Annotated in this window: 58 protein-coding genes (1 of these 58 only partly in view); 3 read left to right on the plus strand and 55 right to left on the minus strand. The window is 59.6% G+C overall.

The annotated features are described in order from the left end of the window. The 9 genes from CKW38_RS25130 to flhA form a co-directional block, all read right to left on the minus strand. A protein-coding gene (locus CKW38_RS25130; RefSeq protein WP_007919994.1) for a flagellar motor protein crosses the window boundary here: on the minus strand, positions 1 to 233 show its start. 508 nt of this gene lie to the left of the window's left edge; only the first 233 of its 741 coding nucleotides appear in the window; its start codon is at positions 231 to 233; its stop codon lies off the left edge, out of view. Then, complete coding sequence (locus CKW38_RS25135) at positions 233 to 1,375, minus strand: chemotaxis response regulator protein-glutamate methylesterase (protein WP_095114138.1); 1,143 nt, start codon at positions 1,373 to 1,375, stop codon at positions 233 to 235. The genes CKW38_RS25130 and CKW38_RS25135 overlap by 1 nt, the downstream gene beginning before the upstream one ends. A 49-nt stretch (positions 1,376 to 1,424) precedes the next feature. Continuing rightward, positions 1,425 to 3,698, minus strand: a complete 2,274-nt coding sequence (locus CKW38_RS25140; protein ID WP_095114139.1) for a chemotaxis protein CheA — start codon at positions 3,696 to 3,698, stop codon at positions 1,425 to 1,427. A gap of 54 nt (positions 3,699 to 3,752) precedes the next feature. Continuing rightward, positions 3,753 to 4,541: a protein phosphatase CheZ gene (locus CKW38_RS25145; RefSeq protein ID WP_007920000.1), complete on the minus strand. Its 789-nt coding sequence runs from the start codon at positions 4,539 to 4,541 to the stop codon at positions 3,753 to 3,755. A gap of 18 nt (positions 4,542 to 4,559) precedes the next feature. Next, on the minus strand, positions 4,560 to 4,931 hold the full coding sequence (locus CKW38_RS25150; RefSeq protein ID WP_161986607.1) for a chemotaxis response regulator CheY: 372 nt from the start codon (positions 4,929 to 4,931) through the stop codon (positions 4,560 to 4,562). Between the two features lie 166 nt (positions 4,932 to 5,097). Next, entirely contained in the window at positions 5,098 to 5,838 is a 741-nt protein-coding gene (fliA, locus tag CKW38_RS25155; protein WP_007920004.1) for an RNA polymerase sigma factor FliA, read from the minus strand. After that, the gene (fleN, locus tag CKW38_RS25160) at positions 5,835 to 6,665 is read right to left on the minus strand and encodes a flagellar synthesis regulator FleN (RefSeq protein ID WP_003222917.1); all 831 of its coding nucleotides are present in this window, start codon (positions 6,663 to 6,665) and stop codon (positions 5,835 to 5,837) included. The genes fliA and fleN overlap by 4 nt, the downstream gene beginning before the upstream one ends. 116 nt (positions 6,666 to 6,781) lie before the next feature. Then, positions 6,782 to 8,122, minus strand: coding sequence for a flagellar biosynthesis protein FlhF (flhF, locus tag CKW38_RS25165; protein WP_007920012.1), 1,341 nt, complete (start codon positions 8,120 to 8,122; stop codon positions 6,782 to 6,784). 11 nt (positions 8,123 to 8,133) lie between these two features. After that, positions 8,134 to 10,263, minus strand: a complete 2,130-nt coding sequence (gene flhA / locus CKW38_RS25170) for a flagellar biosynthesis protein FlhA (protein ID WP_007920014.1) — start codon at positions 10,261 to 10,263, stop codon at positions 8,134 to 8,136. 629 nt (positions 10,264 to 10,892) lie between these two features. Here flhA and CKW38_RS25175 point away from each other — a divergent pair. Beyond that, entirely contained in the window at positions 10,893 to 11,252 is a 360-nt protein-coding gene (locus CKW38_RS25175) for a DUF6124 family protein (protein ID WP_095114140.1), read from the plus strand. A gap of 115 nt (positions 11,253 to 11,367) precedes the next feature. Here the strand turns inward: CKW38_RS25175 and CKW38_RS30285 are convergent, their stop codons facing one another. Continuing rightward, positions 11,368 to 11,808: a transposase gene (locus tag CKW38_RS30285; RefSeq protein WP_218222438.1), complete on the minus strand. Its 441-nt coding sequence runs from the start codon at positions 11,806 to 11,808 to the stop codon at positions 11,368 to 11,370. Between the two features lie 17 nt (positions 11,809 to 11,825). Beyond that, positions 11,826 to 12,116 (minus strand): hypothetical protein, encoded by a 291-nt coding sequence (locus CKW38_RS25185; RefSeq protein ID WP_095114141.1) that lies wholly within the window; start codon positions 12,114 to 12,116, stop codon positions 11,826 to 11,828. Between the two features lie 315 nt (positions 12,117 to 12,431). Between CKW38_RS25185 and CKW38_RS25190 the strand changes: the two genes are divergently transcribed. Both CKW38_RS25190 and CKW38_RS25195 read left to right on the plus strand, forming a co-directional pair. Then, positions 12,432 to 12,875, plus strand: a complete 444-nt coding sequence (locus tag CKW38_RS25190) for a hypothetical protein (RefSeq protein WP_095114142.1) — start codon at positions 12,432 to 12,434, stop codon at positions 12,873 to 12,875. A gap of 724 nt (positions 12,876 to 13,599) precedes the next feature. Further along, positions 13,600 to 13,959, plus strand: a complete 360-nt coding sequence (locus tag CKW38_RS25195) for a DUF6124 family protein (protein WP_038361600.1) — start codon at positions 13,600 to 13,602, stop codon at positions 13,957 to 13,959. A gap of 167 nt (positions 13,960 to 14,126) precedes the next feature. On the opposite strand, the gene CKW38_RS25200 is transcribed toward CKW38_RS25195, so the two are convergent. The 44 genes from CKW38_RS25200 to rfbF all read right to left on the minus strand — a co-directional run bounded on the left by CKW38_RS25200 (position 14,127) and on the right by rfbF (position 57,104). After that, a complete protein-coding gene (locus tag CKW38_RS25200) occupies positions 14,127 to 14,363 on the minus strand; it encodes a hypothetical protein (RefSeq protein WP_095114143.1) in 237 nt (78 codons plus the stop codon). Positions 14,364 to 14,502: 139 nt separating this feature from the next. Further along, complete coding sequence (flhB, locus tag CKW38_RS25205) at positions 14,503 to 15,642, minus strand: flagellar biosynthesis protein FlhB (RefSeq protein ID WP_095114144.1); 1,140 nt, start codon at positions 15,640 to 15,642, stop codon at positions 14,503 to 14,505. Positions 15,643 to 15,645: 3 nt separating this feature from the next. Further along, positions 15,646 to 16,431, minus strand: coding sequence for a flagellar biosynthetic protein FliR (fliR, locus tag CKW38_RS25210; RefSeq protein ID WP_095114145.1), 786 nt, complete (start codon positions 16,429 to 16,431; stop codon positions 15,646 to 15,648). 3 nt (positions 16,432 to 16,434) lie between these two features. After that, on the minus strand, positions 16,435 to 16,704 hold the full coding sequence (fliQ, locus tag CKW38_RS25215) for a flagellar biosynthesis protein FliQ (RefSeq protein WP_007920026.1): 270 nt from the start codon (positions 16,702 to 16,704) through the stop codon (positions 16,435 to 16,437). After that, positions 16,701 to 17,459, minus strand: coding sequence for a flagellar type III secretion system pore protein FliP (gene fliP, locus CKW38_RS25220; RefSeq protein ID WP_007920027.1), 759 nt, complete (start codon positions 17,457 to 17,459; stop codon positions 16,701 to 16,703). The genes fliQ and fliP overlap by 4 nt, the downstream gene beginning before the upstream one ends. After that, positions 17,459 to 17,911: a flagellar biosynthetic protein FliO gene (gene fliO / locus CKW38_RS25225; protein WP_007920029.1), complete on the minus strand. Its 453-nt coding sequence runs from the start codon at positions 17,909 to 17,911 to the stop codon at positions 17,459 to 17,461. Before fliO ends, fliP begins: the two co-directional genes overlap by 1 nt. Beyond that, a complete protein-coding gene (gene fliN / locus CKW38_RS25230; RefSeq protein ID WP_007920031.1) occupies positions 17,912 to 18,361 on the minus strand; it encodes a flagellar motor switch protein FliN in 450 nt (149 codons plus the stop codon). A 56-nt stretch (positions 18,362 to 18,417) separates the two neighbouring features. Continuing rightward, the gene (gene fliM / locus CKW38_RS25235) at positions 18,418 to 19,386 is read right to left on the minus strand and encodes a flagellar motor switch protein FliM (RefSeq protein WP_007920032.1); all 969 of its coding nucleotides are present in this window, start codon (positions 19,384 to 19,386) and stop codon (positions 18,418 to 18,420) included. A gap of 9 nt (positions 19,387 to 19,395) precedes the next feature. Then, positions 19,396 to 19,899: a flagellar basal body-associated protein FliL gene (fliL, locus tag CKW38_RS25240; protein WP_007920033.1), complete on the minus strand. Its 504-nt coding sequence runs from the start codon at positions 19,897 to 19,899 to the stop codon at positions 19,396 to 19,398. Positions 19,900 to 20,814: 915 nt separating this feature from the next. Beyond that, on the minus strand, positions 20,815 to 22,185 hold the full coding sequence (locus CKW38_RS25245) for a flagellar hook-length control protein FliK (protein ID WP_095114146.1): 1,371 nt from the start codon (positions 22,183 to 22,185) through the stop codon (positions 20,815 to 20,817). A 104-nt stretch (positions 22,186 to 22,289) separates the two neighbouring features. Further along, positions 22,290 to 22,637 (minus strand): Hpt domain-containing protein, encoded by a 348-nt coding sequence (locus tag CKW38_RS25250; protein ID WP_095114147.1) that lies wholly within the window; start codon positions 22,635 to 22,637, stop codon positions 22,290 to 22,292. A 31-nt stretch (positions 22,638 to 22,668) separates the two neighbouring features. Next, positions 22,669 to 24,372: a fused response regulator/phosphatase gene (locus CKW38_RS25255; RefSeq protein WP_007920036.1), complete on the minus strand. Its 1,704-nt coding sequence runs from the start codon at positions 24,370 to 24,372 to the stop codon at positions 22,669 to 22,671. A 5-nt stretch (positions 24,373 to 24,377) separates the two neighbouring features. Then, positions 24,378 to 24,683, minus strand: coding sequence for an STAS domain-containing protein (locus CKW38_RS25260; protein WP_095114148.1), 306 nt, complete (start codon positions 24,681 to 24,683; stop codon positions 24,378 to 24,380). 158 nt (positions 24,684 to 24,841) lie between these two features. Next, positions 24,842 to 25,294, minus strand: coding sequence for a flagellar export protein FliJ (gene fliJ, locus CKW38_RS25265; RefSeq protein ID WP_095114149.1), 453 nt, complete (start codon positions 25,292 to 25,294; stop codon positions 24,842 to 24,844). Between the two features lie 6 nt (positions 25,295 to 25,300). Next, positions 25,301 to 26,659 carry a flagellar protein export ATPase FliI gene (gene fliI, locus CKW38_RS25270; protein ID WP_007920040.1) on the minus strand — a complete coding sequence of 453 codons (1,359 nt, stop codon included), beginning with the start codon at positions 26,657 to 26,659 and terminating at the stop codon, positions 25,301 to 25,303. After that, on the minus strand, positions 26,649 to 27,455 hold the full coding sequence (gene fliH / locus CKW38_RS25275) for a flagellar assembly protein FliH (RefSeq protein WP_095114150.1): 807 nt from the start codon (positions 27,453 to 27,455) through the stop codon (positions 26,649 to 26,651). The genes fliI and fliH overlap by 11 nt, the downstream gene beginning before the upstream one ends. A gap of 4 nt (positions 27,456 to 27,459) precedes the next feature. Further along, entirely contained in the window at positions 27,460 to 28,479 is a 1,020-nt protein-coding gene (fliG, locus tag CKW38_RS25280; RefSeq protein ID WP_007920042.1) for a flagellar motor switch protein FliG, read from the minus strand. Next, entirely contained in the window at positions 28,472 to 30,259 is a 1,788-nt protein-coding gene (gene fliF / locus CKW38_RS25285) for a flagellar basal-body MS-ring/collar protein FliF (RefSeq protein ID WP_007920043.1), read from the minus strand. The genes fliG and fliF overlap by 8 nt, the downstream gene beginning before the upstream one ends. Positions 30,260 to 30,274: 15 nt before the next feature. Beyond that, on the minus strand, positions 30,275 to 30,604 hold the full coding sequence (gene fliE, locus CKW38_RS25290; protein WP_007920044.1) for a flagellar hook-basal body complex protein FliE: 330 nt from the start codon (positions 30,602 to 30,604) through the stop codon (positions 30,275 to 30,277). Between the two features lie 128 nt (positions 30,605 to 30,732). Beyond that, complete coding sequence (locus CKW38_RS25295; protein WP_007920046.1) at positions 30,733 to 32,124, minus strand: sigma-54 dependent transcriptional regulator; 1,392 nt, start codon at positions 32,122 to 32,124, stop codon at positions 30,733 to 30,735. A 5-nt stretch (positions 32,125 to 32,129) separates the two neighbouring features. After that, positions 32,130 to 33,323 carry a PAS domain-containing sensor histidine kinase gene (locus tag CKW38_RS25300; protein ID WP_176472369.1) on the minus strand — a complete coding sequence of 398 codons (1,194 nt, stop codon included), beginning with the start codon at positions 33,321 to 33,323 and terminating at the stop codon, positions 32,130 to 32,132. 125 nt (positions 33,324 to 33,448) lie between these two features. Then, positions 33,449 to 34,924: a sigma-54 dependent transcriptional regulator gene (locus tag CKW38_RS25305; RefSeq protein ID WP_007920053.1), complete on the minus strand. Its 1,476-nt coding sequence runs from the start codon at positions 34,922 to 34,924 to the stop codon at positions 33,449 to 33,451. A gap of 172 nt (positions 34,925 to 35,096) precedes the next feature. Continuing rightward, positions 35,097 to 35,393, minus strand: a complete 297-nt coding sequence (locus tag CKW38_RS25310; protein WP_095114152.1) for a flagellar protein FliT — start codon at positions 35,391 to 35,393, stop codon at positions 35,097 to 35,099. 11 nt (positions 35,394 to 35,404) lie between these two features. Further along, positions 35,405 to 35,803: a flagellar export chaperone FliS gene (fliS, locus tag CKW38_RS25315; protein WP_007920055.1), complete on the minus strand. Its 399-nt coding sequence runs from the start codon at positions 35,801 to 35,803 to the stop codon at positions 35,405 to 35,407. 129 nt (positions 35,804 to 35,932) lie between these two features. After that, positions 35,933 to 37,375, minus strand: a complete 1,443-nt coding sequence (gene fliD / locus CKW38_RS25320; RefSeq protein ID WP_007920056.1) for a flagellar filament capping protein FliD — start codon at positions 37,373 to 37,375, stop codon at positions 35,933 to 35,935. An 82-nt stretch (positions 37,376 to 37,457) separates the two neighbouring features. Continuing rightward, entirely contained in the window at positions 37,458 to 37,814 is a 357-nt protein-coding gene (locus CKW38_RS25325; RefSeq protein WP_007920057.1) for a flagellar protein FlaG, read from the minus strand. 73 nt (positions 37,815 to 37,887) lie between these two features. Next, on the minus strand, positions 37,888 to 38,739 hold the full coding sequence (locus tag CKW38_RS25330; RefSeq protein WP_007920059.1) for a flagellin domain-containing protein: 852 nt from the start codon (positions 38,737 to 38,739) through the stop codon (positions 37,888 to 37,890). A 242-nt stretch (positions 38,740 to 38,981) separates the two neighbouring features. After that, a complete protein-coding gene (locus tag CKW38_RS25335; RefSeq protein ID WP_095114153.1) occupies positions 38,982 to 39,248 on the minus strand; it encodes a hypothetical protein in 267 nt (88 codons plus the stop codon). Next, entirely contained in the window at positions 39,245 to 40,534 is a 1,290-nt protein-coding gene (locus CKW38_RS25340) for a motility associated factor glycosyltransferase family protein (RefSeq protein WP_095114154.1), read from the minus strand. Before CKW38_RS25340 ends, CKW38_RS25335 begins: the two co-directional genes overlap by 4 nt. 88 nt (positions 40,535 to 40,622) lie before the next feature. Further along, on the minus strand, positions 40,623 to 41,549 hold the full coding sequence (locus CKW38_RS25345) for a ketoacyl-ACP synthase III (RefSeq protein WP_007920064.1): 927 nt from the start codon (positions 41,547 to 41,549) through the stop codon (positions 40,623 to 40,625). 226 nt (positions 41,550 to 41,775) lie between these two features. Continuing rightward, positions 41,776 to 42,828 (minus strand): pseudaminic acid synthase, encoded by a 1,053-nt coding sequence (gene pseI, locus CKW38_RS25350; RefSeq protein ID WP_095114155.1) that lies wholly within the window; start codon positions 42,826 to 42,828, stop codon positions 41,776 to 41,778. Next, positions 42,821 to 44,326 carry a UDP-2,4-diacetamido-2,4,6-trideoxy-beta-L-altropyranose hydrolase gene (gene pseG / locus CKW38_RS25355; protein ID WP_095114156.1) on the minus strand — a complete coding sequence of 502 codons (1,506 nt, stop codon included), beginning with the start codon at positions 44,324 to 44,326 and terminating at the stop codon, positions 42,821 to 42,823. The genes pseI and pseG overlap by 8 nt, the downstream gene beginning before the upstream one ends. After that, entirely contained in the window at positions 44,323 to 45,018 is a 696-nt protein-coding gene (gene pseF / locus CKW38_RS25360) for a pseudaminic acid cytidylyltransferase (RefSeq protein WP_095114157.1), read from the minus strand. Before pseF ends, pseG begins: the two co-directional genes overlap by 4 nt. Further along, positions 45,015 to 45,635 (minus strand): pseudaminic acid biosynthesis-associated methylase, encoded by a 621-nt coding sequence (locus tag CKW38_RS25365; RefSeq protein WP_007920069.1) that lies wholly within the window; start codon positions 45,633 to 45,635, stop codon positions 45,015 to 45,017. Before CKW38_RS25365 ends, pseF begins: the two co-directional genes overlap by 4 nt. A 31-nt stretch (positions 45,636 to 45,666) precedes the next feature. Continuing rightward, positions 45,667 to 46,824, minus strand: a complete 1,158-nt coding sequence (gene pseC, locus CKW38_RS25370; RefSeq protein WP_095114158.1) for a UDP-4-amino-4,6-dideoxy-N-acetyl-beta-L-altrosamine transaminase — start codon at positions 46,822 to 46,824, stop codon at positions 45,667 to 45,669. Next, the gene (gene pseB, locus CKW38_RS25375; protein ID WP_007920072.1) at positions 46,821 to 47,822 is read right to left on the minus strand and encodes a UDP-N-acetylglucosamine 4,6-dehydratase (inverting); all 1,002 of its coding nucleotides are present in this window, start codon (positions 47,820 to 47,822) and stop codon (positions 46,821 to 46,823) included. The genes pseC and pseB overlap by 4 nt, the downstream gene beginning before the upstream one ends. A 23-nt stretch (positions 47,823 to 47,845) precedes the next feature. Next, complete coding sequence (locus CKW38_RS25380; protein WP_095114159.1) at positions 47,846 to 50,761, minus strand: TIGR00180 family glycosyltransferase; 2,916 nt, start codon at positions 50,759 to 50,761, stop codon at positions 47,846 to 47,848. A gap of 55 nt (positions 50,762 to 50,816) precedes the next feature. Further along, positions 50,817 to 51,554 (minus strand): cephalosporin hydroxylase family protein, encoded by a 738-nt coding sequence (locus CKW38_RS25385; protein WP_007920080.1) that lies wholly within the window; start codon positions 51,552 to 51,554, stop codon positions 50,817 to 50,819. 17 nt (positions 51,555 to 51,571) lie between these two features. Further along, on the minus strand, positions 51,572 to 52,642 hold the full coding sequence (locus tag CKW38_RS25390; RefSeq protein WP_095114160.1) for a class I SAM-dependent methyltransferase: 1,071 nt from the start codon (positions 52,640 to 52,642) through the stop codon (positions 51,572 to 51,574). Continuing rightward, positions 52,639 to 53,490 (minus strand): NAD(P)-dependent oxidoreductase, encoded by an 852-nt coding sequence (locus tag CKW38_RS25395; protein WP_095114161.1) that lies wholly within the window; start codon positions 53,488 to 53,490, stop codon positions 52,639 to 52,641. Before CKW38_RS25395 ends, CKW38_RS25390 begins: the two co-directional genes overlap by 4 nt. Continuing rightward, positions 53,487 to 54,713 carry a class I SAM-dependent methyltransferase gene (locus tag CKW38_RS25400; RefSeq protein ID WP_007920086.1) on the minus strand — a complete coding sequence of 409 codons (1,227 nt, stop codon included), beginning with the start codon at positions 54,711 to 54,713 and terminating at the stop codon, positions 53,487 to 53,489. The genes CKW38_RS25395 and CKW38_RS25400 overlap by 4 nt, the downstream gene beginning before the upstream one ends. Then, the gene (locus CKW38_RS25405) at positions 54,710 to 55,270 is read right to left on the minus strand and encodes a dTDP-4-dehydrorhamnose 3,5-epimerase family protein (protein ID WP_095114162.1); all 561 of its coding nucleotides are present in this window, start codon (positions 55,268 to 55,270) and stop codon (positions 54,710 to 54,712) included. Before CKW38_RS25405 ends, CKW38_RS25400 begins: the two co-directional genes overlap by 4 nt. Continuing rightward, positions 55,267 to 56,349, minus strand: a complete 1,083-nt coding sequence (gene rfbG, locus CKW38_RS25410; protein WP_007920090.1) for a CDP-glucose 4,6-dehydratase — start codon at positions 56,347 to 56,349, stop codon at positions 55,267 to 55,269. The genes CKW38_RS25405 and rfbG overlap by 4 nt, the downstream gene beginning before the upstream one ends. After that, positions 56,331 to 57,104 carry a glucose-1-phosphate cytidylyltransferase gene (rfbF, locus tag CKW38_RS25415; RefSeq protein ID WP_007920097.1) on the minus strand — a complete coding sequence of 258 codons (774 nt, stop codon included), beginning with the start codon at positions 57,102 to 57,104 and terminating at the stop codon, positions 56,331 to 56,333. The genes rfbG and rfbF overlap by 19 nt, the downstream gene beginning before the upstream one ends. Between the last annotated feature and the right edge of the window lie 45 nt (positions 57,105 to 57,149).

The raw sequence follows: 57,149 nt of genomic DNA on the forward strand, positions 1-57,149 counted from the left end.
ATGCCACCGGCCAGATCGACCCGTGGCGGAAACAGAATCCAGGCGAGGATCTGCATGGCGCGTTTGAACGCGCTCATCGGCGATTGCAGCAGTGCGGCACCGACGGTGCCGCCCAGTACGATCAATGCCGCCGGGCCGTTGGCCAGCGCACCGAGGTGACCACCTTCAAGGTAGTTACCGCCGATGATGGCGACGAACGCCATGATGATCCCGATAAGGCTTAAAACATCCATCAGAGACACGCCTCGACAATGTGTTTGCCGATGTCGTCGAGGCTGTATACCGCGTCGGCGAGGTCGGCTTTAACGATGGCCATCGGCATGCCGTAGATCACGCAACTGGCTTCGTCCTGCGCCCACACCGCGCTGCCGCCCTGCTTGAGCAGACGTGCGCCTTCACGGCCGTCAGCGCCCATGCCGGTCAACACCACCGCCAGAACTTTGTCGCCGTAGGATTTCGCCGCCGAACCGAAAGTGATGTCCACGCACGGCTTGTAGTTCAGACGTTCGTCGCCCGGGAGGATTTTCACCGCGCCACGGCCGTCGATCATCATTTGCTTGCCACCCGGCGCGAGCAACGCCAGGCCCGGACGCAGGATGTCGCCATCCTCGGCTTCCTTGACGCTGATGCGGCAGAGCTTGTCGAGACGTTCGGCAAATGCCTTGGTGAATGCCGCCGGCATGTGCTGGATCAGCACGATCGGCGCCGGGAAATTCGCTGGCAACTGAGTCAGCACGCGTTGCAGCGCCACCGGGCCGCCCGTCGACGTACCGATGGCAACCAGTTTATAGGCTTTGCGTTTCGGTGCCGGCGACGAAGCGCTGGCAGCCGGAGCACGGCTTGGAGCAGGTGCATGCACAGGCGCGGGTGTCGGACGTGCCGGTGCGCTGGTGCTGTGGCTGCTGAAGCTGGATGGCGCCGGAGCAGGCGTCGGTGCTGCGGCTGGAGCCGGCGCACTGTAAGCACTGAAACGACGGTTACTGCGCGAGATGCTATGCACCTTTTCGCACAGCAACTGTTTGACCTTCTCCGGGTTACGCGAGATGTCTTCGAAATTCTTCGGCAGGAAATCCACCGCACCGGCGTCCAGCGCATCCAGGGTGACCCGGGCGCCTTCGTGCGTCAGCGAGGAGAACATCAACACCGGGGTCGGGCAGCGCTGCATGATGTGCCGCACTGCCGTGATGCCGTCCATCATTGGCATCTCGTAGTCCATGGTGATCACGTCCGGCTTGAGCGCCAGCGCCTGATCGATCGCCTCTTTACCGTTGGTGGCGGTGCCGACCACCTGAATGCTCGGATCCGCTGAAAGAATTTCCGAGACGCGGCGGCGGAAAAAACCCGAATCGTCCACCACCAGGACTTTGACTGCCATAAACACTCCATTAGGTGCAGCGGGACGTTGTCGCCCCGCCGCCCCGGATTCAAATACGCCGTGCGGCGTAACGCTTGAGCATGCTTGGAACATCGAGAATCAGCGCGATGCGGCCGTCACCGGTAATGGTGGCGCCGGACATGCCCGGAGTGCCCTGCAGCATTTTGCCCAATGGCTTGATGACCACTTCTTCCTGACCGACCAGTTGATCGACGACGAAGCCGATCCGCTGCGTGCCCACCGAAAGGATCACCACGTGGCCTTCACGCTGCTCTTCGTGAGCGGCGGAGCTGACCAGCCAGCGCTTGAGGTAGAACAATGGCAGCGCCTTGTCCCGCACGATCACCACTTCCTGACCGTCGACGACGTTGGTGGTCGACAGGTCGAGGTGGAAGATTTCGTTGACGTTGACCAGCGGGAACGCAAACGCCTGATTGCCGAGCATGACCATCAGGGTTGGCATGATCGCGAGGGTCAGCGGCACCTTGATGACGATCTTCGAGCCCTGGCCCTTGGTCGAGTAGATGTTGATCGAACCGTTGAGCTGGGAAATCTTGGTCTTCACCACGTCCATGCCGACACCGCGGCCGGACACGTCGGAGATCTCGGTCTTGGTCGAGAAACCCGGGGCGAAAATCAGGTTGTAGCACTCGGTATCGCTGAGGCGATCGGCCGCGTCCTTGTCCATCACACCGCGTTTTACCGCGATGGCACGCAGGACATTCGGGTCCATGCCTTTGCCGTCATCGGAAATCGACAGCAGGATATGGTCGCCCTCTTGCTCGGCTGCCAGCACCACGCGACCACCACGGGCCTTGCCCGACGCTTCGCGTTCTTCTGGCGATTCGATGCCGTGGTCGACGGCGTTGCGCACCAAGTGGACCAGCGGGTCGGCCAGGGCCTCGACAAGGTTTTTGTCGAGGTCGGTTTCTTCACCCACCAGTTCCAGGTTGATCTCTTTCTTCAGCTGACGTGCGAGGTCACGAACCAGACGCGGGAAGCGCCCGAAGACCTTCTTGATCGGCTGCATCCGCGTCTTCATCACCGCGGTCTGCAAGTCAGCCGTGACCACGTCGAGGTTCGACACGGCCTTTTGCATGGCTTCATCGCCGCTGTTCAGGCCCAGGCGCACCAGACGGTTACGCACCAGCACCAACTCGCCGACCATGTTCATGATTTCGTCGAGACGTGCCGTGTCGACACGCACGGTGGTTTCGGCTTCGCTCGCCGGTTTTTCCGGTGGCGGTGTCGCCGGCGCACGGGCCGGAGCCGGTGCAGCAGCGGCAGCCGGTTTTGGCGCTTCGGCTTTTGGCTCAGGCTTGGGCGCGGCTTTCGGCGCAGCAGCGGGAGCGGCCGCAGCCTTGGCGGCAGGCGCAGCCACCGTCGAAGCGGCGCCGGCAGTCGCGGCACCAACATCAGTGAACTTGCCTTTGCCATGCAATTCGTCGAGCAGCGATTCGAACTCGTGATCGCTGATCAGATCGCTGCCGGCAGCAGCCGCCGCTGGAGCAGCAGGCGCCGGTGCCGAGGCAATCGCCGACTCCAGCGCATCGACGGCAAAGTTGCCCTTGCCATGCAACTGATCGAGCAGTGCTTCGAATTCGTCGTCGGTGATGTCGGAGCTGTCGCCCTTGGCCGGTGCCGCAGGGGCTGCCGCCGCTGGCGCAACCGCGTCCACCGCGAACTGGCCCTTGCCGTGCAACTGATCGAGCAACGACTCGAACTCGGCATCGGTGATTTCATCGCTCGCGGCTTCAGCGGCCGTTTGCGCAGGGGCAGCAGCGGCCGGGGCTTCGGCTTCGGCCTTGACGGCGTTCAGCGAGTCCAGCAGTTGCTCGAATTCGTTATCAGTGATGTCGCCCGAGGAATCGCCTTCAACGACCAGTTCTTCGATCATCTCGGCCACCGGCGAAGCCGGGGCTGCGTCCGCCGCTTGCGGTTCGGCCAGGCGCGCCAGGGCGGCCAGCAGCTCCGGAGTGGCGGCGGTGATCGGAGCACGCTCGCGGACTTCGCTGAACATGCTGTTCACCGCGTCCAGTGCTTCGAGGACAACGTCCATCAGTTCTGCATCAACGCGACGCTCACCCTTGCGCAGGATGTCGAACACGTTTTCGGCGATGTGACAGCACTCCACCAGCTCATTGAGCTGAAGGAAGCCGGCGCCCCCTTTTACAGTGTGGAAACCGCGAAAAATTGCGTTGAGCAGATCTGCGTCATCCGGACGGCTTTCCAGCTCGACCAGTTGTTCGGACAGTTGCTCAAGAATCTCGCCGGCCTCAACCAGGAAATCCTGAAGGATCTCTTCATCGGCGCCGAAGCTCATTAATGGGGTGCTCCTACAGGTCTAAAAACCCAAAAAACCTAAAATTCCAAAACTCTAGAACCCGAGGCTGGATAACAAATCGTCCACATCGTCCTGACCGGACACAACGTCTTCTCGTTTATCGGCATGAATCTGCGGACCTTCACCCTGCGAGAGATGTTTTTGTGGATCTTTTTCTGCAAGCATCGCGGCGCGGTCATGTTCGATGCCCGCAAAGCGGTCGACCTGACTGGCCATGAGCACGAGTTTGAGCAAATTGCTTTCGACTTCGGTGACCAGTTGGGTCACACGCTTGATCACCTGACCGGTCAGGTCCTGGTAATCCTGGGCCAGCAGGATGTCGTTGAGATTGCTCGACACCGCACGGTTGTCCGTGCTGCTGCGTGACAGAAAACCGTCGACCCGGCGCGCCAGTTCACGGAACTCTTCAGCCCCGACCTCGCGACGCATGAAGCGGCCCCAATCGGCGCTCAAGGTCTGGGCTTCATCAGCCAGACTGTTGACCACCGGCGTGGCGCTTTCCACCAGATCCATGGTGCGGTTGGCCGCGGCCTCTGTCAGCTTGACCACATAGCCCAGGCGTTCGGTGGCGTCGGTGATTTGCGACACTTCCTCGGCCTGCGGCATGTTCGGGTCGATCTGGAAGTTGACGATCGCACTGTGCAGTTCACGTGTGAGCTTGCCCACTTCCTGGTACAGGCCACGGTCACGGGTCTGATTGAGCTCATGGATCAGTTGCACAGCGTCGCCGAACCTGCCTTTTTCAAGGCTTTCGACCAGTTCGACCGCGTGTTTTTTCAGGGTCGACTCGAAATCGCCCTGTGAAGATTCGTTATGCTCCATAGCTCCCCCGCGCGTTCATCAGCCGATGCGTTCGAAAATCTTCTCGATTTTGTCTTTCAACGCCTGAGCCGTGAAAGGTTTGACTACGTAGCCGTTTACACCGGCCTGAGCGGCTTCAATGATCTGCTCGCGCTTGGCTTCTGCAGTCACCATCAGCACTGGCAGGTGCTTGAGCTTTTCATCGGCACGCACGTGGCGCAGCAGGTCGATACCGGTCATGCCCGGCATGTTCCAGTCCGTTACCAGAAAGTCGATGCTGCCGCTGTTGAGCACTGGAATGGCAGTCACGCCATCGTCAGCCTCGACGGTGTTGGTGAACCCAAGATCACGCAGCAGGTTCTTGATGATCCGCCGCATCGTTGAGAAGTCATCAACGATGAGGATTTTCATGTCTTTGTTCAATTCGACCTCCAAGCAGTCTTAAACGCGCCCAGCACCTGGACGCGCCACTTCAATCAATCGGCTTAGCACTCGAAGACTGTCTGGAGCACAACAGAGCAAGACCGGTGCCGTTCATCACCGCACCAGCCTCGTTCGCAGTGTCCCCACACCGCCTTCAGCGCGCTCGCCACTCCCCCAAACGCCCCCGCAAACGGGCCGCGCACTGGCTGTGTAACTGGCTGACCCGCGATTCACTGACGCCAAGGACTTCACCGATTTCCTTGAGGTTCAGCTCTTCGTCGTAGTACAGCGCCAACACCAGTCGCTCACGCTCCGGCAAATTGGCAATCGCGTCCGCCAACGCAGCCTGGAAACGTTCATCTTCCAGATCGCGCGACGGCTCAAGATGAGCACTCGCGCCATCCTCGTGCAGCCCTTCGTGTTCGCCGTCCTGCAGCAGGTCGTCGAAACTGAACAGGCGGCTGCCCAAGGTGTCATTCAAAATCCCGTAGTAATCGTCGAGACTCAATTGGAGTTCGGCTGCAACCTCGTGATCTTTAGCGTCACGGCCGGTTTTAGCTTCAATTGAGCGAATTGCGTCACTGACCATACGGGTATTGCGGTGAACCGAGCGTGGCGCCCAGTCCCCTTTGCGCACTTCGTCGAGCATCGCGCCGCGGATTCGAATGCCCGCGTACGTTTCAAAACTGGCGCCTTTGCTGGCGTCATATTTGGTCGAGACTTCGAGCAGACCGATCATTCCGGCCTGGATCAGGTCTTCGACCTGCACACTCGCCGGCAAACGCGCCAGCAAGTGGTAGGCAATGCGTTTGACCAGTGGCGCGTAACGCTCGATCAGTTCGTACTGCGCGTCACGTGCCGACTTCTTGTAGTAGTTCATACCGCTTGCGGTCATAGCACGGGCCCTGCCGTTTGCTGCACGAGGCGCTCGACGAAAAACTCAAGGTGGCCACGCGGGTTGGCGGGCAGCGGCCAGGTGTCGACCTTCTGCGCGATCGCCTTGAACGCCAGTGCGCACTTGGAACGCGGGAAGGCTTCATACACCGCACGCTGCTTCTGCACCGCTTTACGCACGCTTTCGTCGTAAGGCACGGCGCCGACATATTGTAGGGCCACATCAAGGAAGCGATCCGTGACCTTGGTCAACTTGGCGAACAGGTTGCGCCCTTCCTGCGGGCTCTGCGCCATGTTGGCGAGGACGCGGAAGCGGTTCATGCCGTAATCGCGGTTGAGCAATTTGATCAGCGCGTAGGCGTCGGTAATGGACGTCGGCTCGTCGCAGACCACCAGCAACACTTCCTGGGCTGCGCGCACGAAACTGACTACCGAGTCACCAATACCCGCAGCGGTGTCGATCACCAATACGTCGAGATTGTCGCCGATGTCGCTGAACGCCTGAATCAGGCCGGCGTGTTGCGCCGGACTCAGGTGGACCATGCTCTGCGTGCCGGACGCCGCCGGCACGATGCGAATGCCACCGGGGCCTTGCAACAGCACGTCGCGCAATTCGCAACGGCCTTCGATGACGTCGGCCAGCGTGCGCTTAGGGGTCAGCCCCAACAATACGTCAACGTTCGCCAGACCGAGGTCGGCGTCCAGCAGCATGACCCGACGGCCAAGCTCTGCCAGCGCCAGCGACAAGTTCACTGACACGTTAGTCTTGCCGACGCCACCTTTGCCGCCGGTCACCGCGATCACCTGTACGGGATGCATGCTGCCCATGTTATTTCTTTACCTTGTCTTGCATAGACGGAGGCCACATTACTGGCTGCGCGTTCACAACCGGAACAATGCATGGCAGACCATCGATGTAGGTACAAAAACTGTTCATGAATACCTCAGCCTACCTGCTTGGTCGGGCTGTGATAGATATCAGCGAACATGTCAGCCATGGCTTCTTCGCTGGGTTCTTCCTGCATTTGCACGCTGACGGCGCGGCTGACCAGTTGATGACGACGCGGCAGATGCAAATCATCCGGAATCCGTGGGCCATCGGTCAGGTACGCGACCGGCAATTCATGACTGATCGCCAGGCTCAACACTTCGCCAAGGCTGGCCGTTTCATCCAGTTTAGTCAGGATGCAGCCGGCAAGCCCGCAACGCTTGTAACTGTGATAAGCGGCGGTTAGAACCTGTTTCTGGCTGGTGGTTGCCAAGACCAGATAATTTTTTGACCGAATGCCACGCCCGGCCAGACTTTCGAGCTGCATGCGCAGGGCTGGATCGCTGGCTTGCAGGCCGGCAGTATCGATCAACACCACGCGTTTGCGCAGCAGTGGATCCAGCGCCTGCACCAGCGATTGGCCCGGATCGACGTGGGTCACCGGCACATTGAGAATGCGACCCAGCGTCTTCAGCTGTTCCTGAGCGCCGATACGGAAACTGTCCATGCTCACCAGCGCGACATTCTGCGCGCCGTATTTCAGCACATAACGCGCGGCAAGCTTGGCCAGCGTAGTGGTCTTGCCCATGCCGGCCGGGCCGACCATGGCAATCACACCGCCCTCTTCCAGCGGCTCGACTTCCGGTACGGCAATCATCCGTGCCAGGTGCGCGAGCAACATGCGCCAGGCCTGACGCGGCTCTTCGATATCGGTGATCATCGCCAGCAGATCGCGCGACAACGGGCCGGACAGGCCGATACGTTGCAGACGGCGATACAGATTGGCTTGCGCCGGACGGCTGCCTTGCAGCTGATTCCAGGCCAGGGTACCGAGCTGGACTTCCATCAGCTCGCGCAGGCTGTTCAATTCAAAACGCATCGAATCCAGTGCGCGCGGATCAACACCGCCGGAAGACTGCGCAGGTGCCGGGGCTGGACGCGCCGGAGCGGCGTAGGTCGGCTCGGTCAGCGGTTCAGCTGCGGTCAGCGGCAGGCCGGCCGTCAACGGCAGGCCAGCGAAAATCTGGCGATTGCTGTTGCCATCGGCTTCGCCACGCAGGCTCAACTCGGCCTGAGCGGTGACGATGCGCGACTGCGTCTTGCGCAGCTCGTCTTCGAGCTCCATGTTCGGAACCCGTGGCGCCAGCGCCGACAATTTGTAATCCAGTGCCGCCGTCAGCTCGACACCGCCGGCAATGCGGCGGTTGCCAATGATGGCGGCATCAGCGCCCAGCTCATCACGAACCAGCTTCATGGCCTGACGCATATCGGCGGCAAAGAAACGCTTAACTTGCATAAACCACTACCTCAGCCGTTGGGCCCTACTGTCGCAACGATGGTCACTTGCTTGTTGTCCGGTATTTCCTGGTAGGCCAGCACATGCAGTCCAGGGACTGCGAGGCGGCCAAAGCGCGAGAGCATCGCGCGGATCGGGCCAGCGACCAAAAGGATCACCGGCTGACCTTGCATTTCCTGACGCTGCGCCGCTTCGATGAGCGAACGCTGCAGCTTCTCGGCCATGCTTGGCTCCAGCAGAACGCCCTCTTCCGAGCCTTGTCCTGCCTTCTGCAGACTATTGAGCAATATTTGTTCCAACCTTGGTTCCAAGGTGATCACAGGCAGCTCCGACTCAGTGCCTACAATGCTTTGGACGATGGCGCGCGATACGCCGACGCGCACCGCAGCCACCAACGCGGCGGTATCTTGACTCTTCGCAGCGTTGTTGGCGATGGCTTCGGCAATACTGCGGATATCGCGCACCGGCACGTGTTCGGCCAACAGCGCTTGCAGCACTTTGAGCAGTTGCGACAGCGAAACCACGCCCGGCACCAGCTCTTCCGCCAGTTTCGGCGAGCTTTTGGCCAGCAATTGCATGAGTTGCTGCACTTCCTCGTGGCCGATCAGCTCACTGGAGTGCTTGTACAGAATCTGGTTCAAGTGCGTGGCGACCACGGTGCTGGCATCGACCACGGTGTAACCGAGCGATTGTGCCTGGGCACGCTGGCTGATTTCGATCCACACCGCTTCCAGGCCGAAAGCCGGATCTTTGGCATTGATACCGTTGAGCGTGCCGTAGACCTGGCCCGGGTTGATCGCTAGCTCGCGATCCGGGTAGATCTCGGCTTCGGCGAGGATCACGCCCATCAGAGTCAGGCGATAGGCGCTCGGCGCCAGATCGAGGTTGTCGCGGATGTGCACGGTCGGCATCAGGAAGCCCAGATCCTGCGAAAGCTTCTTGCGCACGCCCTTGATCCGCGCCAGCAATTGCCCACCCTGATTGCGATCCACCAGCGGGATCAGGCGATAACCGACTTCCAGACCGATCATGTCGATCGGCGTGACGTCATCCCAGCCCAGCTCCTTGGTTTCCATGGCGCGGGCCGGCGACGGCAGCAGTTCCTGCTGGCGCTTGACCTCTTCCAGCGCCACGACCTTGGCCACGTTCTGCTTCTTCCAGAACAGGTACGCGCCACCAGCGGCCAGCGCAGCCATGCTCAGGAAGGAGAAGTGCGGCATGCCCGGCACCAAGCCCATCACGGCCATCAAACCGGCCGCCACCGCCAACGCTTTCGGCGAGGCGAACATCTGGCGATTGATCTGTTTGCCCATGTCTTCCGAACCGGAAGCACGGGTCACCATGATCGCCGCCGCTGTCGATAACAACAGTGATGGCAATTGCGCCACTAAACCGTCACCGATGGTCAGCAAGGCGTAAACCCGACCGGCATCGCCGAAGCTCATGTTGTGCTGGAAGATACCGACGGCCATGCCGCCAATAAGGTTGATGAACAGAATCAACAGACCAGCGATGGCGTCACCCCGGACGAACTTGCTGGCACCATCCATCGAACCGTAGAACTCGGCCTCTTGGGCGACTTCCTGACGGCGCATCTTGGCCTGGTTCTGGTCGATCAGACCGGCGTTGAGGTCGGCGTCGATCGCCATTTGTTTGCCGGGCATTGCATCGAGGGTGAAGCGCGCGCTCACCTCGGAAATCCGCCCGGCACCCTTGGTCACCACGACGAAGTTGATGATCATCAGGATCGCGAAGACCACGATACCGACCACGTAGTTACCGCCGATCACCACCTCACCGAAGGCCTGAATCACCTTACCGGCAGCGGCGTGGCCGTCCTGACCGTGCAGCATCACCACCCGCGTCGAAGCTACGTTCAACGCCAGCCGCAGCAACGTCGCGACCAGCAGAATCGTCGGGAACACCGCAAAATCCAGCGGCCGCAGCGCGTACACGCAGACCAGCAGAACGACGATCGACAGCGCGATGTTGAAGGTAAAAAACACGTCGAGCAGGAACGGCGGCACCGGCAACATCATCATCGCCAGCATCACCAGCAGCAACAACGGCACGCCCAGATTGCCCCGACTGAGGTCGGCAACGTTTGTGCGAGCAGTGTTGAATAACTGAGAGCGATCCACCGGTTTTCCCCGTTCCTTTAAAGCAAACTTTTGACGCCCAGAGCGGGCTCACGGCGGGTACTGCAAGAAGCTTTCCAACTTTTGCCGGGGAATGAAATCGGGAGAGAAACATGCCCCCTGTAGGAGTGAGCCTGCTCGCGATAGCGGCGTGTCATTCAAAAAATTCGTCAACTGACACTCCGCTATCGCGAGCAGGCTCACTCCTACATTTGGTGTGCATTTCACTCTTACATTTGGAATGCAGTCTCTTCTGGGAGTGAGCCTGCTCGCGAAGAGGCCAGTGAAGTCCGCCAAATCGCCTTTTAAACTCAGGCGTTTAAAAGACACCTCCAGACACGCCTTCCAGGCTACAAATCCTTGCGCCATTGCCTACAGCCAAGCCAGAATCCGCCGGCTTGTGCGTCTTGGGGTCGGGTTCTATTGTGGGTCGGTCGCTGACGAATCAGCGATCGGGTCTCGCAGCCCGTCGATCTCTGGACGCACAACACCCGCTTTTTTATGGCGGCTGTACGTGGGAGACCTTCGGGTCTGCCGGTTCTAGAGTCCCGGTCTGCGACCCGCGTATAGCTGCCACCCTCATTCGTCTCGCAGCGAACGTTGGCAGCTCCAATGACTCTAGGAGCTTCACCATGATCAAACCAACACCCAACCCACCCGAAACCGACCCCACCTCCCCCTACGAATCCCTCGATTCCAAAAAGCTCCACGACGCCGCCGACCGCGCCCTCGATCACTACCTCTGCCCACCCGGCTCGACCCCGCCGCCACGTAAAACCCGTCGGATGTACGCCGTCACCGCAGATTTCAAGAACGAGGAACTGCTGGCCGATGCCAGCGAAACGCTCGCTTCGGCCAGAACCATCGCCCATGACTTCGCCCATCTCATCCCCGCGTCGCAACGCAGGACGCTGTTGGGGATCGCGCAATTGATCATGCTCGGCGAGCTGGCGGTGAATCGGGTGATGGATAATCTGCAGTTGCCGCAGTAACGCCCCGCGATGATCGTTCCCACCCTCCTGTGTGGGAATGCCTCAACGGACGCTCCGCGCTCGGCTTCGGAAGGGACGCGGAGCGTCCCGGGCTGCATTCCCACGCAGAGCGTCACTAGTGTCCGGTAAAAACTGCTTCATAGCAGAAGGCAGCCTTGAGCTGCCTTCTGCTCTGTTCGCTTCTGCCTTCGGTGTTCAAGATGTTCGATGCTTGATGGCGTTCGAACAACGTATGGGCTAGCCGAATGACGAAGCTGGAAATAGACCCGGAGCCACCTGATCGGCGCTGATAGAGATGCAGCAAAAGGTATGTGATCAGAGCGCTGTAAATCTGCAGACGAACGGCATTTTCGGAGAGGCAAAAATAGCGTTTGAGCTTTAGGTTTTGCTTGATCCACTTGAAAAACAACTTAATCTGCCAGCGCTGTTTGTACAGCCCGGCAATTTCTTCAGCAGAGCGAGAAAAGTCGTTAGTGACCAGCACCAGCGGTGTTTCGTGATCATCTCGGCGAATCTGTACTCGGCGTACCGCCTGATCCCGATAGAGATTCGCCAACCCCGCTGCGCTTCAAATTAAAAGCGGAGGTTTGTCACTTCCATCGAACCTTTTTTCACCAGATCACATACGACCGACCTACCGACTTTGAAGTTGAATTGGTGCTTTTGGCTTTCAGGGATCAGAAAGAAAAAACATCTTCCGTCAGGGTCAAGCGGAGGTTCCGGGTAAGGTGAGCGAATTTTCCCGGCAAGTATGTCTTTTATTCTGACGTATTCATCGTGCGTTCCCGGAAAGATAGTGCCCCTACCAGTTTTTTCGTTGTAGCTTACGAATGAACCCACGTCATCTTTATCTTTCAATTCCATTTCCTTTTCTCCTTTGCCATCGCATAAGCAAGCGCACCCGATGTGCGGCGCCACCCGGCAATCAAACCGCAGCAGCACGCGTCCCACACCTGTAAAACCTGACAGGTAAGACGTCTTTTCAGACGAAAGGTAAACCTGAGAATCACGCATAAGTCCGGTGATATCGGACCGAAAAGCGGACAGATTTATTTAACCATTGATGTATGGCCAAAAGCATTTCAGACGAACGGTGAGAAAACCTGTAACTTCTGACAGTAGATGCGTTTTCATATGTCTGCTTGAGTAGCCACTCATCAACTCAGCAGAGCAATCGTCATGAGCACGGTCAATCGGATTATCGAAGATTTCAACAATATGGAAAATTGTGAATTCGTGCAGAACAGTGGATTCGAGCGACCCGATATGGACTTTTTCCTCGGCCCTCGACCCAGTGAAAATTCGGTAATGGTCATCAGAAACTTTAAAGAAGAAGAGCACTTCGGCGGCAAGGTACTAGGTGTCATGAGCGGAGAGCTTAAAATAACCCTTAAAGCGCCGGCCTCGGCTATCAGCCTTTGGTTCATTAATGCCGGGGAAGGGTTTGAAGCCTATTTCTATAATAAAGACAATCAAAAACTCGGCCAGAGCGATCAGCGAGCAAAGGAGGGCGGTAGAACGTTGTTGGAACTGAAATTCGAACATCCAGACATACACAGCATCACCATCATTGAACCCAACGGGACGATTGTGCTCTTTGACAATATCGTGGCCACTTCCTGACTACGCAGCCTGACGGGAGCAAGCTCCCTCGCCACAATGACCGCACCAGGAGGCGGACTCTCATTGGGTCAGGCATAAAGAACCGCCGGCCCGTTCAATCGGGATGGCGGTTTTTTGTTGTATCACCGCAATGTCAGGAATCGCGGCGCAGATCCGGCGGAATCGGCTAATCGTCCTTGAGCGGATCCGAGAAAAGGGGACAGATCTATTTAAGCAGTGATTTAAACAGCGAGACTTGGCCGAGATTTTTTTGCCTACCGGGATGGCCCTTTCGCGAGCAAGCTCGCTCCCACAGGGAAACGCATTGCAAATGTGGGAGCGAGTTTGCTCGCCAAGGGGCCAGTGAAGTCAGCGCAAATCATCTTTTAAACTCAGGCGTTTAAAAGACACCTTCAGACACGCCTTCCAGGCTACAAATTCTTGCGCCATTGCCTACAGCTACGCCAGAATCCGCCGGCTTGTGCGCTTTGGGGTCGGGTTCTATTGTGGTCCGGTCGCTGACAAATCAGCGATCGGGTTTAGCGACCCGGACCATCTCAGTGCATCAGCGTTCGTGGCTTCGTTGTAGGACTCTTCGCCTGCAATTACGTTATGGCGGCTGTATGCGGGAGACCTTTGGGTCTACCGGGGTGCCTGTGACCGGTTCGCTAACCTGCGTACAGCTGCCACCTTCACTTGTTTAGCGACAGGGAAAGAGTGGCTCCATAACCTCAGGAGCTTCACCATGATAAAACCAACACCCAACCCACCCGAAATCGACCTCGCCTCCCCCTACGAATCCCTCGATTCGAAAAAACTCAACGACGCCGCCGAACGCGCCCTCGATCACTACCTCTGCCCACCCGGCTCAACCCCACCGCCACGTAAAACCCGCCGGATGTACGCCGTCACCGCGGACTTCAAAAACGAGGAGCTGCTGGCCGATGCCAGCGAAACCCTGGCTTCGGCCAGAACCATCGCCCATGACTTCGCCCACCTCATACCCGCGTCACAGCGCAGGACGCTGCTGGGTATCGCGCAGCTGATCATGCTCGGCGAGCTGGCAGTGAATAGGGTGATGGATAATCTGGAGTTGCCGCAGTAGCGACACGCGATGATCGTTCCCACGCTCCTGCGTGGGAATGCCTCAACGGACGCTCCGCGTTCGGCTTTGGAAGGGACGCGGAGCGTCCCGGGCTGCATTCCCACGCAGAGCGTGGGAACGATCATAAAAAACCGCCGCCCGTTTTCAGCGGCTTTGCGAACAGTTGGTCAATACCGCAGGATTTTCACTTTTCCATTCTTGCTCTTGGATAATTCGAACTCGACCTCGCCGCCCACCTTGACGCTCGCCTGCAGGACATCAGCCAATGGAATGCTGAATCGGTACTCTTTGGCGGTCAGAAAAAAACCCGTGGCCTCAGCAAAGGAAAGGCATCGTCCGGATGGCTTCGGCGTGATGGTGCCTTTACCGGTTTTTTCATCGTAGCTGCTGAAAATACCTTTCATTGCCTTGCTCCCTTTCACTCGCCCGCCCGGCCGCGCCAGCGCGCGACAGCACCTTGCATCAAACTGCAAAATCACGGCGACTGCACCTGTCAGAGTTGACAGTAATTGGGAATCTCAGACGAATGGCTGCACAACAACGTCAGGAATCGCGACGCAGATCCGGCGGAATCGGCAAGTCGTCCTTGAGCGGATCCGGGCGTTTGCCCTTGCCGGCGCGGTACTGGCGAATCTGGTAGACGTAGGCCAAGACCTGAGCCACCGCCAGATACAACCCGCCGGGAATTTCCTGCTCCAGTTCGGTGGAGTAGTAGATCGAACGCGCCAGCCCCGGCGATTCGAGGAGCATGACGTTGTTGGCGACGGCGATTTCGCGGATTTTCAGCGCGAGGAAGTCGCTGCCCTTGGCCAGCAGGATCGGCGCCCCGCCCTTTTCCGAGTCGTACTTGAGCGCGACGGCGTAGTGGGTCGGGTTGGTGATAACCACGTCGGCGTCAGGAATTGCCGCCATCATCCGCCGCTGCGACATCTCGCGCTGGGTCTGGCGGATGCGCTGTTTGACCTCCGGACGACCCTCCTGATCCTTGTGCTCGTCGCGCACTTCCTGCTTGGTCATCAGCAGTTTCTTGTGCGCTTCCCAGAGCTGCACCGGCACATCGACAGCGGCGATGATGATCAGGCCGCAGGCTAGCCACAAGGTACTCCAGCCGACCAGAGTGACGCTGTGAATAATCGCCATCTCCAGCGGCTCGTGGGCGATGCGCATCAAGTCATCGACATCCGACATCAGCACCACCAACGCCACCCCCAAGGTGACCAGAAACTTGGCCAGCGCCTTGAGCAGTTCGACTACAGCCTTGAACGAAAACATTCGCTTCAAGCCTGCCGCCGGGTTCATCCGGCTGAACTTGGGCGCCATGGAACCGGCCGCAAACAGCCAGCCACCGAGGGAAATCGGCCCGATCAGCGCCGCGAGCAACAGGGTGATCATGAACGGCTGGATGGCCAACAACGCCATCTGACCCGACTTCAACAGAAATGCGCCCATGGAACCCTGATCCATGATCACCTCACGCGACAGCGTGAAGTTCAGGCGCATCAGCTCCATCAAGTCTTCGGCGAGCATGCCGCCGAACACCAGCAGCGCACCGGCGCCGGCCATCATCACGGCGAGGGTGTTGAGTTCTTTGGAACGAGCAATCTCGCCCTTCTCACGGGAGTCTTTTTTGCGTTTGTCCGTGGGGTCTTCTGTTTTGTCCTGACCGCTTTCGCTCTCTGCCATGACTCAGCGCGCCCGTGCCAGTTCGCGTAGCAGCTGCAAGGCTTCAGTGGCCAGCGGCTGATACTGATTGAGAATGTCCGCCAGACCAACCCAGACGATAAACAGACCGAGGACCAAGGTCAGCGGAAAACCGATGGAAAAAATGTTCAGTTGCGGTGCGGCGCGAGTCATCACGCCAAATGCGATGTTGACCACCAGCAACGCGGTGACCGCCGGCAATACCAGCAGCAACGCCGCACCGAGGACCCAGCCGAGTTTGCCGGCCAGCTCCCAGTAATGCGCAGTCATCAGACCGCTGCCGACCGGTAGCGTGGTGAAGCTTTCGGTGAGCACTTCGAAGACCACCAGATGGCCGTTCATCGACAGGAACAGCAGCGTCACCAGCATGGTGAAGAATTGCCCGATCACCGCGACCGAGACGCCGTTGGCCGGGTCGACCATCGAGGCGAAGCCCATACCCATCTGGATCGCGACAATCTGCCCCGCCACGGCAAACGCCTGGAAAAACAGCTGCAGGGAAAACCCGAGTACCGCACCGACGAGAATCTGCTCGGCAATCATCAGCAAACCGCTGAGATCCAGCGGGCTGACCGCCGGCATCGGCGGCAGGCTCGGCGCAATGCACACGGTGATCGCCACCGCGAAATACAGGCGGATCCGCCGCGACACCAGCGTCGTGCCGAATACCGGCATCACCATCAGCATCGAGGCCACACGAAACAGCGGCAACATGAACGACGCCACCCAGGTACTGATCTGGGTGTCGGTCAGCTGAAGCAGCGATTGCATGGCTTAGCCGATGACCATCGGGATGTTTTTGTACAACTGAATGATGTATTCCATGAACGTCTGCACGATCCACGGACCGGCGACGATCAACGTCACCAGCATCACCAGCAGACGCGGCAGGAAGCTCAACGTCTGTTCGTTGATCTGGGTCGCAGCCTGGAACATCGCCACCAGCAAGCCGACCAACAGGCTCGGCACTACCAGAATCGCGACCATCAATGTGGTCAGCCAAAGGGCTTCACGAAAGATATCGACCGCAACTTCCGGCGTCATGGCGAGACACCTCCAAAACTGCTGGCCAAGGTGCCGATGATCAGCGCCCAGCCATCCACCAGCACGAACAGCATGATCTTGAACGGCAGCGAAATGATCAGCGGCGAGAGCATCATCATACCCATCGCCATCAGCACACTGGCCACGACGAGGTCGATGATCAGGAACGGAATGAAGATCATGAAGCCGATCTGGAACGCGGTTTTAAGCTCGGAGGTGACGAACGCCGGCACCAGAATGGTCAGCGGCGCCTGATCCGGGGTGGCGATGTCGGTGCGCTTGGACAGGCGCATGAACAGCTCCAGATCGCTGGTGCGGGTCTGGGCGAGCATGAAGTCCTTGATCGGCACCTGGGCTTTTTCTACCGCTTGCTGGGCGGTGAGTTTTTCCGCCAGATACGGTTGCAGCGCATCGTTGTTAACCCGATCGAACACCGGGGCCATGATGAACAGGGTGAGGAACAGCGCCATGCCGGTGAGGATCTGGTTCGACGGCGTCTGCTGCAGGCCGAGGGCCTGACGCAGGATCGAGAAGACGATGATGATCCGGGTGAAACTGGTCATCAGAATCACGGCCGCCGGAATGAAGCTCAGCGCGGTCATGATCAGCAGGATCTGCAGACTGACCGAATACTCCTGCGCGCCATCGGCGTTGGTGCCCAGCGTGATCGCCGGGATCGACAACGGATCGGCGGCGAACGCCAGCGGCGCGGCCAGCAACAAGGCCAGCGTCAAGACGATGCGTAACGCACCCATTACTTCGTATCCTTCTGATCCTTGCCGAGTATCTTCAGCAACTGCTGGGCAAAATCCGGAGTGGCTTTTTCACTGGTGCTCGGCACCGGCACCGGCTCCTTGAGCACGTGCAGCGCGGTGATGGTACCGGGGCTCAAGCCGAGCAGAATTTGCTCGTTGCCGACCTGCACCAGCAACAAACGGTCACGCGGCCCGAGCGCGCGCGAACCGATCAGCTCGATCACTTGCCCCTTGCCGGCCGGCCCTGCCTGCTGCACCCGGCGCAACAGCCAGGCGAGGAAGAAGATCAACCCCAGCACCAGCAACAGGCCGAACACCAGTTGCGTCAGTTGCCCGGCCACGCCGCTGTTGACCATCGGCGCGGTGGCGGCAGGCACTGTGGTGGTCGTCGACGGTTCGGCGGCCAGCACGCTCAATGGCAATGCCAGCAAAGCCCAGAGAAACCGTTTCACTCAGCGCAGCTTCTTGATGCGTTCGCTTGGGCTGATCACATCAGTCAGGCGGATGCCGAACTTCTCGTTGACCACTACCACTTCGCCGTGCGCGATCAGCGTGCCGTTGACCAGCACGTCCAGCGGCTCACCGGCCAGACGATCGAGCTCGATCACCGAACCCTGGTTGAGTTGCAGCAGGTTGCGGATGTTGATGTCGGTGCTGCCGACTTCCATCGAGATCGATACCGGGATGTCGAGGATGACGTCCAGGTTCGGGCCGTCGAGGGTCACCGGATCGTTGTTCTTCGGCACGCTGCCGAACTCTTCCATCGGCAGACGCGAGCCGCTGGCTGCGTCGGCGGCCAGCAGGGCGTCGATGTCAGCTTGACCGTCACCGGTTTCTTCCAGGGCCGCAGCCCATTCGTCAGCCAGTGCCTGGTCGTCCTGGGCGTTCATATCGTCGTTCATCATGTGTCCTCGGCGGGCAACAATTCAGTTAATGCAAAAGGGGGTGTGGCGCCGTTTCAGCGGCGCTCGATCGGCTCGATCACTTGCAACGCGAGGTTGCCTTTGTGTGAGCCCATCTTGACCTTGAAGGCCGGCACGCCGTTGGCGCGCATGATCATTTCGTCCGGCATCTCGACCGGGATCACATCCCCCGGCTGCATGTGCAGGATGTCACGCAGCTTCAACTGGCGACGCGCGACGGTGGCACCGATCGGCACGTCGACGTCGAGCACGTCCTGGCGCAGGGCGTTGACCCAGCGCTCGTCCTGATCGTCGAGGTCGGACTGGAAACCGGCATCGAGCATTTCGCGCACCGGTTCGATCATCGAGTACGGCATGGTCACGTGCAGATCGCCGCCACCGCCATCGAGTTCGATGTGGAAGGTGGAGACCACGATCGCTTCGCTCGGGCCGACGATGTTGGCCATGGCCGGGTTCACTTCCGAGTTGATGTACTCGAAATTGACTTCCATGATCGCCTGCCAGGCTTCTTTCAAATCGACGAAAGCCTGCTCCAGCACCATGCGCACCACGCGCAGTTCGGTCGGGGTGAATTCACGCCCTTCGATCTTGGCGTGACGGCCGTCGCCGCCGAAGAAGTTGTCCACCAGTTTGAACACCAGTTTGGCGTCAAGGATGAACAGCGCGGTGCCGCGCAACGGTTTGATCTTGACCAGGTTGAGGCTGGTCGGTACGTACAGCGAGTGCACGTATTCGCCGAACTTCATCACCTGCACGCCACCGACGGCAACGTCCGCCGAGCGGCGCAGCATGTTGAACATGCTGATGCGGGTGTAGCGGGCAAAACGCTCGTTGATCATTTCCAGAGTCGGCATGCGTCCACGAACGATGCGATCCTGGCTGGTCAGGTCGTAGCTTTTGACACTGCCGGGTTCGGCAGCGTTATCGGTCTGTACCAGACCATCGTCGACGCCATGCAACAGCGCGTCGATTTCATCCTGGGACAGCAGATCCTGCACGGCCATGTCGTGTTCCTACTGCAGTACGAAATTAGTGAAAAGCAACTGTTCGATCACCACTTTGCCCAGCTCTTTCTGCGCCACTTCCTGGACGCTGGCGGTGGCCTTCTGGCGCAACATCTCCTGGCCGACCGGGGTCGCCAAGGTGGCGAAATCCTGACCGGAGAAGAGCATCACCAGGTTGTTGCGGATAACCGGCATGTGCACTTTGAGCGCTTCCAGATCAGCCTGATTACGCGCCAGCATGGTGATGCTCACCTGCATGTAGCGCTGACGGCCGTTCTGGTTGTAATTGGCAACGAAGGCCGGCGCCATCGGCTCGAAAATCGCCGGTTGCTTGCCGACAGGCGCTGCATCGGCGGCCTCGGCAGGCTTGCTCTGGGCACTGTGCATGAAGAACCAGGTCGCCCCCACGGATGCACCAATGGCCAGCAGCAATGCCAGCACGATCACAATGATCAGCTTGAGTTTGCCTTTGGTTGCGGGGTCTTTCACTGCTGCTGTTTCGCTCTTCGCCATGCCAATAATCCGTCACTATTCGGGTTTTCACAGTCGCACGGCAAGGCAAGAGCAAGTGTTATGCCAGAAGTGTCGGAGGTCGTGGAGACAACGCTAAAGTCAAAGGCACCCTCACCCCAGCCCTCTCCCGGAGGGAGAGGGGGCCGACCGAGTTATTTTGCCGTGATACGTCGACCTGAAGTACCGAGTCGACTATGGATTCACAGCAAAAGTATCAGGTCGGCGTACTTCGCCAGCATCCCCCAATCAGTCCCCTCTCCCACTGGGAGACGGCTAGGGAGGGTTTTCAGAGGCCGACCGAGGTGTCTTGCTTCATACACCGAGCTGAAAGACCGGATCGATTATGGATTCACGGCAGAAGTATCAGATCGGCGTACTTCGCCAGCATCCCCCAATCAGTCCCCTCTCCCACTGGGAGAGGGCTAGGGTGAGGGTTTTCAGAGGCCGACCGAGGTGCCTTGCTTCATATACCGAGCTGAAAGACCGGATCGACTATGGATTCACAGCAAAAGTATCAGGTCCGCGTACTTCGCCAGCATCCCCCAATCAGTCCCCTCTCCCACTGGGAGAGGACTAGGGTGAGGGTTTTCAGAGGCCGACCGAGGTGTCTTGCTTCATACACCGAGCTGAAAGACCGGATCGATTATGGATTCACAGCAGAAGTATCAGGTCGGCGTACTTCGCCAGCATCCCCCAATCAGTCCCCTCTCCCTCTGGGAGAGGGCTAGTGTGAGGGTTTTCAGGGGCCGACCGAGGTGTCTTGCTTCATACACCGAGCTGAAAGACCGGATCGATTATGGATTCACGGCAGAAGAATCAGGTCGGCGTACTTCGCCAGCATCCCCCAATCAGTCCCCTCTCCCACTGGGAGAGGGCTAGGGTGAGGGGCTTTTGATTTGATCAGGCGTAATTTGATCAGGCGTAATAGTCGACCGCGCTGCTGCCGATCACGCTGGTGGTTTGCGCAGCGGCATCAGCAATGGCGGCAGGCGCCAGTTCTTCATCCGCCGAATCGAGGCGACCACCGGCAGCGCGGGTGTGGCCACTCTGGCCCTGTTGCGCCTGCTCCTGACCTTGCTGGCCCTGCCAGCCACGGCTCTGATCGGAGACATTGACGTCAACCTGGCCCATGCCCTGCTGGTTGAACATTTCACGCAGGCGATGCATCTGCCCGTCCAGCGCTTCACGCACACTTGGATGCGCGCTCATGAACGTGACCTGGGTCTGTTGATCCGGGACCATGTTCACGCGGATGTCCAGACGTCCCAGCTCCGCTGGCTGCAACTGAATGTCCGCCGCCTTCAGATTGGCGCTCGACAGATACATGACGCGGTTGACCACTTCCTCGGTCCAGCCGCTCTGGTGCATGGCAATCGGCTGATTCACCGGCACCGCATTCGCGGTCTTCGGCGTAGCCGCCTGCGTCAGTGCCGCCAGACGGTTGGCGAAGTCATCCACACGGGTATCGCTGGTCGCAGTCTTGAGATCTTTGAGGCCATCGTCGATCAACCCGCTGAAGGCTTTTTCGCCGCCCTGGCTGGTGCTGTCCTTGTCGGCTTGTACGTCGAGCATGCTGGCCATGCCAGCGGCAAAGTTCTGCGCCGCAGTCAATTCGCCGTCGGCCTGAGCCTGAGCTGGCGACGCTTTCGGCTGCGCCTGGCTGGCAGCGGAAATGTGCCCGCCCTGCTCCATCGCCATGCGCACGGCCGGCATCGAATCGAGGGGATCGGCCGAAGGGTCGAAATCGCTGTCGGTGGCCGGTGCCGGATCTTTGACCGTACCTGGCAGCGCGGCAACGGCAGGGGTTTCGGTTTCAGGCTGGGCAGTCGCGACGACCGCCGGAGTCTGCACAACCGGCGCCGCAACCACCGGCTGCACAGCGGTTGCCAATGCCGGATCGAGTGTCGGATCAACCGGCGTCGCGTCTACGGCTGGAGTCTGGGAGGTGTCAGTGTTGTCGTCGCTGCTGGCGGTACTGTCATCGGTCGCCGCGGTTTTATCGGCAGGCAAGTCGTTGCCGCTATCGGCAACCGCCGGCTGCGCAGCGGCAGACTGATCTTCGCCAATGTCCTTTTTGCCGCTGTTGTCAGCGACCTTGTCACGCGACGACTTGGGCGAATTGTCAGCGGTGGCGACAGGCTTGCTCGATCCCTGGTCGGCGAACACTTTAGCGAAGCTTGAGGCCTTATCCCCGGTATCTACGGCCATGGCCGACGTTTTCGCAGAGGCGGCTTGCGCCTTGGCCTGAGCGGCGTTCTGAAGAAGGATGTTGGGGGTCGCAGGCATGAAACGGTCTCCGCTGCACTGGGATCGTAGGTACAGTTGCAGAGATAACTGCAAGTGCCGGGCCAGATTTGCCCGGCGCTTGAGAAAAGCGCCGGACGGCGAGATCAGTGCGTGTGAGCGGGATGTTTTTCGCTTTCGTAAACCGGGCGAACTTCAGCAAATTCGCCACTGATCTCAGCGACCAGTTTGACTATTTCCGCCGGGCTCTTGTCTCTGGCGTCCGATTCGAGTTCCTGGCAGAGCGCCGCCAAGCGGACAGCTCCCATGTTGCTGGCGCTGCCCTTGAAACTATGGGCAACTTCCGACAACACCTTGGCATCAGAGGTCTTTTGCAACTCGCCCAAGCGACTTTCGGAATCCGCCAGAAAGGTATCCAGAAGCTCCGGATAACCCTCCTCCATGACTTCGCGCAGTACGCTCAGCGCCTCGCGATCAATATGTGTGTCAGTCACTTGTTCACTCCTTGATCAAGAATTGCGCGGATTATGCCTCAACCTCCCAGGAAAACTCCACGCGAGCACTACGACCTTCGTCCGACCAACTGGCATTACGCCCCAATTGCCGGACCAGACTGACGCCGCGCCCCGACAAACGGACACCGTCCAGCGGCCGCTCCATGACCCGCGCCACATCAAAGCCCTTGCCGCTGTCTTCAACACGAATGATCAGTCGGCCGCCCTCGCCGTGTGGCTGCACCTGCAAATGCACGCGCACGAAACCGTCCTGCAGTGACTCCAGCCGATCATTGCGCTGCTGGTAGTAACGAGCGAACCCCGCCGCATCGCGCTTGAGACTGGAATCCAGACCGAGCACGCCATGCTCCAGCGCATTGGAATACAACTCGGCCAGCACGCTGTACAAAGCACCACTTTGCGCCCGCAGCCCATGCACCTCAAGCAGCAACTGCAACAGATACGGCAAGGGATTGAAGCGCTTGAGCGTGGCGCCACGGAATTCGAAACTCACCGACCAGTCCAGCGGACAGGATTGGCCGCTGTCGGAATACACCGGCGCCGACGGCTTGACCTGCGCCGGCTCCAGCAGGCTGACCTCGACCATGCTGACATCGTCGCGCGCCTCGCCGCGAAAATCCCGCAGTGCCTGCTCGATATCCTCGAACAAGCGATCCGGCTCGCGGTTGGCGGCGAACACCTGCTGCAAACGCTCGACACCGAACAGTTGATCACTGGCGTCACTGGTGTCGATCACCCCGTCGGACAACAGAAACACCCGATCGCCGACGGCCATCGGATGCACTTCCGTACGGTCATCGAACGCCTGCGCACTCAGCACCCCCAGCGGCAAGTGCCGTGCGGCCAGTGGTACACGCTCGCCAGTAGCAATCCGATGCAGATAACCGTCAGGCATGCCGCCATTCCACACTTCGACCGAACGCCGCTGAAAGCTCAGACACAACAGCGTGGCGCAACAGAACATGTCGACCGGCAGAATGCGTTTGAGCTTGGCATTCATCTCGCGCAGGGTTTCGGCCAGGCCATAGCCCTTGGCGGTCATTCCGTAGAACACCTCGGCCAAAGGCATCGCCCCGACCGCTGCCGGCAGGCCATGACCGGTAAAATCGCCCAACAGCACATGCATGTCGCCCGCCGGCGTGTACGCCGCCAACAGCAAGTCGCCGTTGAACAAGGCATAGGGCGATTGCAGGTAGCGAATGTTCGGCGCGCTGAGGCAACCGGAGTGCGCAACCTTGTCGAACACCGCTTTGGCCACGCGCTGTTCATTGAGCAGGTAATCGTGGTGTTTGGCGATCAGGTCGCGCTGTTGCAGCACGGTTGCCTGCAAACGCCGCAAGCGATCCATCGCCTTGATTTTGGCGGCGAGGATCACTTGGTTATAGGGCTTCGCCAGAAAGTCGTCACCCCCGGCCTCCAGACAACGGGCCAGCGCTTCGCTTTCGGTCAGCGACGTGAGGAAGATGATCGGCACCAGCGTCTCGCCCGCCAGCGCCTTGATCTGCCGCGCCGCTTCGAAGCCGTCCATGACCGGCATCATCGCGTCCATCAGTACCAGGTCGGGTTGCTGGCGACGAAACAAGTCGACCGCTTCGGCACCGTTGGCCGCCGTCAGGACTTCATGGCCTTGGCGGCGGACGATGGTCGACAGCAACAGGCGATCGGCGGCGCTGTCTTCAGCGATCAGGAGGGTCAGCGGCTCTTGCGCCTGCATGGCCGTCAAGTGATGTCGAAGAGTTTGTCGAAATTGGAGATGGCGAGGATCTTGCGCACGTCGGAGCTGCTGTTGACCACACGCACGTCCGACTCGTCACCGCCGGCGTGATCCCGCAACAGGAGGAGCATGCCCAGTGCGGAGCTGTCGAGGTAGGTGGCCTTCTTCAGATCCACCACTATGGACTCAGGCTTCGCATTGAGTCGCTCATAGGACTCGCGAAACTCCTGATGCCGACCAAAATCGAATCGCCCCTCGATCGAAATCGTCAGTTTTTTCCCATCCGGAGAGACTTCTGTAACGACTGACATTAACTGGCTTCCTTGTCATTGACGAACCTGTACAAGGTTTAGCACCTGCACAGGGTTGCAGCAAGGTTAGAAGCCAGATCAAGAGATCGCAGCCTTCGGCAGCTCCTACACCGATCCCTTGTAGGAGCTGCCGAAGGCTGCGATCTCTTGATCTTGTTTTAGAAGGGGTTTTGTCGTGGCAAACGCTGGGACAGTTCATCAAGCAGCTTCTGCTCACGTTTGTCTTCAAGGCGTTGCGCCTCTTCGCGATAACGCTGCACCAGTTTACGCAGCCCCTCGACCTTGGCGAACGCCTGTTGCCATTCTTCACGCGCCTTGTCGAGTTTGTTCTGATGCCAGACCAGACTCTGGCGCTGCTGGTCGACGGCGGTGTCGAGTTGCGCCAGAAAGCCCTGAAAACCCAGCAGCCATTGCCCACTCACGCCGGTACTGCCGCGCACGATCCATTGCTCGGAATAATCCAGACGAAAGGCATTGAGGTCGGCCAGTTTGCTTTCCGCAACTTTCACCTGCCCCTGAAAATAGCCCAGGCGTTGCACGGCGGCTTTCTCGGCCTGTTCGGCCATGTCCACCACCGGCGCCAGACGCGCGGCTCGACTGACGGCGGCCATGAGCGGTTAGCCGCCCGCCGCTGGGGCAAACAGGGTTGCGAGGTAAGCCTGGCTCTCACCCATGTTGATTTTGTCGTTCAGCCCCTGACGCTGGTAGCGAACCAGTTGCGGTTGCAGGGAGATCGCCAGATCGGTCTCGCGATCGCCGCCGGCAACGTAGGCGCCAACACTGATCAGATCGCGGCTCTGCTGATAGCGCGACCACAACTGCTTGAAATATTGCGCGCGTTGCATGTGCTCCGGCGAGACCACCGCCGGCATGACCCGGCTGATCGACGCTTCGATGTCGATGGCCGGATAGTGACCTTCCTCGGCCAGACGCCGGGATAGCACGATGTGGCCGTCGAGTACGCCTCGGGCCGAGTCGGCAATCGGATCCTGCTGGTCATCGCCTTCGGACAACACGGTGTAGAACGCGGTAATCGAACCACCGCCCTTCTCCGCATTACCGGCACGCTCGACGAGTTTCGGCAACTTGGCGAACACCGACGGCGGATACCCCTTGGTCGCCGGCGGCTCGCCGATGGCCAGGGCGATTTCCCGCTGGGCCTGGGCGAAACGGGTCAGCGAATCCATCAGCAACAGGACGTTCTTGCCCTTGTCGCGGAAATATTCGGCGATGCGCGTGCAATACATCGCTGCGCGCAGGCGCATCAACGGCGCATCGTCTGCTGGCGAGGCAACCACCACAGAGCGCTGGAGGCCTTCTTCACCGAGGCTGTGCTCGATGAACTCCTTAACTTCTCGCCCCCGCTCACCGATCAGGCCGACGACGATAATGTCAGCCTCGGTGAAGCGGGTCATCATGCCCAGCAATACGGATTTACCGACACCGGTACCGGCAAACAGACCCAGACGCTGGCCACGACCGACCGTCAACAAACCGTTGATGCAACGGATGCCAACGTCCAGCGGCACGCTGATCGGGTCACGGTTGAGCGGATTGATTGTCGGGCCGTCCATCGGCACCCAGTCTTCGGCTTTCATGCCGCCTTTGCCGTCCAGTGCGCGCCCGGCACCGTCGAGGACGCGACCGAGCATGCTCATGCCCATCGGCAAGCGCCCGGTATCAGCCAGCGGCACTACGCGGGCGCCCGGGGCGATGCCGGCGACACTGCCGACCGGCATCAGAAAGACTTTGCTGCCGGAGAAACCCATGACTTCCGCTTCCACCTGGGAGGGGTGATAGCTGTCGTCATTGATCACCAGACAGCGCGTACCCATGGCGGCGCGCAGGCCTTCGGCTTCGAGGGTGAGGCCGACCATGCGCAGCAGGCGACCTTCAAGAATCGGCGCACCGGCAATTTCGGTGGCCTCAGCGTAAGTACTCAGGCGCTTGGCGAAACTGGTGCGTTCAAGGCGCATCGGGGTCGTCCGCGAGCGGCTCTTCAGCTGTGGCCGCCGGTTTTACGTCCTCTGGAATGTCCAGACTCAGATCCGCTTCAGCCGGATGCAAAGCCTGCTCGTGCAATTGATCGAACAACTTCGCCATGACCTGGATCACGCGGGTTTCGATGCTGGCATCGATGCGGCTGTGCTCGGTTTCAACCCGGCAACCGCCCGGCAATAGCGATTCATCTTCGACGATGCGCCAGGTTTCCTCATGACGTTCGCGCAAAGCCTTGGCCTGTTCGAAGTCCTGCGGATTGACGTACAGGCGCACATTCTCGACGCCCAGCGGCAACAGCTTGAGGGCGTCGCGCATGACGTGTTCGATCTGGCTGGAATCGATGGCCAGTTCGCGCTTGATCACCTGTTTGGTGATGTGTTGCACGAGGTCGACCAGCGATTTCTCGATTTGCGTGTCTTGCTCGGCGATCGGTTCGAACAGGTTCGCCATCAACTGCTCAAGGCTGGCAAGTTTTGCCGCCAGCGCAACCTCCGCTTCCTGACGCACCTTGAGGGTCGCACTGTGAAAACCTTCTTTCTCGCCGATGCCAAAGCCTTCGTTGTAAGCCTCCTGACGGATGCTTTCGAGTTCTTCCAGGGTCAGTGGCTGGACTTCTTCCAGCGGCACTTCTTCCATTTCCGGCGGTTCGGGCTCCGGCTCAGGCTCGGGTTCCGGCTTCGGCGGGTCGAAGCTGGGCATGGCCCAGGATTCGAAACCACGGACATCGCGGGCGCGGATCAGATCCGTCACATCGTCGTCGTGCTTGTCCATGGGCTTAGATCATTTCCTCGCCACCCTTACCACCGAGTACGATTTCGCCGGCTTCGGCCATACGACGGGCAATGGTGAGGATTTCTTTCTGTGCGGTTTCGACGTCGCTGACGCGCACCGGGCCTTTGGCCTCGAGGTCGTCACGCAACAGTTCGGCGGCACGCTTGGACATGTTCTTGAAGATCTTCTCTTTGACGCCTTCGTCCGAACCCTTGAGGGCCAGCACCAGCACGTCGGAAGACACTTCGCGCAGCAACGCCTGGATGCCACGATCGTCGACATCGGCGAGGTTGTTGAACACGAACATGAGGTCTTCGATCTGACCGGACAGGTCTTCGTCGACTTCGCGGATCGAGTCCATGAGCTGGCCTTCGATCGAGCTGTCGAGGAAGTTCATGATGTCCGCCGCACGCTTGATGCCACCCAGGGTGGTGCGCGAGGCATTCGAGTTGCCGGAGAACTGCTTCTCGAGAATCTGGTTCAGCTCTTTCAGGGCCGCCGGCTGTACGGTGTTCAACGACGAGACGCGCAGGATGATGTCCAGACGCACTTTGTGGTCGAAGTTGCCGAGTACTTCACCGGCCTGATCCGGGTCGAGGTACGCGACCACGATCGCCTGGATCTGCGGGTGTTCGTAGCGGATCACGTCGGCAACGGCGCGCGGCTCCATCCATTTCAGGCTGTCGAGGCCACTGGTGTTGCCACCGAGCAGGATGCGGTCGATCAGGCCGTTGGCCTTGTCTTCACCCAGGGCCTGGGTGAGCATTTTGCGCACGTAGTCGTCGGATCCGACGCCGAGGCTGGTCTGGTCGCCGACGATGTCGACGAACTCGCTCATGACCTGCTCGACCTGCTCGCGATGGACGTTGCCCATCTGCGCCATGGCCACGCCGACGCGCTGAACCTCTTTCGGGCCCATGTGGCGCAGCACTTGTGCGGCATCGGTCGAACCCAGGGACAGCAGCAGAATCGCGGCTTTGTCGACCTTGTTCAGTTTGACGGTTGCGGCTCGGTTATCACTCATCTGCGTTAATCCACTCTTTCACGACCTGAGCCACGCGACCCGGATCCTCGGCCACCAGACTCTTGATTGCATTCAGTTGCGCGTCATAACCCTCACTTGGGCTCGGCAACAGAATGCTCTGCGGACCACCGAGGCTCACGCGGTCGTTGGAAAGTTCGCCGTCCAGGCCGCCCATGCCACCGAGTTCCACGTCGCTGCCAAGACCGGCCAGCTCCTTGCCTTTGCCGCCGCCGGTGATGTTGTTAAGCACCGGACGCAGCACACCAAACACCAGCACCAGGATGAACAACACACCCAGCACTTGTTTGACGATGTCCCAGAACCATGGCTGGGAGTAGAACGGAATATCGGCAATCACTTCGCCGCGCTCTGCGGAGAACGGCATGTTGATCACGCTGACACTGTCGCCACGGCTGGCGTCGAAACCGACGGCGTCCTGGACCAGACGGGTGAAGCGCGCCAATTCGTCGGCGCTCCACGGCGCACGGGTGGTTTCGCCGTTGGCCGCGTTGACCTTGACCTGATCGTCGACCACCACCGACACCGACAGACGATTCAGGCGACCCTGCTGCTGTTTGGTGTGGCTGATGGAACGGTCAAGTTCGAAGTTCTTGGTCGATTGTTGACGCTTGTCGGCCGGGTACGGCGCGAGCATTGGCTGACCGGTGGCCGGGTCCATGATCTGCTGACCATTGGCGTCAACCAATGGCTGACCAGGCTGGACCATGGCGGCCGGCGCGGCGGTGCCGCCGGTAGTTTGCGGCGCCGAGGCTGGCGACGGTGGCTGGTTGCTCAGGGCACCCGGCACGCCTTGCGGGCCATTGCTGGCGGTGCGTTGCTCGTTGACCGACTGCTCGCTGCGCAACGCCGGCTGATCCGGGTTGAACTGCTCGGCAGTCGACTCGACGGCATTGAAATCGATGTCGGCCGAGACTTCAGCCTTGTAACGATCATTGCCCAAAACCGGCTGCAAAATGTTGTGTACACGCTGGGTGAGCATACTTTCCATGCGGCGGCTGTAATCGAACTGCTTGCCGGCCATGGTCATTTCAGAGTTTTCCGCCTGATCAGAGAGCAAGGTGCCCTTCTGGTCGACGACGGTGATCTGCGATTTGCTCAGCTCGGGAACGGAGGTCGCCACCAGGTTGATGATCGCAATCACCTGACCCGGCTCCAGCGAACGACCGCTGTACAGTTCAACCAGAACCGAAGCACTTGGCTTGCGCTCATCACGGACGAACACCGAACTCTTCGGAATCGCCAGATGCACACGGGCACCCTTGACGTTGTTCAGGCTGGAAATGGTCCGCGCCAGCTCACCTTCGAGGCCGCGACGATAACGCGTCGCTTCCATGAACTGGCTGGTGCCCAGACCCTGTTCCTTGTCGAGGATTTCGAAACCGATATTGCCGTCGCTGGGAGTGACACCAGCAGCAGCGAGTTTCATCCGCGCACGGGACAAGTCATCGGCCTTGACCAGCAAGGCGCCGGAATTGGGCTCGACGTTGTAAGGAATGTCAGCGGCGGCCAGAGTATCCATGACCTGCTTGGCGTCCATGCCGGCAAGGCTGCCGTACAACGGACGGTAATCCGGCTGCTGCGACCACAGCACCACGGCAAAGCCAATCGCCACGCTCGCAGCCAGGCCGACCAACAGGCCCACCTGACGCAGCATGGTCATCTCGGAGAGGTTTTCCAGGAAGGACAGACCGAACAGCGGCGGTTTGCCGTCTATCGGGGTGGCCTTGGCCGGAACGTTATCGGCGACTGCTTCTGCCATGACTCAATCTCGTCCTTAAACCGGCATCTGCATGATGTCTTGATAAGCCTGAACCAGTTTGTTGCGAACCTGGGTCAGAGCCTGGAACGACACGCTGGCTTTTTGCGAAGCGATCATCACGTCCGTCAGATCGACGCCGCTCTTGCCCACTTCAAAGGCATTGGCCAACTGAGTCGACGCGGTCTGGGTATCGCTGACCTTGTTGATCGCCTGACCGAGCATGTCGGAAAAGCTGCTGCCTCCCAGCTCAGGGACAGCGGTCGTCGATTTCGGCGCAGACATGGCATCCAGCTTCATGGCCTTCATGTCTGTCATCAACCGATTAAATTCAATACCTTGGCTCATGGTCTACTCTCTTGGGCGGCCCGCAATTTTTTGACACTCACTCGGCGGGTACACAGGTATTAGCAACAAGGGTGCCAGCTCATGGGCAGCCCTTTCAGAAAAGCGTTTTCAACGTTTTGCAGCACGGCTCAGGTGGCGAACAGATAACCTTCGACGTCCATCCCGGCATCGCGCATTTGTGCCAGTTTGTAGCGCAGGGTGCGCGGGCTGATGCCGAGCTTTTCCGCCGCTTCCTTGCGGCGTCCACGCTCGGAGCGCAGGGTGTCGATGATCATCTGAAACTCCCGGCGGCGCAGGTCATCGCCCAGGGCACCGGCCGAATCCGCTTCGATTTCCACTTCGCGAATCACCGCAGTCAGCGGCGCGGCGACAGGCACTGCGGTGTACGTCACGGGGCCTGCCAGACAGAAATCCTGCGGCTGAATCAAACCGCCCTGCTGCAAGATCAGCGCACGTTGAATGGCGTTATCCAGTTCACGCACATTACCCGGCCACGGATACGCAATCAGGCAAGCTTGCGCGTCAGGCGAGAGTTTCGCTGCGGCGTGCTTCATTTTATTGACGTGTTTGGCCAGCAACCTTTCGGCCAGCGGCAGGATATCGGCAGTGCGCTCGCGAAGTGGACGCCAGGCCAGTGGGAAAACCGACAAACGGTAATAGAGGTCTTCACGGAAACGCCCCGCCGCCACTTCGCCCGCCAAGTCGCGGTTAGTGGTGGCAACCACGCGAATATCCAGGGCGATCGGCTTACGCGCACCGACGCGCTCGACTTCGCGCTCCTGCAACACGCGCAGCAGTTTGGCTTGCAGGCCAAGGGGCATTTCGGAAATTTCGTCGAGCAGCAACGTGCCGCCGTCAGCCTGCTCGAACTTGCCGGCCTGCGCGGCGATGGCGCCGGTGAACGAGCCTTTCTCGTGACCGAACAGCGTCGCCTCGAGCATGTTGTCCGGGATCGCTGCGCAGTTGATCGCAATGAACGGCTGACTGGCACGGTGGGATTGCTGGTGAATGTAGCGCGCCAGCACTTCTTTACCCGTACCGGATTCGCCGGAGATCAGCACCGTGGAATCGCTGCGTGCCACTCGTGCGGCCAATTCGAGAAGTTGCGCACTGGCCGGTTCGACAGCGATAGGGCCTTCACTTTCGCTCACGCCAATATTGCCCAGTGCATGCCGCGCCACCAGATCGAGCAAAGCCTTGGGCTCGAACGGTTTGACCAGATAATCCGCCGCACCCTGACGCATCGCATCGACTGCACGTTCGACCGCGCCGTGAGCCGTCATCAGCAACACGGGTAATTGCGGCTGACGAGCACGCAACAGGGCAAGCAATTGATGACCATCCATGCCGGGCATGTTGACGTCACTGACCACCAGACTGAACGCCTCGCGCGACACTGCCGTCAGCGCGTCTTCAGCGCAACCGACCGCGTGGTAATCGTGGCCGGCCAGCAACAACGTATCGGCCAGCGCCTCGCGCAACGAGCGGTCATCCTCGACCAGCAAAACCTTGATGCCCATGTCTTTCACTCAGCTCCCTGTACAGCGGAAAACAGCGGCAGGATCACCTGCGCGCACGTGCCACGCCCAACTCGCGAACGCAGGTGCAATTCTCCCTGATGTGCCCGGGCCACAGCCTTGACCACGGTCAGGCCCAGGCCGGTGCCGGTGACTTTGGTGGTAAAAAAGGGTTCGCCGAGCCGCGCCAGAACCGCGGGCTCGATGCCGCTGCCACTGTCGCTTATGCTCAGGCGCAGCGTGTTGTCGCGGGTGTAGCAATGGACTTTAAGGCGGATGTCGCTGGCACTGGCCTGAATCGCATTTTCGATCAAATTCAACAGCGCCCCGACCAGTGTGTCGCGATTACACAGCAGTTCGCCGGTATGGCTGTCGCACTGCCAGCGGATTGGCAGATCCTGCACATGGGTCAGCGCCGCCGCTTGCAGCGCCTGCATCAAGGCATTGGGGGTGAGGCGATCGGTCAGCGGTAACTCACCGCGAGCGAACACCAGCATGTCGCGCACCTGGTGCTCCAGCTCGTGCAGACGCTCTTTCAGGCGCCCGGCGAAGCGCTGCTGAGTGGCGACCGGCAACTCCTGCTCAGTCAAATGACTGGCATAGAGCAAAGCGGCGGACAGCGGCGTGCGGATCTGATGCGCGAGCGAGGCGACCATGCGCCCCAGCGAGGACAAACGCTCGTGGCGCGCCAGTTGATCTTGCAGATGGCGGGTTTCTGTCAGGTCGTTGAGCAGCACCAATTGCCCCGGCTCGGCGTCCAGCGAGCGGGTGGCAATCGACAGGCGTCGACCGTTTTTCAGGGAAATTTCATGACCGTCGTCTTCACGCGGGGCGAAGCAGCGCGAAATCACATGGCGCCACAACTCACCCTCAAGCGGCAGGCCGAGCAGTTCGATGGCGGCCGGGTTGGCTTCGCGCACCCTGCCGTGACCGTCGATGACGATTACGCCACCGGGCAACAGATCAAGGAGGTTTTGCAGACGGTTGGCCAAGCGTTCTTTTTCCGCCAGCTCCTGCATGCGCTGGGCGCTGACCACCGCCAACTCACCCTTGAGCTCGGTTACCCGCGCTTCAAGCATGCTGTAGGAGTCCGCCAACTGGCTGGACATCTGGCTGAACAGCTCGAATGCCTGCTCAAGGCCCTGTCGGCTTGCCTGCTCTACGGAGGACGGCTGCCCCTCGGGACTGGAGGCAGAAGACATCTGGGCTTGGGGCATTGTGCTTTCTCGCTTGGCTGACCGTCAGTTAAACGGAACGTTGCGAGGGCTGTAGCAATACCCGTGCCTAAAAAAAACTGCTTATAAATGAAGCAGTTGAAAAACAGGCGTCAATCCTCCGCCTGTTCATCTCCATCGCGGCGGCTCATGCCGTACTTGCGCATCTTCTCGACCAGGGTGGTACGACGGATACGCAGGCGCTCAGCGGCACGCGCCACAATGCCATTGGCATCGTCCAGCGCCTGTTGAATCAGGCCCTGTTCCAGACCACCGAGGTAGTCCTTCAGGTCCAGACCTTCCGGCGGCAGCATGGCGTTGGCGGTGAAGTCAGGCGTATGGCCGTTGATCGCCACGCGCTCTTCGAGATCGCTGCGCAGGCTGTCGACCATTTGCTCGTCTTCGTCGTCGACGTAGCGGAATTTTTTCGGCAGTTCGACCACGCCGATCACCCCGTACGGATGCATGATCGCCATGCGCTCCACCAGGTTGGCCAATTCGCGGACGTTGCCCGGCCAGCCGTGACGGCACAGCGACATGATCGCCGCCGAGTTGAAGCGGATCGAACCACGCTTCTCGTGCTCCATGCGCGAGATCAGTTCGTTCATCAGCAGCGGAATATCTTCGACGCGCTCACGCAGCGGCGCCATCTCGATCGGGAACACGTTCAGGCGATAGTAGAGGTCTTCGCGGAAGGTGCCGATCTCGATCATGCTTTCGAGGTTCTTGTGCGTCGCCGCGATAATGCGCACGTCAACGCTCTGGGTCTTGTTGCTGCCCACGCGCTCGAAGGTGCGTTCCTGCAGGACGCGCAGCAGTTTGACCTGCATCGGCAGCGGCATGTCGCCGATTTCGTCAAGGAACAGCGTACCGCCGTTGGCCAGTTCGAAGCGGCCGGCACGGCTGGTGATCGCGCCGGTGAAGGCGCCCTTCTCGTGACCGAACAATTCGCTTTCGAGCAGCTCCGCCGGGATCGCCCCGCAGTTGACCGGCACGAATGGCGCATCGCGACGCTTGGAATGGTAATGCAGGTTGCGCGCGACCACTTCCTTGCCGGTCCCGGACTCGCCGAGGATCAGCACACTGGCGTCGGTGTCGGCGACTTGCTGCATCATCTGGCGCACGTGCTGGATCGCCCGGCTGGTGCCGACCAGGCTGCGGAACAGATTGGGTTCGCGATGACGGCCGCGCTCGCGAGCCTGGTCATACATCTCGCGATAGACCTGGGCACGGTGCAGGGAGTCGAGCAATTTGCTGTAGCTGGGCGGCATTTCGAGGGTCGAAAGCACGCGGCGACGCTGGTCTTCGGGCAGGTCGACGGAAGAATTATCGCCCATCAACAAAACCGGAAGGAACTCATCCCAGGTTGAGAGTGTCTTTAACAAGCCCAAAAGCGCGCCAGGAGCATTAACGGTCCCGATCAGTACGCAAATGACCTCACGACTAGACGACAAAGAGCCGACTGCCTGCTGCCAGTCATGGCTGCCGCAGGGTAAATTTTCTTCGCCAAGAAAATTTAAAATCACCGCCAGGTCGCGGCGGCGGACGCTATCGTCATCGATCAGCAGAATTTTGGTTTCACGCCACATGCAATAGCAACTTCCCTAGTCAACTCAATGCCCGAAATTAGGGGCAAGCGAGACGCTTGCAGGACACCATGTGCCTGTAGACGCCTGAAATCTGAAAACAGCCACTAGTTAAGTCAAAAAACCGTGCACAGTCAAATTTATGGCGCACATGCCTGGATTAACTGGGGGGCAATTAACCAAACAGATGGTAAACCTTTGCCGCCTTTTGCGCTTGGGTGATCTGCGACATCTCGTTGGCTATCGCTTGCCGCTCACCCATGGCCACCTCAAGAAGGTCCTTGTAGACGTGGAGCAACTCCTCAAGGTTGTCGCGCAACGCGACTTCATCAAGCGCAGCCTCCGCCATGACGTCTTCCATGCAGGAACGGCAAGCCAGATCCAGCTCGCCAATAGCTTCCCAATTGCGTTCGGCGAGGGCAGTAACCAACGCTTCACGGGTATCGGCGATTCGCTGCAATACAAGACTCATGACGATCTCCTTCAGAACTGCGGAGCAGGCACGGGGGCAATAGCATCCCAGCCTTCCTTGACCGTGCTCAGCAAGCCGGCAACCTCATCAAGAATGCGCGGGTCGCTGCTGATGTTCGCCTCGGCGAGGCGCTTCATCATGTAGATATACAGCCCATCCAGATCAGCCAGGGTATCTGCACTGTTTTCCAGATCGAGGCCTTCACGCAGACCGCTGACAATGCCAATCGCCTTGCTGATCGAAGTGCATTTGCTTGGAATGTCCTTGCGCTCGATGGCGCCTTTGGCCTGAGCGATACGGGCCAGTCCACCTTCCATCAACATTTGCACCAGACGGTGCGGGCTCGCTTCGGATGTCTGAGCGTGTGCGCCGACTTTCTGATACTGCCGAAGGGCTAACATCGGATTCATGTTCTACCTCATTGCCACAATGACTCGTATAACCAGTGTATCGCCAACGAATCACAGAACTTTAGATCAAAAGACAAAAACCCGGCGCACGCCGATGAAGCGTAGCCGGGTTTTTGTCGTACCTGCCTGTTACTTCGCGGACTGCTGAGCGTTCAGCGAGCTGAAGAACGACGTGATGTTGCTCGCCGTAGCCTTCATCTGCCCTACCAGCAAGTCCATGGCGTTGTACTTGGCCGTCAGCGTCTTGGTCAGGTTGGCGACACGCAGATCCAGCGCCAACTGCTGCGACGTGAGGCTGCGGGTGTTGTTGTTCAGAATGGTCATACGCTGATCAAGCAGACCGCTGGTGGTTTTACCATCAGCAGAAGCTTTGAGGTACGGATCGACCGCTTTGCTCATTCGCGCCAACAGACCGTTTTTGTCGTCGGTGCCGGAGAACAGCTGCTGCACCTGACCAGTCATGCCTGGCTGAGACATGGCCTTGTTGAAAGCCGTCGCGTCCAGCGTCAGCTTACCGGTGTCGCGATCAGTCATGACGCCGATCTGCGACAGCACACCCAGCTCGCCAGGCGACGAAGTGGTCAATTGGGCACGAATGTCCGCAATCAACGTCCGCGGCAGAGAATCACCGGTAAACGCGGCCTGCACCGTCAACTTGCCATCTTCGTCCGGCGTTGCCTTGGACAGGCTATCGATGGTGGTCTTGAGCGTGTTGAAAGCGTCGACGAATTGCTGAACCGAAGCCTGCAAGCCCTTGGTGTTGGTATCGACAGAGACCTTGACCGCAGTGGGGCTGGCTTCCACCAGGTTCATGGTCAAGCCACTGATGGCGCCGCTCACTGTGTTGCTCTTGCTGGTAACGGCAAGACCATCAATGGTCAGCTTCGCATCCTTGGCAATATCGCCCACAGCCCCTGAGTCACCAGCGGCCGGGGTCGCAGACATGACCTTGGTGCCATCGATTTCCAGACCGGCAATACCACTGACCGTCAGGTCGGAGCCCGCGCCCGTCTTGTTGGAGCTGATCACCAGACGCGAAGCGCCCGAGCTGTCGGTCACGATGTTGGCGGAAACACCGTTGACACCCTGCGCCTTGTTGATGGCATCACGGGTAGTCTGCAAGGTGGCATTGGCCGGAATATCGACATTGTAATCAGTGCCATTCTGACTGATTTTCAGGGTACCACTCGGAATGGCACTGGCCGCGCCGCCGGCAAAGGATGCACTGGCTACTTTCGAGCCGGTGGCCAAGTTATTTACCACGACACTGTATGTGCCCGAAACAGCCGTGTTATCGGAAGTAGCGGTCAGCGTTGTCGGGGTAGCCGAGGTCGCCGCGTAACCGGCAAACGCAGGGTTGGTCTTACTGCCCAGATCGGTCATTGCCTTCTGGTAGGCCGCCAATGCGTTTTTCAGCGCACCGACACCGGAAATCTTCAGGGTGTTGGTTTTGGTCGCAGAATCGATCTGCGTCTGCTTCGGCGACTTGTCGGCGTTTACCAGCGCGGTCACGATCGCGCCGATGTCCAGGCCGGAACCCAGTCCGGAACCCGGTAGAATTGGACTTGCCATGTGCATCTCCCTTCAGATTGTTGCCATTCTTTTGACCGTTACACGCATCTTGAGAACGGACAAACATAATTCATGCCAGCTATCAGACTTTGGCGTCAAACAATACGTGACTCGCATTGGCGAGGCTGTCTGCCAGCTTGAGGGCTTCTGCGGAGGGAATCTGTCGAACGACCTCACCCGTCTCGCTTGCGATCACCTTGACGATGACCTTCCCGGAGTGTTCATCAATCGAAAACTCCAGATTGCGCTTGATCGACTGTACAAACTTTTCGATCTCCTGCACCGCCAGTTTCAATTTGGCGTCGTCCGAATCCTGACTCTTCGCAGCGACCGGCGCTTCAGTCTTGGCAACTTTAGGCGTCTCTGACGGTTTGTCAGCAACCGGCGTTACTGGCTTGGGAGCCGGATAAGACACGTTAAGCTTTACGCTCATGTCCATGCCCATCACCTCTTAACGTAAAAAGGCGAGAGAGCGCGACCAGCGCACCCCCCCGCCCAAACTCGATCCGAAATTACTGAAGCAGCTTCAGTACAGCGGAAGGCAGTTGGTTGGCTTGAGCCAGAACAGAGGTCGAAGCCTGTTGCAGGGTTTGCTGCTTGGTCAGGTTAGCAGTCTCTGCGGCGAAGTCGGTATCTTGTACGCGACCTTGTGCAGCAGTGGTGTTCTCGGTGATGTTCTGCAAGTTCTGGATGGTGCTGGTCAGACGGTTTTGCGAAGCACCCAAGCTGGCACGAGTTGCACCGATGGCAGCGATGGCAGCGTCGATCGCGGTGATCGCGTTGTCGATGTTCTGCGAAGCGCCAGTTACGGTAGCACCGGTCAGGGACAGAGTACCGCTACCTACCGACAGGCTTACTGCGTCGAACTTGGAGCTCAGTACCAGGTCGATGTGGTTAGCCGAACCGGTGTTTGCGCCTACTTGCAGGGTCACAGTACCAGCCGAACCGTCCAGCAGGTTTTTGCCATTCAGGTTGGTCGAAGCCGAGATACGGGTGATCTCGTCGGACATCTGAGCGAATTCAGCGTTGGTAGCGGTCTGGTCAGCAGTGCCGTTGGTACCGTTACGTGCTTTAACAGCCAGTTCACGCATACGCTGCAGGATGTCGGTAGTAGCTTGCAGAGCGCCTTCAGCAGTCTGGGCAACGGAGATACCGTCGTTGGCGTTCTGGATGGCTTGGGTGTTACCACGGATCTGCGAGGACATACGGTTCGAGATCTGCAGGCCAGCGGCGTCGTCTTTAGCGCTGTTGATTTTCAGGCCGGAAGACAGGCGCTGCATCGAAGTCGACAGAGCGTCGGAAGCGCGGTTCAGGTTTTTCTGAACGTTCAACGACGTGGTGTTGGTGTTTACTGTTAAAGCCATGACGAATTCCTCGTTGGTTGGGTACTGCGGCTTCCGGCCCTGGCAACCGCCGGGTATGGCCTAGAGAACCTTCGTAATAGTTATCGTCGGGATTGCAGGTTGCTTGAGGGCTTTTTGAAAAAAATTTGCCATCACCCTGCCACCCCCGAGAAAACAAAGACTTAGCAGCCCATCCACCGCGAAAAAATGACGTCATAAAACCGACTGCCGCGCAAACCTGCGGGCCAGTGCTGTCGGCGTGTTCAGGCCGGAACACTTCCCAGCAAGTCGACCAGTTCGAACTCCATACAATCAGCCAGTGCCAACCAGTCCTGGCGCTCTTGGCAATCGAGCATTTGCGTGAGTATCTGCGCCCACACCTGCTGGACATCCGCAGGCGCAGACAGCAGCAACTGCTGCGCACCATCAAAGACATCGACCATGCTCAGCGCTGCCTCGACATCCCGCCCCAGCCGAAACAGACCGGCACACTGACGGCATTCACCGATGCTTTTTTCCAGCGCCGTCATTGCACGAACTCCTGATTGAACTGCGTCCCGGCGATCAGCGCGCCCGCCCTGCTGCTATTGAAGAACTCAACGCGCGGATGCGCAGCGATGTAACGCTCCAGCACACACAGATAACCACGGAAGTTGAGCTGGGTACTGACCCGCTGCCCATGCCCGTCGCGCACCCAATGCCGCGCCTGATTAACCCCCGGCCCCAGATCACCGTCGCTCCAGCCGGCGTGAGTCTTGTTCATCGGGAAGGCGAAATCGGCGCCAAATAGCGTGATGCGAGACGCGCCCATTTTTACCGCCAGATCGACCGCCGGATGGATCACGCTGCCGCCGACGTGCAGCAGTGCGCGCGGATATTCTTCACGCAACCCGGCGTACACCGGACTGGCCGAGTAACCGCCATAGCGCTTGCCCTTCCATGCCCGTAAAACTTCGGGATCGCTCATGGGCAAATATACCAGCGGGATACCGTCGGACGCTTCGAACGGCAGGTGCCGAAAGCTGATGCGCTGATCAATGGTCACCACCAGATCCGGGACAATCCCGTGCTCGATCAACGGCCGATACGCCGTGTCGACACAGATGAGCAGCGGGCGCTGAGCCTGAGTCCGGAGTGCTGCCAATCTTTCAAAATGCCCTTCCAGAGTCGGCCCGGTAGCAATCACGTAAATCTCACGATCGGTGCAGGTGCCAAACAACTGCGCCACATCGTCATCGCCAAGCAGCACCGGCAGGCAGTCCTGCAAGCGCTGTTGAATGAACGGCGACTGCGCGTCGAATTCGCGATTGGTGAAACTCAGATGGACTTCATTGACCAGCCGATCGCGAATCTTCGCGTTGTAATCATCGGCCAGCAGCATCTCGGCAGGCAGGGCAAAAAACGGCGTGAAAAAGTCCGGATGATCAGCGGCGTAAAACAACTCGACGCGCGGATCGTCCAGCCACTGGCGCTGATCGAGCAGTTGCACCACCAGCGCAAACAGCGCGCCATTGAGGATGTGCACGTACAAGCGTTGCAGTCCGGCACGCTCAAGCAGCACAGCGGGCAAATCGCCGAGGCCGGTGCCATAGACGTGCAATTGCGCCTTGTCGGGCAGACTGGTCGCCTGAATCCGCGCTTCATGAAGGCGATCGTGACGACTGGTGAGTTGAATGCCGTTGATGCTCAGCGTCGAGCCTAGCCCCTCAACCAGTTGAGCAGGGACGGCCGCACTGTCTTCCGTCATCAGTCGTTCGAACAGCGCCGGCCAGCGCCGTTGCAACACCTCGGCATTGGCTTGAAAAAACTCGCTCATGGCGCCTCGCGCTCCCTCTTCAGGCAAAAAAATAGCGTTCAAGGTTAACCTTGAACGCTATTTTTGTATCCGCTGTTTTTGATCAGACTCAGGGACGATAGATGATCGCCGAGCCCCACGACAGACCGACACCAAAACCGCTCAGCGCAATACGCTGCCAATCGGAATCGATAACGTGTTTTTCCAGCAGCAACGGAATGCTCGACGACACGGTGTTACCGGTCTCAACCATGTCCTTGATGAATTTTTCCGGCTCGCCTTCGAAACGTCGCGCCACCGCATCGACGATCGCCGCACTGCCCTGGTGAATGCAGAACGCATCGATGTCATCAGCCTTGAGGCCGGAATCATCCAACAGTTCGTGCAAGTGTGCCGGCACCTTCAGCAGAGCAAAGTTGAAGACCTGACGACCGTTCATGAAGAACACGCCATCGGTGACTTTCAAGTGCGGCGCACCGGAACCGTCGGTGCCGAACTTGGCCTTGCCCAGCGCCCAGGTCGGATCTTCGCCCATCCATGTAGCGGTGGCGGCATCGCCAAACAGCATGGTGGTGTTGCGGTCTTCCGGATCGACAATCTTCGAATACGGATCAGCGGTGATCAGCAGGCCGTTCTTCAGGCCGGCGGCTTCCATGAAACCCTTGATCGCGTAGATGCCGTAGACATAACCCGAGCAGCCCAGGGAAATGTCGAACGCTGCCACGTTGGTCGGCAGACCGAGTTTGTCCTGCACGATTGCAGCGGTGTGCGGCAGGCCTTCTTCGTCACCGTTCTGGGTGACGACGATCAAGGCGTCGATCGATTCACGTTTCAGATCCGGGTTGCTGGCAAACAGCGCATTGGCCGCTTCCACGCACAGGTCGGAGGTTTCTTGTTCAGCGTCTTTGCGCGGCAGGAATGCCGAACCGATCTTGCCAAGGATGAATTCTTCATCCTTCTCGAATTTTGCACCTTGTGCGTAATTGTCCACGCCGGCTACAGGAACGTAGCTCGCAATGCTTTTTATGCCAATCATTACGGCTTCCCAATAAAAAACAGCCCAAGACCACCGCTCGCAAGGATTTCGAGGGGCGCCGACAAACAGAAAACGGCCGCCACAACGGGCAGCCACGGGGAGCGCAAAGGGCTATCACTGGAATCGAAAACGAGCCAGGCGCCATCCCCCCGATCAATACAATACAGTGAAGATGCGCGTTATGACTCGCAGGTCACGCTATTTTGCCGAATCGGTGCAGATCGGGTTATTCGACCAACGACCAGTCCAGCGGCGTGCCGCGCTTGATCGGCGCGCGGGCGCGGCGGCCGAGGACGGCGTCGGTGTGCTTGGGCGGCAAACCGAGACCGGGGCGAATGGCGCGCAGATTGTCCCCGCTAAAGGTGTCACCGGCGGCCATGTCAGCCGTGACATACAGCGAGCGGCGATACACCAGCGACTTGCGCTCGGCCTCGGTAACGCCGTAATGCACCTGGCCCATGGCTTGCCAGGCGCGCTCGGTTTCCACCACCAGGCTAGCCATTTCCGCCGGTTCCAGCGAGAAACTGGCATCGACGCCACCCGCTGAACGGTCGAGGGTGAAGTGCTTTTCCACCACCGTCGCGCCAAGCGCCACGGCTGCCACCGACACGCCAACGCCCATCGAGTGATCGGACAGCCCCACTTCGCAACCGAACAACTCACGCAGATGCGGAATCGTGCGCACGTTGCTGTTGAGCGGTGTCGCTGGATAAGTGCTGGTGCATTTGAGCAACACCAGATCTTTGCACCCAGCCTCGCGCGCGGCGCGAACGGCCTCATCGAGTTCAGCGATGCTGGCCATGCCAGTGGAAATGATCAGCGGCTTGCCGGTGGCGGCCACACGACGGATCAACGGCAAATCGGTGTTTTCGAAACTGGCGATCTTGTAGGCCGGAACATCGAGGCTTTCGAGAAAGTCGACTGCGCTGTCATCGAACGGCGTCGAGAACGCGAGCATCCCCAGTTCCTTGGCACGAGCAAAAATCGGCGCATGCCATTCCCACGGTGTATGAGCTTTTTCATACAAATCGTAGAGCGAAGTACCCGCCCACAGACTGCCCGGATCCTTGATGAAGAATTCCCCCTCAGACAAATCCAGCGTCATGGTTTCGGCGGTGTAGGTTTGCAGCTTCAGCGCATGCGCCCCCGCCTTGGCCGCTGCCTCGACAATTTGCAGGGCGACGTCCAGTGACTGGTTATGGTTGCCGCTCATCTCGGCAATGATGAAGGGTGGCGCGTCGGCACCGATCAAGCGGTTGCCGATCTTGAAACTAGTCATGCGGGTGATCCTTCAAAACACGGGTGAACGCACAGGCACTCTGAGTGAACCCGGCGTCACGAAACACATTCAACGAGGGACGATTGTCCGGCAACACCCGAGCGGTGATGACCGTCAGTTGCGGCCAGTGCGCGACAACAAATGCCTCGCCACTGGCCAATAGCGCCCTGCCCCACCCCAGCCCCATCCGCCGTTCGAGCAGGTAAATAGAAACTTCGGCTTCAAACCCGCGCAGGTCATACCGCACAACGCCGACCGCGCCGTCATCCGCCTCGGCGATCAGCAGCAGGCGCTGTGGATTACGCAAACTCGCCGTCAGCCAGTTCAGGTGCTGCGGCCAGTCGATCACGCCGCTGTCCAGCGACCAGCGACGTACCGTTTCGGCATTACGACCATCGAACAGCAACTGCGCATCGTCCAGGGTCGCCGCACGCACCTTCAGCACCGCACCGGCCAGTGCCACCGCGACACGCTCGGCACCGCGCCCGTCGACCAGTTGTCGCGAGCGTTCGGCCAGGCTTTGGCGCAAATAATGATTGCCGGTGACAAAGCCGATGGCGTCGCGCAACTGCTCGACACTGACCTGCTCACGAGCGCCCATGAACACATGTGCGCCCGCCGCTGCCATGACTTCGCCGTTGGCCTGCTGATTGTTCGACACGGCAATACAGATCGTCGGCAGCCCCATCGCCGCCCGTTCCCAACTGGTGCCGCCCCCGGCGCCGATAAACAGATCCGCTTCAGTCATGCGCTGATGGAAATCGCTGACGAAACTGTGCAGGCGCCAGTTCGGCCGCGTCTCGGCCAACGCCTGCATCTGCGCCCACGCCGGGTTCTCGGCACCGGCGACAAAATCCACCTGCAACTGGTTGAAATCAGCGAGCGCGAGCATCGCGTGATGAGTCTGCATCGCCGCATCGAAGCCACCGAAATTCACCAGTACCCGGCGAGCCGTGGGTTTGATCTCGATGGCCGGGCAATTGAACTCTTCACGCAGCATGGCGTAGCGCGGGCCCAGCAAGGTGCGGCACCCCTCGGGCAACAGCGGTGAGTAATTTTCACTGAGGCCCGATAAATTCTGATTGAGCAAAAGATCAACGCTGTAGCGCCGGGTAGCCAGATCGTCGACTGCCGCTATGCGCTGCGCCCAGCGCCGGGCGGCGGTTTGCCAGTGATGATCGAGGCCGTAATGATCGACGATGATCCAGTCGAACCCGGCATGGCCGGCCAACAAAAGATCCAGCGCGTCGATGTCGGCCTGCCACGGCAGCATTGATTCGATGGCTTGCTGTGGGTCTTCATCACAATAGAGATCCGGCAACGCAAATGTCTCGAACCCTTCGGCGCTCAGCATATTGAGCCGATGCCCCGGCAATTGCCGGCAGGCAAACGCGACGTGGCTGCCCTGCCCGCGCAACACTCGCGCCAGCGTCAGGCAGCGGGCAATGTGGCCGCTGCCGATGGTTGGCGAGGCGTCGGCACGAATCAACACTCTCATTGCAGCTCTCCACCCGCCTTGAGCGCGGCGTATAGGTATTCGGCGCGCTTCCAGTCTTCAAGGGTGTCGATGTCCTGCACCAGATGCCGGGGCAGAATCACCGGCAGGCTGGCTGGCGAATAGAGCACCTCGCCGCGCAACCACGCCTCACTGCGGCCCCAGTAGAACTGACCGGCATCCTGAAACGCTTCGGGCAAATCCTGCGAACGTGTATTGCGAAATTCCGGATACAAAGGGCTCAACGCGCCCTGCCCGTCCAGCGTCAGCGCACGCTGCACCGGAAAACCGAAACTGCACACGGAAAACGCAAAGGACCGGTCGGGATGCTGTTCCAGTAACTCCAGTCCCTGATGCAGATAGCGCGCCTGCAGTAGCGGCGCCGTGGCGTACACACAGCAGGCGTAATCGAAGGCTGGCAGTTGCTGCAAGGCATGCACGATCACTGCCGCCGTGCCGGTGAAATCATCGGCCAGATCTGCCGGGCGCAAAAATGGTACCTGCGCGCCATGGGCTCGCGCGACATCGGCAATTTCGGCATCGTCGGTGCTGACCACCACCTGCTCAAACAACCCTGAATCCAGCGCGGTGCGGATCGAGCGGACAATCATCGGCACGCCGTCGAATGGCAAGAGATTCTTGCGCGGGATGCGTTTGCTGCCGCCACGGGCCGGGATGATTGCAACGTTGCTCAAGGACGTTTTTCCAACAGGAACCAAGTGATGTCGTCCGCCGGGAATTGCGGATCGCGGTGATAGGCAAAACCATAATCGAGAAGGTGCAGATCGGCATAGCGATCGAGCATCTCACCGGCAAAATCGCGCTTGAACAGCTTGCCGCTGTTGCCACGATAGGACACTTCCACCGGTGCCGGATTGTAATACTCGGCGATCAGGATGTAGCGCTGGCTCAACGCGTACAACTGCGCATAAGCGGTCGGCAACAGCTCCGGGGCCAAGTGAATCAGCACGCCTTTACTCAGGGTCAGGTCGTAGCGGCGCTCGCGCGGGAAATCGAACAGCGAGCCATGCCAGATCTGTGCAATATCCAACGCCCGTGCCTGAGCACAGGCGCTGTCATTGATCTCGACGCCGAACAGCTCGCAACGGGGCAGCAGTTGATGCAACGCCTGCAAATTGTTGCCGGCGTTAGTGCCCAGTTCGACCAGGCTCTCGATGCCTGCGGCACGGCTCAGGGCTTTGGCAAACAACGCCAGATTCGTCGCCACCAGCGGTTGGCCGACATTGCGCTCGACGTACTGGTTGCCGAACTCACCCTGCCAGAATTTTTCCTGCTCGCTCAGATCACGCATGACTCAGTCTCACCCACCGCCACGGCGGCATTCATTCGGTCAGCCGACGCAATTGCTCGACTACATGATCCTGCTGCTGATCACTCAGCAACGGGTACAGCGGCAAGCTGATGGCCTCGGCGTAATAGCGTTCGGCCTCGGGAAAATCGCCCTCGGCAAAACCCAGATCACGGTAGTAGGGCTGCAAATGCACAGGAATATAGTGCAGGTTTACGCCGATCCCGGCGGCACGCAAGCCTTCGAACACCTGACGGTGGCTGAGGCCGATGCGATCGCTCTGCAAACGAATCACATACAGATGCCACGCCGATTGCGCCTCGGGCTGAGGGCTGGGCAGCGTCACCGGCAAGTACGCCAGCAGACGATCGTAACGCGCCGCCAGCGCCCGACGCCGGGCGATGAAATCGTCCAGCTTGCCCAGTTGCGACAGGCCCAACGCCGCCTGCAAATCGGTGATGCGGTAATTGAAACCCAGCTCGACCTGTTGGTAGTACCACGGCCCATGACTGGACTCGGTCATTTGCTGCGGATCACGGGTCATGCCGTGGCTGCGCAGGCGTTGCAGGCGCTCGGCCAGCTCCGGGCGGTTGGTCAGCACCATGCCACCCTCGGCGCTGGTGATGATTTTTACCGGGTGAAAACTGAACACCGTCATCGCCGCGAACTCGCCGCAACCGACCGGGCGTCCGGCGTAACTGGCGCCGACGGCGTGCGAGGCATCTTCAATCACGGTGAAGTTGTAGCGCTCGGCCAGTTCGGCAATCTTGCGCATGTCGCAGCTCTGCCCCGAGAACGCTACGGCTACCAGCACTTTCGGCAAAGTGCCGTCCTGTTCGGCCTGATCGAGCCTCGCTGCGAGGGCGAAGGCATCAAGGTTCCAGGTCAGCGGATCGATGTCGACGAAATCGACTTCGGCGCCGCAATAGCGTCCGCAATTGGCCGAGGCGAGAAAGGTGTTCGGCGTCGTCCACAACCGATCACCCGGCCCCAGGCCTGCGGCCAGACAGGCAATGTGCAGCGCCGCCGTGGCGTTGCACACCGCGACGGCGAAGTCAGCCTGGCAACGCTCGGCCATTGCCTGCTCGAAACGCTCGATGCTCGGCCCTTGGGTCAGCCAGTCCGATTGCAGCACCTCGACGACCGCATCGATGTCTGCCTGATCGAGGCTCTGCCGACCGTAGGGAATCATACCGAGAGCTTCGCGTGCAGATCGGCGATCTGGCCGACCGAGAGAAAATGCGGGTTGGTGTCGGAGCGATACTCGAAATCTTCGCTGACGACACGCCCCTGCTCACCGAGTCTGTCGACGGCGAAATCGACATCGACACTGGTGAAGCGAATCGACGGCTGGATGGTGTAGTGATCTTCGAACTCAAGGGTCATCCGCGCATCGTCCAGCGGCACCATCAACTCATGGAGCTTTTCACCGGGTCGAATGCCGACGTTCTTGTGCGGCAAATGTTCAGCCATACCGCGCGCCAGATCGACGATGCGGATCGACGGGATCTTCGGCACGAACACTTCGCCGCCGTGCATCCGCGCAAAGCTGTCGAGGACGAACTGCACGCCGTGGTCGAGGGTGATCCAGAACCGCGTCATGCGTTCGTCGGTGATCGGCAACTCTTGAGCACCGTCGGCGATCAGCTTGCTGAAGAACGGCACCACCGAACCGCGCGAGCCGGCCACGTTGCCGTAGCGCACCACGGCAAAACGGGTTTCCTGCTCACCGGCAATATTGTTGGCGGCGACGAACAATTTGTCCGAGAGCAACTTGGTCGCGCCGTACAGATTGATCGGGCTGGCGGCCTTGTCGGTGGACAGCGCGACAACTTTTTTCACGCCGTTATCGATGGCGGCGGCGATGATGTTCTCCGCGCCGTTGACGTTGGTGCGGATGCATTCGGTCGGGTTGTATTCCGCCGCCGGCACTTGCTTCAACGCCGCGGCATGCACCACGTAGTCGATGCCGCGCATGGCCTGACGCAGACGATCGGCGTCACGCACATCACCAATGAAGTAACGCATGCACGGCGCGTTGAACGTCTGCTGCATTTCGTACTGCTTCAGCTCGTCGCGGGAGAACACCACCACGCGCTTGGGCTGATATTGCTCGAGCAGTCGGGCGATGAATTTGCGCCCGAACGAACCGGTGCCGCCAGAGATGAAAATCGATTTACCGTTGAACATAGGTTGATTCCTGTCCGGCACGCTTAGGCGAGCAACTGTGCCCAATTGATCGAGGCATTTTCACCCAGAGTGAAACCTTTGCCGGTCAAGGCCAGGTTGGCGTTGTAAGCCGGATCCTGCGCGAAGACGCCGCTCCATTTTTCACGCAGTGTCGCCAGTGCTTGCGGCGCCTGCGGCAGCTCACCGGTATGCAGCACCTGCACCAACGGCGTCCACACGGTGAGGTAACCGGCCTGACCGGCCTTGAGGCACAGGTCGACATCGGCATAACCCTCGGCGAACGTCACTTCATCCAGTCCGCCAAGGGCGTTGAACAGCTCTTTGCGCGCCATCAGACAGACCTTCGACACGGCCGAGTAATTCTGCTCGACAGTCAAACGATGCATATAGCCGTGTGCCGCGTGTTTTTCGCCGATGAAGGGCGAACCCACGCCATCGTTCAGGCCGAGAATCAGACCGGCCTGAGCAATCTTGCCGTCGCGATCGACCAGTTTGGCACCGACGATACCCACTTCCGGACGCTGGGCGTGGTTGAGCAGCGAATCGATCCAGTTCGGGTTGACGACTTCACTGTCTGCGGCCAACAGCACCAGATACTCACCCTGAGCCTGCTCGCTGGCGGCGTTGTACAGTGCGACTTCGCTCAGCGGCTGATCGGCACGCAGCACATTGACCTTGGCGTGGCGCAGCGTGCCAAGCCAGTCGTTGACCGCTGCCGATTGATTGGCGTTTGCCGCCAGCAACACTTCATAACGACTGTAACGGGTTCTGAGCAACACGCCTTCCAGGCAGCGACGCAGCACCGCAAGATCGTCGATGACCGGCACAATGATCGAAACCATTGGCTGTTCGGTGTGACGGTAATCGATCTGCCAGGTACCCGGCACCGTCGATGTGACCTTGGCCTTGTAGCCGCGATTACCTAGATGACGCAGCAACGCCTGGCGTTCATGGGCATTTTCTTCAAGCTCCGCCGCCCGAGTGATCAGCAGCGGCTCGTCGAGGTGCGCCAGGCCGTCAAGGCCACCCTGCTCAATGATGCGCAGCAACAGGTCAAATTCCAGCGCCTTACTGAAGTCAGCCTGATAACCGCCGGCTTCGAGCAAGACTTCACGACGGATCAACCAATGACGCGCCATCAGTGACGGCACGCTTTGCAGCAGATCCAGATTGAAACCGGGGCGGAACACGTCAACCAACGCGCCATTGTCCTTGCGCTGGACCTCGTCGGTGGCGACGGCACGCACCCCCTCGGCGGACATCAATTCCAGACTGGCGCGCAACAGGCCGCTGGCGGTGAACTGATCACCCGCCTCACCCAGCAGCAACCAATCGCTTGGCGACTGCTGAGCGGCCTGGTTGAGCTTGTCGACAAAGTTGCTTTGGGAGACTCGAACAAAGTGCAGCGTGTTTTGTGCAGTAGTCGCGGCCGGTGCTTCGCCGGTGGTGAACACGACAATCCTGAACGCTTTGCAGTGACCTTCGAGCAGGCTGTCGAGCGACACCTGCAACTTGTCGATGTCGTTATCCAGGTCGAGCAGGAAAATACCGAACTGCGGGCCGCCGCCTTCAGTCGCCAGATGCCGGCCAATCGACTCAAGCTGTTCGTTCGCCGGCGCGCGAGCCACCAGCCACTGCAACAGGCGGCCGGACTTCATTTTGCCGAAGACCGGCTGATGATCGTCGACCGTCAGCGTTTCGAGACGGGCAATCCACTCGTGCATGGCTTGCGCGGCGCTCTCGTCACCGACAACGTCCAGTTGCGCCGCCAGACGTTTGACCACAGTCTGGTTGAAGGCGTTGAGATCATGGGCCTGCCACAACCGGTCAACCACACTTTCCGGCGTGTCGTTATTGCGCGCCTGCAACAGGTGCGCCTGACGTGCCCACACGCCTTCCAGCCCTTCCAGTTGCATGCGACCGGCCGGCAGCGCGTGCAACATGAATTCGAACTGCTCCAGACGATCGAAGAATGCCTGGTTGTAAAACGGCATTTCGACATACTGCAGCGGGCCAAAACGACGATCTGGCGCCTTCAACGCCTGGTTCCAGGTCGATTCGAAAATCAGCTCGGCAGTCAGCGCACGCCCGGACTTCAGGCTGTCGGCCATCGCCTCGAAACTTTCCAGGGCAAAGGCCTTGGCCTGCGCGATATCCAGCCCTTCGATAGCGGTAGGCAGCGAGACGAGGAACTCGGCAAAAGCCTCTCGTTCGGCGACCGACTTGGCATCGACGTAGGTCAGCGAGTGATACACGTCGGTATTGTGCTCGGAGACGCCGTAGTTGATCTCGCGCACCACATAAGGAATCGGCAGGATGCGGGCCTTGGCACTGGCCAGCAGGTAGTAGACATGTCCGATTTCCTGCCACTGGAAATTGGTCCCCGGCGGCAACGCCGAATGCCAGTTTTTCATCAGGTCAGTACGGGTTACCGCGTAGAACGGCGGGATGTACTGGCTCATGTAATCGAGGACACGATCCTGCGCGCGCTCGGACGCATAGTCTTCCTGGACTTTCTTGTCGCGGCGGTAGTAGTTCACGCCATGAGCCAGTGACAGGTACATCAGGCAATAGCCGTGGCACATGCCGTAGTCAGGGTTGGCATGCAGGAAGCCGACGGACTCTGCCAGTGAATCGTGCAGGATGAAGTCGTCGTCGGCCGCCAGCACCATGTATGGCGTGGTCAGATGCTCGACACCATAGGCCAGTTTGGCCTGCATGCCCCAGTAGGCGAACTGCGGGACATGGTGGTAATCGACGGCGCAGAAGTCGCCTTCAGGTCGTTCGAGGGTCGAATCGAGCACCATGATTCTGCAGGGCAAGCTGCTGTAATACTTCACCGCCCGGCGCAGGAACGCCGGACGATTGTGAGTAATCAGCACCACCGTCAACAGATCGTTGAGCGGTAGCGTCAGTTCAGAACTGTACTTGCCTTGCATAACTTCTCTCCACAACCGGCGACTCGCCGAGATAACGCTTTGGGGATGTTGCGAATTAACGGACGCGACGCAGATAGCCGTCCGGCGCCACGGTGATCAGCAGCTTGTTCTGCAACTGCTGGTCGATCTCGAAATCCTGGTTCTCTTCGAGGTATTTCCACACAGCGGTTTTCGGGTTGTCGCCCGGGCCCCACGGACGATCCGGGAAGAAATCGGCCGGCATGTCTTCAACCACGGTGTCCATGACCACGCAGTAGCTGTCGACCGACACCAGCGGTGCGTACAGACGCAGCTCTTCCAGTACGTGATCGTGGGTGTGGTTGGAGTCGAGTACCAGAATGACTTTCTTGCCTTTGGCCGCAGCCTGCACCTGGGCGGCAATGCCGGCGTCAATGCTCGAACCTTCGATCATCTTGATGCGCTTGGCCATCGGGTGGCTTTCGATCGCTTCGCGGTTGTGCGGGCGAATGTCGAGGTCGATGCCCAGCACTTCGCCGTGGCCTTGCAGCTCCAGCAACGAGGCGTAGTAGATGATCGAACCGCCGTGGGCGATGCCGCACTCGATGACCAGATCCGGTTTGACCTGCCAGATGATCTCCTGCATGGCCATCATGTCTTGTGGCAGCTGGATGATCGGACGGCCCATCCACGAGAAGTGGTAGCTGTACTTGTGCTTGGCCGATTCGTTGAAGAAATCGCGGGCCAGGCCGGTGAGTTTCTGGTCGTCACCCTGCAGGGCAATCTGTTCCCGGCACTCGGCTTCGAAGGCTTGGTTGATGCTGTTGTCGGTCATTTTAATAATCTCAAGGGTCACTGAAACGAAGCGCTGTCGACGGCGTGATAGACGTAGCGTCCACCGGTCATCCGCTTGATCTCTTCGAGGTAATTGGAATTCATCACAAACAGGTGGGCGCCTTCGGGCAGCGCGTCCATCGCCTCTTGTGGCGAGGACACCCGCGCGCCGCTCAATGGCAGATAACGCCCCTGCTTCGCCGGGTTGATATCCACCACACGGTCCACTGCCACACCGGCGCGTTGCAGGAACAGCGAATAGATCACGCCTTTGGACGAGGCGCCCCAGATCGCCGAACCCTGCTCAGGGGCGGACTGAATGATCTGCACCGCACGGTCGAGGCTGGCGGTGAAACCGTCAGGCAGCGTCAGGCGCGGCACCGGTTGTTCCGGGGTCAGACGCAGCGTCGACAGGTCGGCGACGATGTACAGGTATTGGCCACCGAACAGGTGACCGGCCTCGTGCACCGTGCCAAACAGCCGGCGCAGGTCATCGAGGCGAAAATAATTGACGTGTTCGTAGAACAGGTCGAACCAGGCTTTGTGCTCAAGAATCCAATCGAAGCACGGCACTTCGATGTAGATCTGCCCGCCCTGATTGGCGTTGGCGATTTCGGCGAGAAAGCTCAGCGGATCCTGAATATGCTCCAGCACATGGCGCAGGACGATGGCGTCTGCCGCCAGCCCGAGACCACGGGTGAACGGCGCCTTGATCACGTCGGCGTTTTCGCCTTCGTACGCCGGGTCGATGCCGGTGATCGAATAACCGAGGCCCTTGAGCAGCTCAAGGAAATAGCCTTTGCCGCAGCCGACTTCGATCAGTTCCTGACCCTTGAAGTGCTTGGCGATGATGCCTTCGACGTCACTCAAATGCTTCTGGAACTGGCCGGAATGCGCCTGCTCGTTCTGATAATCGGCGTCGTAGCTGAGTTTGTCAGCGTCGAACGCGGCGTTGAAGATCAGACCGCTGCGCTCGTCCTGCACCAACAGCATGTCGGCACTGGCCGAGGCCTGCGCCGACGCGGGATCGGCAAAGGTGCGGTTCTGCAGCACCGGTAGGTCAGTAACCCGATACAACTCGTGCCTCATTGCGGCTCTCCCAGTAACTGTTGCAAACGCTCGGTCACCGCCCAGAACGCCAGCGGTTCGTGGGTTGGGTATGGGTAGTGGCCGAGGTTCAGATGCAGCGACACGTCGCGTTCGCGCAGGCGTTGTTCGACCAACGCGCGCACGGACACCGGTTGGCCGCTGGCGCAATTGATCACGCCGTTGAAGTCGGTTTTTTGCAGGATCGCGGCGAGGTAGCCGGCAGCGCGTTCAATCGGCAGAAAATCGCGCAACTGCTCACCGGCGGACATGTTGAACGACGCCTCACCGGCATCGATCGCCCGGTCCAGCGCGGCCAACAGACTGTTGGGGTTTTGCCCTTCGCCATGCAGATAGAACAGGCGCGCCCACTGCAAAGTGAACGGCAACTCCTGCTGCAGGTTTTGCAGAAACAGGTGCAGTGTGTGTTTGGCCAGACCGTAAGGATTGCTCGGCTTTGGCTCGGTGTTTTCGCTGAGTGGCCCGCTCTGCATGCCGTATTCGAAACAGGTGCCGGTGACCAGCACCTGCTGCACGCCCGCCTCGACCGCGCTTTTGATAAAGCGGTAATCGGCCATCAGGTTGTGTTCGAAATGGAACAGCGCCCGGTAGTTCGGCAAGCCCAGCCAGGCCAGATGCGCTAGTGCATCGATACCCGCGGTCAACGCGTGGATATCGAGATCGGCGGCGTGAATATCCGCTGCGATGAACTCGACGTCGTTGATCCACGGCATGCCTTGCGCCGTTTCTGGGTTGCGCGCCACGGCGCGGATTTCACAACCACGCGCCAGCAATGCGGCAACCAGATGCCGGCCGACAAAGCCTGTGGCTCCGGTGACCAGAACCTTCACAGCACTTTCAACTCAGGCACGGCGATCACGAAGCGGCCGTCCCACCGACGCACTTGCGCCAGTTGCTGACTGACTTCGTGCAGCAGGTTCCACGGCAGCACCAGCACGTAATCCGGTTTTTCGAGATCAATCTGCGCCGGCGCCACAATCGGAATGCGGCTACCCGGCAGGAACTTGCCCTGCTTGTGCGGATTGGCATCGGCGACCCAGGCCAGCAGGTCCGGTTTGACCCCGGCGTAATTGAGCAAGGTGTTGCCTTTGGCCGCCGCGCCATAACCGACCACACGTTTACCGTCAGCCTTGGCCTGCAACAGGAAACGCAGCAGTTCATGCTTGATGCGTTCAGCGGCGGGCGCGAGGGTCGCGTAGTACTCGGCGGTTTTCACCCCGGCATCCAGTTCGGCTTGCAACTGTTGTTGCACCGCCGCTTGTACCGCGCGGCGCTCGCCGTCCTTGCGCTGGACGAATACACGCAACGAACCGCCATGGGTGGTCAGTTGGCTGACGTCGAACACTTCCAGGCCATTGCGCTCGCACAATGTCTGCACGGCAGTCAGCGAAAGATAGGAATAATGTTCGTGATACAGCGTGTCGAACTGCGCGCCGGCCATCAGTGTCAGCAGTTGCGGGAATTCGAAAGTGGCCACACCGGTCGGCTTGAGTAGCGTCGCGAAACCGCCGAGGAAATCATTGATGTCCGGCACATGCGCGAGCACGTTGTTGGCCGCCATCAGATCGGCGCCCCAGCCTTCGGCTTGCAACTGCGCAGCAGTCTCACGACCGAAGAACAGTTCACGAATTTCCAGGCCTTTTTCCCGAGCCGCTTGCGCGGTGCTGCGCGTTGGTTCAACACCGAGGCACGGAATGCCCCGGCCCGCCACGTATTGCAACAGGTAACCATCGTTGGCGGCGACTTCCACCACACGGCTATCGGCGGTCAGGCCGAAGCGCTCGACCATCTCGGCGACATAGCGCTCGGCATGAGCCAGCCAGGTGCTGGAGAACGAACTGAAGTAAGCGTACTCAGCATCGAACAGGCTATCGGCACTGGTGTAATCCTCGGTCTGTACCAGCCAGCATTGCTGGCACACGGCGACCTTCAGCGGCACCCACTGCTCGGCCTGTTCCAGGCGATCGGCGTGCACGTAGGCGTTGGACGGTGGCGAGGTGCCGAGGTCGATCAGCGGCAGGCTCAGCGGTGCGGCGCACCCACGGCAGTTCATAGACGCACTCCAGCAAAGTGTTGATCGAGCGCGGGATGGCTGGAATCACGCGCTGACAAATTATTGACAGGCAACGGCCAAGCAATCGCCAGCCGTGGATCGTTCACCGACAGACCGCCCTCGTGCTCCGGCGCGTAATCGGCGCTGTGCAGGTAAAGCAGTTCGGCGTCCTCGGTCAGGGTCTGGAAACCGTGGGCGAAGCCGGCCGGGATCAACAGACTGCGACCGTCGCCAGCCTTGAGGTGCTCGGCGTGCCAGTGCAGAAACGTTTCGGAGTCAGGACGCAGATCCACCGCAACGTCCCACACTTCACCGCGCAGACAGGTGATCAATTTGGCTTCCGGCGCATTGGCATTCTGATAATGCAGACCGCGCACACTGCCCTTTTCACGGGTGCAGGAATGGTTGATCTGACGGATATGGAACTCAGCGCCGAACGCACTCAGGCTGCCTTCGCAAAACAGCCGAGCGAAGTGCCCCCGCTGGTCTTCGAAACGTTTGTGCTGAACGCTGAACAACCCGGCCAGCGGCAACGCCTTCAGGGAAAACTCGCTCACAGCGCGCCTCGGTACAGGTTCAATTGGCCGAGGGTGACGCTGCGCATGTCATCGCCGTTCTGCCACGCCAGGTGCCAGTCGAGGGTCTGCGTCAGGCACTGCTGCAAGGTCCAGCGCGGCTGCCAGCCGAGTACCTGGCGGGCGCGGCTGCTGTCCAGACGCAGCAGGCCGGCCTCGTGCAGTTCGCTTTTCTCGATGCGCAAACCGCGCGCCTGCGGCCAGCGGCTGGCAAGCAATTCAACCACTTCGCCGACGCTGCACATGTCCGCTTCGCCCGGGCCAAAGTTCCACGCCCCGGCGTATTCCGGGCCTTGTTCGTAGAGGCCGGCGGCCAGTTGCAGGTAACCGGCCAGCGGCTCCAGCGCGTGCTGCCACGGGCGTACGGCTTGCGGATAGCGCAGGGTCACCGGTTCGTCGGCGGTCCACGCTTTGAGCACGTCGGGAATCAGTCGCTCAGGAGCGAAGTCACCGCCGCCCAAGACGTTGCCGGCACGCGCCGTGGCCAGGGCCAGACCGTGTTCGGCGTATTTGTCCGCCGGGAAAAACGACGCGGCATAAGACTGTGCGAGCAATTCACAGCAAGCCTTGCTGCTGCTGTAAGGATCGTGGCCACCGAGGGCTTCGTCTTCGCGGTACGGCCACAGCCATTCCTTGTTGGCGTAGACCTTGTCGGTGGTCACCAGCACGCAGGCACGCACGCAACCGACCTGACGAATCGCTTCGAGCAGATTCAACGTGCCCATCACGTTGCTGGAGTAAGTGCCGAGCGGATCACGATAGCCTTCGCGCACCAACGGCTGCGCGGCCAGGTGCAGCACGATCTCCGGCTCGGTGTCGGCGATGATTTCCAGCAAGGCGCCGAGATCACGCAGATCACCGCGCTGATCGTTGATGCCTTCGTGCACGCGCGCCAGTTCAAAAAGGCTCGGCTCGGTCGAAGGATCAAGGGAGAAACCGCTGACTTGCGCGCCGAGGCTTTGCAGCCACAGGGTCAGCCAACTGCCTTTGAAACCGGTATGTCCGGTGACGAGAACGCGTTTGCCGCGCCAGAAATCCGCACTCAGGCCCATTGCTTCCATGGGGCCTCCCCGCTCTGCCACAGCGCTTCGAGATGGTTCTTGTCGCGCAGGGTGTCCATCGGGTGCCAGAAGCCTTCGTGCTCAAAGGCTTTCAACTGTTCGTCGGCCGCCAGACGCGCCAGCGGCTCGGCTTCCCAAGTGGTAGCGTCATCGGCGATGTACGGCAGCACTTTTGGCGAGAGCACGAAGAAGCCACCGTTGATCCAGCCACCGTCACCACGAGGTTTTTCGGTAAAGCCCAGCACTTGATCGCCTTGACGCTCAAGCGCGCCGTAACGACCCGGCGGTTGCACAGCGGTGACGGTCGCCAGACGACCGTGAGCTTGGTGGTAATCCACAAGCTGAGCGATGTTGATATCGGAAACGCCGTCGCCATAGGTGAAGCAGAACGCCTCTTCATCCTGCAGATAACGGCCGGCCCGCAGCAGCCGGCCACCGGTCATGGTTTCCTCACCGGTGTCAATGAGCGTGACGCTCCACGGCTCGCTGTAATTCTGGTGCACATCCATGCGGTTCTCGCGCATGTTGAAGGTGACGTCGGAGGTGTGCAGGAAGTAGTTGGCGAAGAAGTCCTTGATCGCATAGCCCTTGTAGCCGAGGCAGATCACGAAGTCATGAATCCCGTGGGCGGAATACTGCTTCATGATGTGCCAGAGAATTGGCTTGCCGCCGATCTCGATCATCGGCTTGGGCTTGAGGTGCGACTCTTCACTGATGCGCGTGCCGAGGCCACCCGCCAAAATAACTGCCTTCATCGTCTCCCCTCTTGTTCTTCACCGGGCTGCGCGCCGCTTTCTTGA

The sequence above is a fragment of the Pseudomonas sp. Irchel 3H7 genome, assembly GCF_900187605.1.
GTDB lineage: Bacteria > Pseudomonadota > Gammaproteobacteria > Pseudomonadales > Pseudomonadaceae > Aquipseudomonas.

Coding starts and splice junctions, on each gene's coding strand:
- flhF (WP_007920012.1), bottom strand. CDS start 8,122: ATGCAAGTTAAGCGTTTCTTTGCCGCCGATATGCGTCAGGCCATGAAG.
- CKW38_RS25150 (WP_161986607.1), bottom strand. CDS start 4,931: ATGAAAATCCTCATCGTTGATGACTTCTCAACGATGCGGCGGATCATC.
- CKW38_RS25145 (WP_007920000.1), bottom strand. CDS start 4,541: ATGGAGCATAACGAATCTTCACAGGGCGATTTCGAGTCGACCCTGAAA.
- CKW38_RS25380 (WP_095114159.1), bottom strand. CDS start 50,761: ATGCAAGGCAAGTACAGTTCTGAACTGACGCTACCGCTCAACGATCTG.
- fliA (WP_007920004.1), bottom strand. CDS start 5,838: ATGACCGCAAGCGGTATGAACTACTACAAGAAGTCGGCACGTGACGCG.
- CKW38_RS25305 (WP_007920053.1), bottom strand. CDS start 34,924: ATGTGGCGTGAAACCAAAATTCTGCTGATCGATGACGATAGCGTCCGC.
- fliM (WP_007920032.1), bottom strand. CDS start 19,386: ATGGCCGTGCAGGATCTGCTGTCCCAGGATGAAATCGACGCGCTGTTG.
- CKW38_RS25390 (WP_095114160.1), bottom strand. CDS start 52,642: ATGAGGCACGAGTTGTATCGGGTTACTGACCTACCGGTGCTGCAGAAC.
- CKW38_RS25400 (WP_007920086.1), bottom strand. CDS start 54,713: ATGAACTGCCGTGGGTGCGCCGCACCGCTGAGCCTGCCGCTGATCGAC.
- CKW38_RS25340 (WP_095114154.1), bottom strand. CDS start 40,534: ATGAGCGAGTTTTTTCAAGCCAATGCCGAGGTGTTGCAACGGCGCTGG.
- fliL (WP_007920033.1), bottom strand. CDS start 19,899: ATGGCGAAGAGCGAAACAGCAGCAGTGAAAGACCCCGCAACCAAAGGC.
- rfbF (WP_007920097.1), bottom strand. CDS start 57,104: ATGAAGGCAGTTATTTTGGCGGGTGGCCTCGGCACGCGCATCAGTGAA.
- fliH (WP_095114150.1), bottom strand. CDS start 27,455: ATGGACAAGCACGACGACGATGTGACGGATCTGATCCGCGCCCGCGAT.
- fliG (WP_007920042.1), bottom strand. CDS start 28,479: ATGAGTGATAACCGAGCCGCAACCGTCAAACTGAACAAGGTCGACAAA.
- CKW38_RS25135 (WP_095114138.1), bottom strand. CDS start 1,375: ATGGCAGTCAAAGTCCTGGTGGTGGACGATTCGGGTTTTTTCCGCCGC.
- CKW38_RS25260 (WP_095114148.1), bottom strand. CDS start 24,683: ATGTCAGTCGTTACAGAAGTCTCTCCGGATGGGAAAAAACTGACGATT.
- CKW38_RS25345 (WP_007920064.1), bottom strand. CDS start 41,549: ATGATTGGCATAAAAAGCATTGCGAGCTACGTTCCTGTAGCCGGCGTG.
- fliS (WP_007920055.1), bottom strand. CDS start 35,803: ATGAATCCGATGTTAGCCCTTCGGCAGTATCAGAAAGTCGGCGCACAC.
- fleN (WP_003222917.1), bottom strand. CDS start 6,665: ATGGGCAGCATGCATCCCGTACAGGTGATCGCGGTGACCGGCGGCAAA.
- CKW38_RS25325 (WP_007920057.1), bottom strand. CDS start 37,814: ATGGACATGAGCGTAAAGCTTAACGTGTCTTATCCGGCTCCCAAGCCA.
- pseC (WP_095114158.1), bottom strand. CDS start 46,824: ATGATTCCCTACGGTCGGCAGAGCCTCGATCAGGCAGACATCGATGCG.
- fliP (WP_007920027.1), bottom strand. CDS start 17,459: ATGGGTGCGTTACGCATCGTCTTGACGCTGGCCTTGTTGCTGGCCGCG.
- CKW38_RS25365 (WP_007920069.1), bottom strand. CDS start 45,635: ATGCGTGATCTGAGCGAGCAGGAAAAATTCTGGCAGGGTGAGTTCGGC.
- fliE (WP_007920044.1), bottom strand. CDS start 30,604: ATGAGCCAAGGTATTGAATTTAATCGGTTGATGACAGACATGAAGGCC.
- CKW38_RS25300 (WP_176472369.1), bottom strand. CDS start 33,323: ATGTCTTCTGCCTCCAGTCCCGAGGGGCAGCCGTCCTCCGTAGAGCAG.
- fliR (WP_095114145.1), bottom strand. CDS start 16,431: ATGCAATCGCTGCTTCAGCTGACCGACACCCAGATCAGTACCTGGGTG.
- CKW38_RS25385 (WP_007920080.1), bottom strand. CDS start 51,554: ATGACCGACAACAGCATCAACCAAGCCTTCGAAGCCGAGTGCCGGGAA.
- fliJ (WP_095114149.1), bottom strand. CDS start 25,294: ATGGCCGCCGTCAGTCGAGCCGCGCGTCTGGCGCCGGTGGTGGACATG.
- CKW38_RS25295 (WP_007920046.1), bottom strand. CDS start 32,124: ATGGGCATCAAGGTTTTGCTGGTCGAGGATGACCGCTCGTTGCGCGAG.
- CKW38_RS25330 (WP_007920059.1), bottom strand. CDS start 38,739: ATGGCTTTAACAGTAAACACCAACACCACGTCGTTGAACGTTCAGAAA.
- pseG (WP_095114156.1), bottom strand. CDS start 44,326: ATGAGAGTGTTGATTCGTGCCGACGCCTCGCCAACCATCGGCAGCGGC.
- CKW38_RS25200 (WP_095114143.1), bottom strand. CDS start 14,363: ATGAAAGGTATTTTCAGCAGCTACGATGAAAAAACCGGTAAAGGCACC.
- fliF (WP_007920043.1), bottom strand. CDS start 30,259: ATGGCAGAAGCAGTCGCCGATAACGTTCCGGCCAAGGCCACCCCGATA.
- fliN (WP_007920031.1), bottom strand. CDS start 18,361: ATGAACGACGATATGAACGCCCAGGACGACCAGGCACTGGCTGACGAA.
- CKW38_RS25310 (WP_095114152.1), bottom strand. CDS start 35,393: ATGAGTCTTGTATTGCAGCGAATCGCCGATACCCGTGAAGCGTTGGTT.
- CKW38_RS25190 (WP_095114142.1), top strand. CDS start 12,432: ATGAGCACGGTCAATCGGATTATCGAAGATTTCAACAATATGGAAAAT.
- rfbG (WP_007920090.1), bottom strand. CDS start 56,349: ATGGAAGCAATGGGCCTGAGTGCGGATTTCTGGCGCGGCAAACGCGTT.
- fliQ (WP_007920026.1), bottom strand. CDS start 16,704: ATGACGCCGGAAGTTGCGGTCGATATCTTTCGTGAAGCCCTTTGGCTG.
- CKW38_RS25335 (WP_095114153.1), bottom strand. CDS start 39,248: ATGACGGCGCTGGAAAAAAGCATCGGTGAATGCCGTCAGTGTGCCGGT.
- fliI (WP_007920040.1), bottom strand. CDS start 26,659: ATGCGCCTTGAACGCACCAGTTTCGCCAAGCGCCTGAGTACTTACGCT.
- fliD (WP_007920056.1), bottom strand. CDS start 37,375: ATGGCAAGTCCAATTCTACCGGGTTCCGGACTGGGTTCCGGCCTGGAC.
- CKW38_RS25175 (WP_095114140.1), top strand. CDS start 10,893: ATGATCAAACCAACACCCAACCCACCCGAAACCGACCCCACCTCCCCC.
- pseB (WP_007920072.1), bottom strand. CDS start 47,822: ATGTTCAACGGTAAATCGATTTTCATCTCTGGCGGCACCGGTTCGTTC.
- pseI (WP_095114155.1), bottom strand. CDS start 42,828: ATGACTAGTTTCAAGATCGGCAACCGCTTGATCGGTGCCGACGCGCCA.
- CKW38_RS25255 (WP_007920036.1), bottom strand. CDS start 24,372: ATGCAGGCGCAAGAGCCGCTGACCCTCCTGATCGCTGAAGACAGCGCC.
- CKW38_RS25195 (WP_038361600.1), top strand. CDS start 13,600: ATGATAAAACCAACACCCAACCCACCCGAAATCGACCTCGCCTCCCCC.
- flhB (WP_095114144.1), bottom strand. CDS start 15,642: ATGGCAGAGAGCGAAAGCGGTCAGGACAAAACAGAAGACCCCACGGAC.
- CKW38_RS25140 (WP_095114139.1), bottom strand. CDS start 3,698: ATGAGCTTCGGCGCCGATGAAGAGATCCTTCAGGATTTCCTGGTTGAG.
- CKW38_RS25185 (WP_095114141.1), bottom strand. CDS start 12,116: ATGGAATTGAAAGATAAAGATGACGTGGGTTCATTCGTAAGCTACAAC.
- CKW38_RS25245 (WP_095114146.1), bottom strand. CDS start 22,185: ATGCCTGCGACCCCCAACATCCTTCTTCAGAACGCCGCTCAGGCCAAG.